Origin of the sequence: Paenibacillus sp. P46E, from assembly GCF_001909095.1 — a bacterium.
In the GTDB taxonomy this organism is placed as follows: Bacteria; Bacillota; Bacilli; order Paenibacillales; family Paenibacillaceae; genus Paenibacillus_AQ; species Paenibacillus_AQ helianthi.
In genome coordinates this window covers 115343-173013 of the sequence record NZ_LVYZ01000003.1, presented here as the reverse complement: position 1 = coordinate 173013, position 57671 = coordinate 115343, and the positions used below count along the sequence as shown (strand labels likewise).

Annotated in this window: 50 protein-coding genes and 1 other annotated feature (2 of these 51 running past the window's edge); of the genes, 28 read left to right on the top strand and 22 right to left on the bottom strand. The window is 52.4% G+C overall.

All coding sequences use genetic code 11. The annotated features are described in order from the left end of the window. The 4 genes from A3849_RS03420 to A3849_RS03405 all read left to right on the top strand — a co-directional run. Positions 1-311, top strand: the end of a protein-coding gene (locus tag A3849_RS03420) for an extracellular solute-binding protein (protein ID WP_074110186.1). The gene continues 1243 nt to the left of window position 1, outside the view; the window shows 311 of its 1554 coding nt (coding positions 1244-1554); the start codon falls outside the window, past its left edge; the stop codon is at positions 309-311. 133 nt (positions 312-444) lie between these two features. Then, positions 445-1413 (top strand): ABC transporter permease, encoded by a 969-nt coding sequence (locus A3849_RS03415; protein WP_074083867.1) that lies wholly within the window; start codon positions 445-447, stop codon positions 1411-1413. A 21-nt stretch (positions 1414-1434) separates the two neighbouring features. Beyond that, a complete protein-coding gene (locus A3849_RS03410; protein WP_074108664.1) occupies positions 1435-2310 on the top strand; it encodes a carbohydrate ABC transporter permease in 876 nt (291 codons plus the stop codon). 63 nt (positions 2311-2373) lie between these two features. Next, entirely contained in the window at positions 2374-3486 is a 1113-nt protein-coding gene (locus tag A3849_RS03405) for a glycoside hydrolase family 88/105 protein (RefSeq protein WP_083613349.1), read from the top strand. 112 nt (positions 3487-3598) lie between these two features. Here the strand turns inward: A3849_RS03405 and A3849_RS03400 are convergent, their stop codons facing one another. After that, positions 3599-4042 (bottom strand): hypothetical protein, encoded by a 444-nt coding sequence (locus A3849_RS03400; RefSeq protein WP_074110184.1) that lies wholly within the window; start codon positions 4040-4042, stop codon positions 3599-3601. A gap of 74 nt (positions 4043-4116) precedes the next feature. Between A3849_RS03400 and A3849_RS03395 the strand changes: the two genes are divergently transcribed. Together A3849_RS03395 and A3849_RS03390 are read left to right on the top strand one after the other, a co-directional pair. Beyond that, on the top strand, positions 4117-5460 hold the full coding sequence (locus A3849_RS03395) for a glycoside hydrolase family 28 protein (RefSeq protein WP_074110183.1): 1344 nt from the start codon (positions 4117-4119) through the stop codon (positions 5458-5460). A 203-nt stretch (positions 5461-5663) separates the two neighbouring features. Next, a complete protein-coding gene (locus tag A3849_RS03390) occupies positions 5664-6674 on the top strand; it encodes a ketoacyl-ACP synthase III (RefSeq protein WP_083613348.1) in 1011 nt (336 codons plus the stop codon). A gap of 343 nt (positions 6675-7017) precedes the next feature. Here A3849_RS03390 and A3849_RS03385 read toward each other — a convergent pair whose 3' ends face one another. Then, complete coding sequence (locus A3849_RS03385) at positions 7018-8034, bottom strand: LacI family DNA-binding transcriptional regulator (protein ID WP_074110193.1); 1017 nt, start codon at positions 8032-8034, stop codon at positions 7018-7020. 239 nt (positions 8035-8273) lie between these two features. Here A3849_RS03385 and A3849_RS03380 point away from each other — a divergent pair, with 239 nt between their 5' ends. Beyond that, on the top strand, positions 8274-13316 hold the full coding sequence (locus A3849_RS03380; protein ID WP_074110182.1) for a carbohydrate binding domain-containing protein: 5043 nt from the start codon (positions 8274-8276) through the stop codon (positions 13314-13316). A 101-nt stretch (positions 13317-13417) separates the two neighbouring features. On the opposite strand, the gene A3849_RS03375 is transcribed toward A3849_RS03380, so the two are convergent. Then, the gene (locus tag A3849_RS03375; RefSeq protein ID WP_074110181.1) at positions 13418-13975 is read right to left on the bottom strand and encodes a GbsR/MarR family transcriptional regulator; all 558 of its coding nucleotides are present in this window, start codon (positions 13973-13975) and stop codon (positions 13418-13420) included. A 258-nt stretch (positions 13976-14233) separates the two neighbouring features. On the opposite strand from A3849_RS03375, the gene A3849_RS03370 reads away from it, so the two are divergent. The 8 genes from A3849_RS03370 to A3849_RS03335 all read left to right on the top strand — a co-directional run bounded on the left by A3849_RS03370 (position 14234) and on the right by A3849_RS03335 (position 22952). Next, a complete protein-coding gene (locus A3849_RS03370) occupies positions 14234-15433 on the top strand; it encodes a quaternary amine ABC transporter ATP-binding protein (protein ID WP_074110180.1) in 1200 nt (399 codons plus the stop codon). After that, a complete protein-coding gene (locus tag A3849_RS03365) occupies positions 15430-16263 on the top strand; it encodes an ABC transporter permease (RefSeq protein ID WP_074110179.1) in 834 nt (277 codons plus the stop codon). Before A3849_RS03370 ends, A3849_RS03365 begins: the two co-directional genes overlap by 4 nt. Before the next feature lie 14 nt (positions 16264-16277). Then, positions 16278-17150, top strand: a complete 873-nt coding sequence (locus A3849_RS03360) for a glycine betaine ABC transporter substrate-binding protein (RefSeq protein WP_074110178.1) — start codon at positions 16278-16280, stop codon at positions 17148-17150. Positions 17151-17383: 233 nt separating this feature from the next. Beyond that, positions 17384-17995, top strand: a complete 612-nt coding sequence (locus A3849_RS03355; RefSeq protein WP_074110177.1) for a TVP38/TMEM64 family protein — start codon at positions 17384-17386, stop codon at positions 17993-17995. Between the two features lie 137 nt (positions 17996-18132). After that, entirely contained in the window at positions 18133-19287 is a 1155-nt protein-coding gene (gene yunB / locus A3849_RS03350; protein ID WP_083613347.1) for a sporulation protein YunB, read from the top strand. A 116-nt stretch (positions 19288-19403) separates the two neighbouring features. Beyond that, complete coding sequence (locus tag A3849_RS03345) at positions 19404-20885, top strand: glycosyltransferase family protein (RefSeq protein ID WP_074110176.1); 1482 nt, start codon at positions 19404-19406, stop codon at positions 20883-20885. Continuing rightward, complete coding sequence (locus A3849_RS03340) at positions 20882-22213, top strand: hypothetical protein (protein WP_074110175.1); 1332 nt, start codon at positions 20882-20884, stop codon at positions 22211-22213. Before A3849_RS03345 ends, A3849_RS03340 begins: the two co-directional genes overlap by 4 nt. Then, positions 22200-22952 (top strand): glycosyltransferase, encoded by a 753-nt coding sequence (locus A3849_RS03335; RefSeq protein ID WP_074110174.1) that lies wholly within the window; start codon positions 22200-22202, stop codon positions 22950-22952. Before A3849_RS03340 ends, A3849_RS03335 begins: the two co-directional genes overlap by 14 nt. Before the next feature lie 80 nt (positions 22953-23032). Here the strand turns inward: A3849_RS03335 and A3849_RS03330 are convergent, their stop codons facing one another. The 4 genes from A3849_RS03330 to A3849_RS03315 form a co-directional block, all read right to left on the bottom strand. Beyond that, positions 23033-25093: a tetratricopeptide repeat-containing glycosyltransferase family 2 protein gene (locus A3849_RS03330; RefSeq protein ID WP_074110173.1), complete on the bottom strand. Its 2061-nt coding sequence runs from the start codon at positions 25091-25093 to the stop codon at positions 23033-23035. Between the two features lie 17 nt (positions 25094-25110). Continuing rightward, positions 25111-26658, bottom strand: coding sequence for a glycosyltransferase (locus A3849_RS03325; RefSeq protein ID WP_074110172.1), 1548 nt, complete (start codon positions 26656-26658; stop codon positions 25111-25113). Then, the gene (locus tag A3849_RS03320) at positions 26655-28730 is read right to left on the bottom strand and encodes a glycosyltransferase (RefSeq protein ID WP_074110171.1); all 2076 of its coding nucleotides are present in this window, start codon (positions 28728-28730) and stop codon (positions 26655-26657) included. Before A3849_RS03320 ends, A3849_RS03325 begins: the two co-directional genes overlap by 4 nt. Positions 28731-28872: 142 nt before the next feature. Then, on the bottom strand, positions 28873-29970 hold the full coding sequence (locus A3849_RS03315; protein WP_256700634.1) for a DUF6385 domain-containing protein: 1098 nt from the start codon (positions 29968-29970) through the stop codon (positions 28873-28875). A gap of 334 nt (positions 29971-30304) precedes the next feature. Between A3849_RS03315 and A3849_RS03310 the strand changes: the two genes are divergently transcribed. After that, complete coding sequence (locus A3849_RS03310; protein ID WP_074110170.1) at positions 30305-31006, top strand: alpha/beta hydrolase; 702 nt, start codon at positions 30305-30307, stop codon at positions 31004-31006. Between the two features lie 196 nt (positions 31007-31202). Here the strand turns inward: A3849_RS03310 and A3849_RS03305 are convergent, their stop codons facing one another. After that, positions 31203-32237 (bottom strand): LacI family DNA-binding transcriptional regulator, encoded by a 1035-nt coding sequence (locus A3849_RS03305; RefSeq protein WP_074110169.1) that lies wholly within the window; start codon positions 32235-32237, stop codon positions 31203-31205. Between the two features lie 125 nt (positions 32238-32362). On the opposite strand from A3849_RS03305, the gene A3849_RS03300 reads away from it, so the two are divergent. Further along, positions 32363-34060, top strand: coding sequence for an alpha amylase N-terminal ig-like domain-containing protein (locus A3849_RS03300; RefSeq protein WP_074110168.1), 1698 nt, complete (start codon positions 32363-32365; stop codon positions 34058-34060). 68 nt (positions 34061-34128) lie between these two features. Here A3849_RS03300 and A3849_RS03295 read toward each other — a convergent pair whose 3' ends face one another. After that, the gene (locus A3849_RS03295; RefSeq protein ID WP_074110167.1) at positions 34129-35196 is read right to left on the bottom strand and encodes a M23 family metallopeptidase; all 1068 of its coding nucleotides are present in this window, start codon (positions 35194-35196) and stop codon (positions 34129-34131) included. Positions 35197-35539: 343 nt separating this feature from the next. Between A3849_RS03295 and lipA the strand changes: the two genes are divergently transcribed. Both lipA and A3849_RS03285 read left to right on the top strand, forming a co-directional pair. Then, positions 35540-36442: a lipoyl synthase gene (gene lipA / locus A3849_RS03290; RefSeq protein WP_256700633.1), complete on the top strand. Its 903-nt coding sequence runs from the start codon at positions 35540-35542 to the stop codon at positions 36440-36442. 486 nt (positions 36443-36928) lie between these two features. Next, positions 36929-37525 (top strand): YutD family protein, encoded by a 597-nt coding sequence (locus tag A3849_RS03285; protein ID WP_074110165.1) that lies wholly within the window; start codon positions 36929-36931, stop codon positions 37523-37525. Positions 37526-38101: 576 nt separating this feature from the next. On the opposite strand, the gene A3849_RS03280 is transcribed toward A3849_RS03285, so the two are convergent. From A3849_RS03280 to ylbJ, 4 genes are all read right to left on the bottom strand, one after another. Beyond that, positions 38102-39565, bottom strand: a complete 1464-nt coding sequence (locus A3849_RS03280) for a S41 family peptidase (RefSeq protein ID WP_074110164.1) — start codon at positions 39563-39565, stop codon at positions 38102-38104. A 26-nt stretch (positions 39566-39591) separates the two neighbouring features. Next, on the bottom strand, positions 39592-40767 hold the full coding sequence (locus A3849_RS03275) for a stalk domain-containing protein (protein WP_074110163.1): 1176 nt from the start codon (positions 40765-40767) through the stop codon (positions 39592-39594). Between the two features lie 200 nt (positions 40768-40967). Then, positions 40968-41771, bottom strand: a complete 804-nt coding sequence (locus tag A3849_RS03270) for an NAD kinase (protein WP_074083805.1) — start codon at positions 41769-41771, stop codon at positions 40968-40970. A gap of 84 nt (positions 41772-41855) precedes the next feature. Continuing rightward, entirely contained in the window at positions 41856-43112 is a 1257-nt protein-coding gene (ylbJ, locus tag A3849_RS03265; RefSeq protein ID WP_074110162.1) for a sporulation integral membrane protein YlbJ, read from the bottom strand. Between the two features lie 404 nt (positions 43113-43516). On the opposite strand from ylbJ, the gene A3849_RS03260 reads away from it, so the two are divergent. Together A3849_RS03260 and A3849_RS03255 are read left to right on the top strand one after the other, a co-directional pair. After that, positions 43517-43900: a globin domain-containing protein gene (locus A3849_RS03260; protein WP_074110161.1), complete on the top strand. Its 384-nt coding sequence runs from the start codon at positions 43517-43519 to the stop codon at positions 43898-43900. 21 nt (positions 43901-43921) lie between these two features. Further along, the gene (locus tag A3849_RS03255; protein WP_074110160.1) at positions 43922-44635 is read left to right on the top strand and encodes a DUF2225 domain-containing protein; all 714 of its coding nucleotides are present in this window, start codon (positions 43922-43924) and stop codon (positions 44633-44635) included. A gap of 101 nt (positions 44636-44736) precedes the next feature. Here the strand turns inward: A3849_RS03255 and A3849_RS03250 are convergent, their stop codons facing one another. Then, on the bottom strand, positions 44737-44967 hold the full coding sequence (locus A3849_RS03250) for a hypothetical protein (RefSeq protein WP_074110159.1): 231 nt from the start codon (positions 44965-44967) through the stop codon (positions 44737-44739). Continuing rightward, the gene (locus tag A3849_RS03245; RefSeq protein WP_074103055.1) at positions 44964-45155 is read right to left on the bottom strand and encodes a YycC family protein; all 192 of its coding nucleotides are present in this window, start codon (positions 45153-45155) and stop codon (positions 44964-44966) included. Before A3849_RS03245 ends, A3849_RS03250 begins: the two co-directional genes overlap by 4 nt. A 130-nt stretch (positions 45156-45285) precedes the next feature. On the opposite strand from A3849_RS03245, the gene A3849_RS03240 reads away from it, so the two are divergent. Both A3849_RS03240 and A3849_RS03235 read left to right on the top strand, forming a co-directional pair. Next, complete coding sequence (locus tag A3849_RS03240; protein WP_074110158.1) at positions 45286-47085, top strand: M3 family oligoendopeptidase; 1800 nt, start codon at positions 45286-45288, stop codon at positions 47083-47085. A 310-nt stretch (positions 47086-47395) separates the two neighbouring features. After that, positions 47396-47806 (top strand): O-methyltransferase, encoded by a 411-nt coding sequence (locus A3849_RS03235; RefSeq protein WP_074110157.1) that lies wholly within the window; start codon positions 47396-47398, stop codon positions 47804-47806. A 119-nt stretch (positions 47807-47925) separates the two neighbouring features. Here A3849_RS03235 and A3849_RS03230 read toward each other — a convergent pair whose 3' ends face one another. Then, on the bottom strand, positions 47926-48159 hold the full coding sequence (locus tag A3849_RS03230) for an alpha/beta-type small acid-soluble spore protein (RefSeq protein ID WP_074110156.1): 234 nt from the start codon (positions 48157-48159) through the stop codon (positions 47926-47928). A 101-nt stretch (positions 48160-48260) separates the two neighbouring features. Beyond that, entirely contained in the window at positions 48261-49235 is a 975-nt protein-coding gene (locus A3849_RS03225; protein ID WP_074110155.1) for an aldose 1-epimerase, read from the bottom strand. A gap of 132 nt (positions 49236-49367) precedes the next feature. Then, positions 49368-49610: a binding site (T-box leader), on the top strand. A 57-nt stretch (positions 49611-49667) separates the two neighbouring features. Here A3849_RS03225 and trpS point away from each other — a divergent pair. Continuing rightward, positions 49668-50657, top strand: coding sequence for a tryptophan--tRNA ligase (gene trpS, locus A3849_RS03220; RefSeq protein ID WP_074110154.1), 990 nt, complete (start codon positions 49668-49670; stop codon positions 50655-50657). On the opposite strand, the gene A3849_RS03215 is transcribed toward trpS, so the two are convergent. Together A3849_RS03215 and A3849_RS03210 are read right to left on the bottom strand one after the other, a co-directional pair. Beyond that, positions 50654-50848, bottom strand: coding sequence for a hypothetical protein (locus A3849_RS03215; RefSeq protein WP_074110153.1), 195 nt, complete (start codon positions 50846-50848; stop codon positions 50654-50656). The genes trpS and A3849_RS03215 overlap by 4 nt on opposite strands. 146 nt (positions 50849-50994) lie before the next feature. Beyond that, positions 50995-51999, bottom strand: a complete 1005-nt coding sequence (locus A3849_RS03210) for a metal-dependent hydrolase (RefSeq protein ID WP_074110152.1) — start codon at positions 51997-51999, stop codon at positions 50995-50997. 258 nt (positions 52000-52257) lie between these two features. On the opposite strand from A3849_RS03210, the gene cyoE reads away from it, so the two are divergent. Both cyoE and A3849_RS03200 read left to right on the top strand, forming a co-directional pair. Further along, complete coding sequence (gene cyoE / locus A3849_RS03205) at positions 52258-53190, top strand: heme o synthase (RefSeq protein WP_074110151.1); 933 nt, start codon at positions 52258-52260, stop codon at positions 53188-53190. 15 nt (positions 53191-53205) lie between these two features. Further along, complete coding sequence (locus A3849_RS03200; protein ID WP_143191719.1) at positions 53206-53826, top strand: SCO family protein; 621 nt, start codon at positions 53206-53208, stop codon at positions 53824-53826. A gap of 139 nt (positions 53827-53965) precedes the next feature. Here A3849_RS03200 and A3849_RS03195 read toward each other — a convergent pair whose 3' ends face one another. The 3 genes from A3849_RS03195 to A3849_RS03190 form a co-directional block, all read right to left on the bottom strand. Next, positions 53966-54322 carry a DNA primase gene (locus A3849_RS03195; RefSeq protein ID WP_074110150.1) on the bottom strand — a complete coding sequence of 119 codons (357 nt, stop codon included), beginning with the start codon at positions 54320-54322 and terminating at the stop codon, positions 53966-53968. Between the two features lie 207 nt (positions 54323-54529). Next, entirely contained in the window at positions 54530-54655 is a 126-nt protein-coding gene (locus A3849_RS33460; protein WP_256700632.1) for a hypothetical protein, read from the bottom strand. A 124-nt stretch (positions 54656-54779) separates the two neighbouring features. Next, complete coding sequence (locus tag A3849_RS03190) at positions 54780-55949, bottom strand: MFS transporter (protein WP_074110149.1); 1170 nt, start codon at positions 55947-55949, stop codon at positions 54780-54782. A gap of 296 nt (positions 55950-56245) precedes the next feature. On the opposite strand from A3849_RS03190, the gene A3849_RS03185 reads away from it, so the two are divergent. Then, complete coding sequence (locus tag A3849_RS03185; protein WP_074110148.1) at positions 56246-56683, top strand: hypothetical protein; 438 nt, start codon at positions 56246-56248, stop codon at positions 56681-56683. Positions 56684-56745: 62 nt separating this feature from the next. Next, positions 56746-57671, top strand: partial view of a transglutaminase-like domain-containing protein gene (locus A3849_RS03180; protein ID WP_074110147.1) — the 5' portion only. 220 nt of this gene lie beyond the right edge of the window; 926 of the gene's 1146 nt are visible here — the first part of the coding sequence; its start codon is at positions 56746-56748; its stop codon lies off the right edge, out of view.

Here is a 57671-nt window from a genome sequence, read left to right as displayed (position 1 = left end):
AGGACAGTGTAATCGGTGAAGCGGAGACGAATGGCATGTACCAGAGCTTGAACGTCCTGCCAGGCAGAATTCACGCTGAAGAATTGCTGCTGGAGAATGTGAAGGTAGGTGTGGCTGATCCTACGGCTGCGCTGGATTCCCCTACCTATACTTCCAAGGGCGTAGAGCTTCAACAGATCATTACAGATGCCACATACAAATATATGTACGGACAAATCGACAAGGCCGGATTCGAAAAAGAAGTGCAGGCCTGGAAAGACCGCGGCGGCCAGAAGATTATTGAAGAATACAATGCCGTGTATAAAAAATAGGCAGCAGTTTTGTAGTAACTGAATACAAATGAAGCTGAAAAGGCTGCTAACAACGGTAGTTCAGCAGTCTTTTCGGATTCTCTTGGCGAGCCGGCAGTCAGGCACCAATTATGAAGCAGAAAGGAAGAGTATTATGCAGGAAGTCTCCGCTCAGCCTGGTGTGGTTCCCGAGCTGAAGCCCAAGAGCTACAAGAGCAGCAGTGAGCTCAAAAAACGTCTGTGGAGAAACAAATTGCTCTACGTCATGCTGATTCCGGGTGTGCTGTATTTTGTGGTTTTTAAATATTTGCCGATGTACGGTCTGATCATCTCGTTTCAGGATTACAAGCCTTACCAGGGGATAACAGGAAGTGACTGGGTGGGGCTGAAGCATTTCCACCGTTTATTTGCGGAGCCGGATTTCCTTAATATTCTGGGGAACACCTTGATTTTGTTCGGAATGAACATTTTATTTTATTTTCCGGTTCCGATTATTCTGGCGTTAATGTTGAATGAGCTGAGAGGCAGTTTTTTCAAAAGAACCTTTCAGACGCTCATCTATTTGCCCCATTTCATGTCCTGGGTTATCGTTGTTTCGATTTCATTTGTCATGGTTACGATGGACGGCGGGATTATCAACGAGCTGCTGGCCTATTTCGGTTTTGAAAAGATTAATTTCCTGCTGAGTCCCGGCTGGTTCAGGCCGATGTATATCCTTCAAGTCATTTGGCGGGAAGCGGGCTGGGGGACGATTATTTATCTGGCTTCGATTGCGGCTATTGACCCCGGACTCTATGAAGCTGCACGCATGGACGGAGCCGGACGGCTCAGACAAATCTGGCATATTACCCTCCCGGCGATCCGCGGCGTCATCATTACATTGCTTATTCTGAAAATTGGTTCCGTGCTCGATCTTGGATTTGAACATGTATATCTGCTGCTGAACTCCATGAATCGAGAGGTTGCGGAAATTATTGATACGTATGTGTACACGGCCGGACTCCGGCAAGGGCAATTCAGCTACAGTACGGCTATCGGATTCTTCAAATCCGTGATCGGACTGATTATGGTTATGTCGGTCAACAAATTGTCCAAGAAAATGGGCGAAGAAGGCGTTTATTGAGAACCTGCGGGAGGAATTGAAATGGTAGAAGATCGCACGATCAGCGGCAGAATCTTTTCTGCTGTGAACTTTACACTGCTTGCCCTCATTACCTTGATTACCGTGCTGCCGTTTGTGCATGTGGTTGCCGGCTCCTTCACCACAAGTGCTGAGATTGCGGCCAATAAGTTTGTGCTGATTCCCAAGGTGTGGAGTCTTGAAGCGTACAAGTTTATTTTCTCGACGGACACGATTTTTAGAGCGATGGGTGTCTCCATAGGGGTTACACTCGTTGGCACGCTGTTCAGTATGTTCATCACTGCCCTTATGGCCTATGGCCTCTCCAGAAGGGATCTGGACGGGCGAAATGTCTTCAACTTTCTCGTAGTGTTCACTATGCTGTTCCACGGCGGGATGATTCCCACCTTCCTGGTGGTGAAGGAGCTAGGTCTGATCGACTCGTATGCGGCCCTGATTCTGCCTTCGGCGATTAGTGCATTCAATATGATTATCCTGAAAAACTTCTTTCAGAATATCCCTGAAGGCCTTGAAGAATCGGCTAAAATCGACGGCTGCAACGACTTCGGCATCCTGTTCCGGATTGTGCTGCCCCTGTCCTTGCCGGCGATTGCAACGATTTCCCTGTTCTATGCTGTTACTTACTGGAACACCTATATGACTGCGATCCTATATCTGGATAATAGTGCGAAATGGCCTATTCAGGTGCTGCTCCGGCAAATCGTGGTGCTCGCGAGCGGAATGGACTACAGTTCCTCCCTGGATGCGACCAATCCGCCGCCGGACCAGACGATTAAGATGGCGGTTATCGTGGTAGCCACGCTGCCGATTCTGATGGTCTATCCGTTCCTGCAGAAGCATTTTGCCAAGGGAGCTATGCTGGGATCGATGAAGGGTTAAGGGAAGCGACGGACCGAATATGAACATCTAAAGTTCAACTTATATAGTGGAAGGGGAATGGAGATGATAGGCAGTCTGCCGGCAACACCTATGGAATGGGCACAACAGGCCTGTGATTCTTTAATGGATACTTATAAAGCAGGAGAGCTGCCTCCAGCCCACCGCTGGCATTACCATCAGGGTGTGTTCCTGTGCGGTATGGAACTATTGTGGGAAGCTGTCCAGGAGGACCGCTATATTGAATATATTCAGCAATATGTGGATGATCTGGTGGATGAGAACGGCAATTTGTATTTTGCCCGGGACGAGCTGGATGCGGTTCAGGCAGGATTGCTGCTGTTCACGCTGCATGAGCGGACCGGCCAGCCGAAGTACCGGATTGCTGCCGATAAGCTGCGCAACCTGCTGCTGACGCTGAACCAGACCTCGGAAGGCGGATACTGGCACAAGGATAAATATCCGAACCAAATGTGGCTGGATGGGCTGTATATGGCCGGAGTATTCTCCCTTAAATATGCCAATGCGTATGGCGAAACCGGCTTGCGAGAAACCGTATTGCATCAGGAGCGGCTGATGCGGAGGCATATGAAGGATGAGGCCACGGGACTCCTGTACCATGCCTGGGATGAGAGCAAACGCATGCCCTGGGCGAACCCGCAAACCGGCTGCTCCCCGGAGTTCTGGAGCCGGTCGCTGGGCTGGTACGGACTCGCCGTCTCGCAGTTCCTGGATCTGCTACCTGCCGGCGATCCGGGTAGAGCGGAGCTCGCTACCGAACTGGGCAGCTTCGTCGAAGCTCTCATCCGGTATCAGGATGGGGGGAGCGGACTGTGGTATCAGGTAGCCGACAAAGGCAACCAGCCGGATAACTGGCTGGAGACCTCGGGCTCCTGCTTGTTCGTCTATACCATTGCCAAGGCTGTGAAGCACGGCATCGCTCCACCCGGGGCATTGGCCGCTGCCCGCAAGGGGTATGAGGGCTTGATCCGGGTGCTGAAGCAGGACGAAGAGGGCAGGCTGATTCTGCCTGACATCTGCATCGGCACATCGGCGGGTGATTATGAGAACTACGTCACCCGGCCGAAGGTAAGCAATGATCTGCACGGCGTCGGCGCACTGGTCATGGCTTGTGTGGAGATGCAGTCTTTGTATGACGGAGCAGCGTCTGCGGGTTGAGATTAGCGCGGAGGGGGTGGCCGTAGGGGCGCTGCGGCGCGCTTTCACGGCAGAAGTAGCTGGGCTGCTCCGGTGTGATGGCCAGGAGCGACGTGAACTGGCGCGGAACGGACTAATCAGAGGTAGAAATACCTCTGATTCCGTCCACTTGGCCCGGAAAGGCCCCATCAGAGGTAGAAATACCTCTGGTTCCGTCAATCTGGCCAGAACCGGCCCCATCAGAGGTAGAAATACCTCTGATTCCGTCCACCTGGCCCGGAAAGGCCCCATCAGAGGTAGAAATACCTCTGGTCCCGTCCACTTGGCCCGGAACGGCCCCATCAGAGGTAGAAATACCTCTGGTTCCGCTCATCTGGCCCGGAAAGGCCCCATCAGAGGTAGAAATACCTCTGATTCCGCCTAACTGGCCCGGAACGGCCCAATTAGAGGTAGAAATACCTCTGGTTCCATCCACCTGGCCCGGAACGGCCCCATCAGAGGTAGAAATACCTCTGGTTCCGCCTAACTGGCCCGGAACGGACCAATCAGAGGTAAAAATACCTCTAGTCCCGTCCACCTGGCCCGGAACGGGCCCATCAGAGGTGAACCCAGGGAGGAAATTCCGTTGATTGCATGGAAGGAGTGTAGCTGGTGTTTAATATAGTCGATTATGGAGCCCTGCGGGACAGTGGAGAACCCGCCACAAGCGCGATTGCGGCTGCGATTGCAGCGGCGGGTGAGGCGGGTGGAGGGACGGTGTATGTCCCGGCGGGCACTTTTTTGACGGGGGCAATCCAGCTCCAGAGTAATATTGAATTGCACTTAAGTCCAGGGGCCGTAATGTCATTCAGTACCCTTCCACAGGACTTTCCGGCAGTGGAGTCCAGATGGGAGGGTGTGAAGCGGGAGGTGCACTCCCCCTGCATCTTCGGTAAGGATTTGGTCAACATCTCCATTACCGGTAGCGGTACCATTAACGGCAACGGTAATCCGTGGTGGGAGAAGCACAGGAATCATCCGGAGCAGCTTGAGCATCCGCGTCCGACGTTGATCGGTCTCAGCGGTTGCCGGAGGGTTACCATCAAGGATGTGTTGCTGATGAATTCACCGAGCTGGACAGTGAATCCTATCGGCTGTAGCAATGTAACGATTGACAATGTATCCATCCTGAACCCGGCAGACTCGCCGAATACGGATGGAATCAACCCCGAATCCTGCTCAGGTGTTCATATCAGCAACTGTCACATTGATGTGGGCGATGACTGCATCGCGATCAAAGCAGGGACCGAAGACACAATGGAGCGTATTCCCTGCGAGAACATCACCATTACCAACTGCACGATGGTCCATGGACATGGAGCGGTTGTGCTCGGCAGTGAGATGAGCGGCGACATCCGCAATGTGACAATCAGTAACTGTGTGTTCAAGCAGACCGACCGTGGAATCCGCATGAAATCCAGACGCGGGAGGGGTGGGATCATCGAAGATATCCGAATCAGCAATATTGTGATGGAGGACGTCATTTGCCCATTTACGCTCAATCTGTATTATTTCTGCGGACCGCGCGGCAAGGAGAAATACGTCTGGGACAAAAATCCCTATCCCGTTACCGCTGAAACGCCTTGTTTTCGCCGGATTCATTATGCCAATATTACAGCCCGGAATGTCCATGCTGCTGCAGGATTCCTGTATGGACTTGCGGAGCAGCATGTCTCGGAGATTACATTCACGAACGTGGATATCTCAATGGCGAAGAATGCGGTACCCGGAGCTCCGGATATGATGACAGGGCTTGAGCCGATGAAGGGACGGGGCTTTTATCTGGGATATGTACGGGATGTGCAATTCCGCCAGGTGACGGTTGAGAATCACGAAGGCCCCGCTTTCTACATTGAGAACGGGGAAGAGGTCGAGCTTATGAACTGCCGGTCCAAAAACACCGTCAAACCGGAAAAGCTGATCGAACGGGTTACCGTTGAGCCGGTCAGCAGTTAAGTGAAAAGTATTGATATGGAACCGTGGCCCGTTTGGGGGCTGCGGTTTTTTTGGCTGCTTAAGTTCGAAGGGGAAAGGTAATAGATAATAGAAGGTTTGCTTTTGCCGGGTTTGTTCGGGAAAACGTTTTGCAATCTAGAACGCTTGAAGCTATAATTAGTACCAAGTACTAATATCAGATACTAATTTATGGGGTGATACTTTTGAAGGGTGCCAAAATTACTGCAATCGGAGCTTATGTTCCGGCCCGGAGACTTACGAATAGCGATCTGGAGCAGATCGTGGATACCGATAATGAGTGGATTATCCAGCGGACCGGAATCCGTGAACGCCGAATTAGCCGTGAGGATGAATATACCAGTGATTTATGTGCAGCCGCTGTGCTGGATCTGATGAATCGTTACGGAAAAAGTGTGCAGGATGTCGATATGATCCTCGTAGCCACAAGTACGCCCGATTTTCCTTTTCCTTCGGTTGCATCCATTCTGCAGAACCGTCTGGGGATTCAGCCTACAGCCGGAGCAATGGACATGAGTGCTGCCTGCGCCGGATTTGTCTATGCGCTGCATACGGCACATGCCTACGTGGCTTCCGGTCTGCACCGTAAGGTGCTGGTTCTTGGGGCGGATGCGTTATCTAAAATTACAGACTATACCGACCGGAGCACCTGTATCCTTTTTGGTGACGGGGCTGGGGCTGTGCTGGTGGAGAGCGATGAACAAATGGATGGCTTCGCCGGGTTCCATCTGGGCAGTGACGGCAGCGGGGCGCATCATGTATACCGCACAGGCCTGTCGCACAGGGTGAATGAGATAGATCTTATAGACACTGGCAAGCTGGTGCAAAATGGCCGTGAAGTGTTCCGCTGGGCGGTACGTACCGTGCCTCAGGGTGTGCAGCAGGTGCTGGACCATGCCGGAATCAGCCTGGACCAGGTGGACTGGTTCATTCCGCACAGCGCCAATTTGCGGATGATTGAACCGATCTGTGAGCGGTTGAATTATCCTTTTGAGCAGGCATTATATAGTCTTGAATATTTCGGGAATACTTCAGCCGCCAGCATTCCGCTTGCCCTGGATCTTGGTATCCGCGAGGGTAAGGTCGTGAACGGCCAGCAGATTCTGCTGTATGGCTTTGGTGCGGGGCTAACGCATGCTGGTCAATTGGTGAAGCTGGCACTGGCCCCCGAGGTCTCGCCTCCCACCCCTCTCTAACCGAAAAATGACGCCCAAAACCAGAAAAACAGTGCCTTGAACCCTTACATCAAATAAGGGATTATATTATCGAAAGTGTTTTCGAATAGTGTTGTCTGCTTAAGAAAGTAAAAGTTGCGCCGGAGGGAGGACTGCTGAGAGCACTGTGGGGTTGTTACAGATTGCTAAGATCACCATGGGTAGCTGACGTTGCTGATGATACAGTGTGAGGCTGCTGCATAAGTACTTTAGCTGCTTGGATACTTAAGGGCCTTCAAAGGAAAGCGAGCATGCTGGTGAGGCTCACCGTTAATAGAAAGCTGACGTCAAGGGTTCACCAGCTCGCGGCAGGCCTGCTTTCGGGTTAGCGCGTCACACGGCTGCCGCAGGATTCGCGGACGATCAGCGCCGGTTCGACGACAAAGGAACCGCCGTCCGACTGATTGTTGATGAGATCGAAGAGCATATGTGCCGCGAGCACGCCGAGACGTTCTTTATTCTGGCGGATGGTAGTCAGTGTGGGGCTGGTGTATTTGCAGGCTTCGATGTCATCGCAGCCGATGACGGCAACATCCTCGGGGATCCGCAGCCCCTGTTCCTTCAAGGCCCGGATCGCACCCAGGGCGAGCAGATCGGAGGCGGCGAAGACCGCTTTTGGCAAACTTCCGGTCTTCAGCAGCTGCTGCATCGCCGCATAGCCGCTGGATTCGAAGAAGTCGTCCCCATGCACGAACCACTTCCGGTTCAGGGTCAGGCCGAAGCTTTCAATCGCTTTTACGTATCCGGCTTCCCGCTGGTTGGAGATCTCCGAGTCCGCCGTACTTCCGATGAACCCAAGCTCTCTGTGGCCGAGCAGATAGAAGTGCTCCACCACCTTGGAGGCGATCTGGAAATTGTCAGACATCACAAATCCGGACTTTGTGCCGGTCAGTTCCAGGTCTACGCCGATGCAGGGGATGCTGCTCTTATCGAGATCGCGGATCGCCGGCTCCATCTTTTGCCCGGAGATAATGACGCAGCCGTCGACATTAAAATGCAGACAACGGGAGTAATAATCTCCGCTGCTAATGAACTTCTCGTTGGAGAAGAAGATCAGATCGTAGCCCAGCACACCCATCTGTTTCTTGAAGGAATTCAGCACCTCCACAAAAAATGGATGCGTGAATTCAACATTAAGCTCACCGGCAAAAATAACCCCGATCAGGTTGGACTTTTTGGTGGCAAGTGTCTTGGCGGAGTTGGAGGGGGAGTACCCGGTCTGCTCGATGATTTCCATGACCCTTTTTTTTGTTTTTTCGGAAACATCGCTGTAATTATTCATGATTTTCGAAACGGTAGAGACGGAGACACCCGCCATTTCAGCGATTTTTTTAATATTCATTTGCATGGAAATCCAACCTCCGCTTATCCGTGCATTCAGTCCAAAAGACTGCTACGCCGCGCTTATTCATGAATTTAAGTCTATTCAACTTGCTGTAGCAAGTCAAACGGTTATTGTATGAGAAGTACGCGGGCTGGCATGGATTGCACGGATTAGAGTGTATTGATGCGGGTATTTTCGAAACCGATTTCGATTTTACACGGGAATGAACAATAGGACTTCGGGGAGGAATAAAAAGGATGAAGAAAAAGGTATCCGGTCTGCTTGCTGCCATGGTTCTGGCCTCAGGGCTTTTGTCACCGCTGGGCAGCGGCGGGGGCCGCGCAGAAGCTGCCTCCGGTCAGACGGCAGAGAATGATTCAGCTTTGCAGACAAACCGCGTAACGGCAGCGGAAGGAAATCCATCCGGCTACGATATATTGAAAGCGTTTACTGATGTGCCGGCGGATAGCTGGGCAGCCCGTGGGGTTCAGCGCTGGAGCGGGATTGGAGTTGTCAGCGGCTATGGGGACGGCACGTTCCGGCCCAATGCTCCGGTGACGAAAGCGGAATTTGCCGTAGTGATCAACCGCATCTTTAACTACACCGTAGAAGCTGCCACCCTCCCTGCTGATGTACCTGCATCTGCATGGTACAGGAGCGATATTGCCAAAGGCATCGCGGCAGGCTATTTAAGCACGGGCAAGGACAATCATCTGGCACCCGCAGCTCCGTTAACGCGTGCCGAGGCGGCCGTGGCTTTGCAGAAGATTTTCAAGCTGGAAGCGGGAGGGCAAACGGCTTACAGCGATTTGACCGGGGGGGACAGCGAGGTTAGGGAAGCAGCGGCGGCACTTGCGGCCGCGGGATATATTAAGGGCTATCCGGGCAGCTTGTTCAAGCCGGAGGGGAGAATATCCCGTGCGGAGCTCGCTGTCCTTGCAGATCGGATGGTGCCGGGGCTGCTGCGCTCGAAAGGGGAAGCCACACTTGGAAAGGTGCAAGGAAATGTGGTGCTGAACCAAGCCGGGATCACACTGAAAGACACTGTGATTGAGGGGAATCTCTACCTCACGGAGGGAATTGGTGAAGGTAATGCCCTGCTTGAAAGGGTGAAAGTGACGGGCACAACCTTTATCCGCGGCGGCGGCGAGCATAGCGTGGGTCTTCAGAACAGTGAAATAGGCAGAGTGCAGGCAGCCAAGTCTGATGGGAAAATCCGCATTTATGCCAGCGGCACCACCTCAGTTGGAACCGTGCAGCTGAATTCGGGAGCTACGCTAGAGGAGAATGGACTGACAGGAACGGGATTTACGGATGTAGAAATCTTAAACGGTGTAAAGGCAGCAGCGTTAAAAGGCAGCTTCTCTGCTGTCTCCACAGCTGGATCAGTTAATGGCGGCCTTAGTCTGATGCTCTCCGGCAAGGTCAGCAAGCTAACCCTGGGCAGTCCGAGCCAGGTTATGCTGGCAGATGATGCCCGGGTCGCAGAGCTGCTGCTTACCGCGACTGCCAAGGGCACTTCCCTTCAGGGCAGCGGCATCTTCGGCGCTGTCCTGAACAATGCTGAAGGCGTCACCGCCGGCGGCGTTCCGCTGAAGCAGGGCAGCAGCGGTGCAGTCACCGTAACGCCAGCCGTGACCCAGGGACCAGCAGGCTCATCCGGCACGAACCCGCCGGCCACAGTCACGCCAACCGCAACAGCTACACCGGCCGCAACAGCTACACCGGCCGCAACGGCTACGCCGACCGCGACAGCCACACCAACGGCTAAGCCAACTTCAACTCCTGCGGCCGATCCTTGGACGCTGGTGTGGAATGATGAGTTCAACGACAATACCATAGACCCGGCGAAGTGGACCTATGACCTGGGGGACGGCACGGCAGTCGGCAATCCGGGCTGGGGCAACAATGAGCTGGAATGGTACACCAATGAAGCGAAAAATGTGAAAGAAGCGGACGGTAAGCTGATCATTACGGCCCGTAAAGAAGCACAGGGAGGCAAGGAATACACCTCCTCCCGGATCAAAACGAAGAATTTGTTCAGCAAGAAATACGGTAAATTCGAAATCCGTGCTAAAGCGCCTGTAGGCAAAGGCTACTGGCCGGCGATCTGGATGCTGCCGGAGAACTATGTCTACGGTTCATGGGCGGCCTCCGGGGAAATCGATATTATGGAAAGCTGGGGCAGCCGGCCAGGCACGGTCGCGGGTACGATCCATTACGGCGCCCAGTGGCCTGACAATGTATATTCAGGCAAGGAATATGTATTGCCGGGCAACTCAACAATTGAGCAGTTCCACACCTATTCTATGGAATGGGAGCCGGGGGAAATCCGCTGGTATGTGGATGGTGTACTGTATTCCACCAAAAATGACTGGTATAGCTTAAGTAACGGCCAGCCGGCGAACAACGCTTATCCGGCACCGTTCAACCAGGAGTTTCATCTGCTGATGAACCTGGCGGTGGGCGGTAATTTTGACGGCAACCCTACAGCGGAGACGGTATTTCCGCAGACCATGGAAATCGATTATGTCAGAGTCTACGAGTTGACAGGCCGCCCTTACCGCGAGCCGGTACCCGTCACAATTGCGAAGGAGCCGTATCTTGAAGGTTCACTGCCGCCGCTTGCAGATGGCAACCTGATTCATAACAACGGATTCACCGAGCAGACGGGGGGCGATGCCGGAATGGGCATCCCGAATACCGCCCATTGGGTGCTGTATAAGGAAGCCGGAGCGGAAGCGGCGGTATCGCTTGATCCGATTGGCGGGCAGAATTACCTTAAGGTGAATATAACCAGCCCTGGGGGCAATTCATATTCCATTCAGCCACAGGCCATAGTGTCGCTGGCCAAGGGAAGAACCTACAAGCTCAGCTTCGACGCGAAGACGGATACTTCGCGGAATATCAGCGTCCGGCTGACGGGCGGGCAGTCCCGTGGTTATCAGGCCTATTCACCGTCACTTAAGGCCGAGCTGACTTCATCGCTGAAGCATTTCGAAACCATGTTCCAGATGAAGGAGAACTCCGACATTGCCGCCCGGGTAGAATTCAACTTGGGTACAAATGCTTCTCCGGTATGGTTCGGCAACGCGCGGCTCGAAGAGATCGACAGTATTCCATTCGATCATGACCGGGCGAAAACGCCGCTGGGCAGCGGCAACCATCTGTACAACGGCACCTTTGATCTGGGCGAGCCGAACCGGCTCAGCTACTGGCATGCCGAAGCCTCCGGAGGAGCAGCGGTCAGTCCTAAGGTGGACGATGCAGGCCGATTAAATCTGCAGATCAGCGGTTCTGGCAGTGGGGACTCCGATGTCCGTCTGTTGCAGAAAGGGATATTCCTGGTGCAGGATCAGGATTATAAGCTTACCTTTGACGCGGATGTGCCTTCCCCGCGCACTGCAGTAATTGAGCTGCAGGGCAGAGATGGCACGGTCTACGCTTCTAAGACAATCTCTCTGAAGAAGGGAGCCCAGCAGGTGGAGGCTGTATTCCCTGATCTCGCCGGAGCAACCGATACGCTGGGACAATTTGTACTCCATCTTGGCGGAGCCGTGGGCACCATCCAGCTGGATAACTTCCTGCTGGTGCGGACCAGCTTCTACTATGATCCTTCGCTGGTTTATTACCCGCTGGTGAACGGGGATTTCAGCTTTGGCTTTAACAGCTGGGAGCGGCTGCTGACGGAGCAGGGTGGAGCAAGCACCGCTGCGGTTACGAAAGGGGCAGCCACATTTCAGATTACCAATACCGGAAGCCAGCCCCATTCGGTAATGCTGTTCCAGAATGGGCTGAAGGTTGCCAGCGGTCAGGATTACGTCCTTGAATTCGATGTAAGTTCAAGTGTTGCCCGGAAAATTAGTATCACTGCGGAGAATGCTTCGTATCAGCCCTCTTTTGCGCAGATCGTGAAGATTACACCGGATACCGCTCACTACAGATTCGAATTCCGCCAAGGGATCAACGACACCCTGTCGCTGAAATTCCTGCTGGGCAAGGTGGATGGGGCGAGTGTTACCCAGGCGCATGAGGTGGTGATCGACAATGTGAAATTGGAGATCAAGAATGCGCCGGCCAAGCCGCAGGAGCTGCTCGGAGACAGCACGAACAATCGGGTATCCCAGCCGGTAGAACTGACTTTCACTGAGAATGCAGCCTGGCGCAGCAGTATCAAGACGGTGAAGGTGAACGGCACTGCGCTTGCGGTGGGGCAGTATACCGTAGAAGCAGGCAAAATTACGATAGCCGCAGCTGCTTTCCCGGCTGAAGGCAGCTATATCATTTCGGTGGAAGCGGATGGCTATGTCAGTGCTACCGTATCCCAGACTATTCTGGCGAATGATAACAATCTGGTCGTGAACGGTTCATTTGCCAGCGGTAAAAGCGGATGGTCTACCTGGTCCGGGGAAGGCGGGGTATCTTCGTTTAACGTCAATGAGGGTGTTGCGGAGATAGGGATTTCTGTTGCCGGAACGGCCGCCTGGCATACGCAGTTTTTCCAGGAGGGCATTCCGCTCCAGGCCGGTAAGACCTATGAGCTCAGCTTCAAAGCCAAGTCGACCGTTCCAAGACAGATTATCGTGGAGTACAGCGGCACCTCTGCCGCAGCGTCGCAGGCGAAGTTCGAGGTTTCCGCGACCTGGGCGACCTACAGCGCACAATTTACCGTGGATAACAATAGTCCGCTGAAGCTGAATTACCTGGTCGGTGCGGCCATGGGAGACGACAAGACGGCGAATAGCACGCCGCATACGCTCTCCTTTGACGATATCAGGGTTACAGAAGTGGAAGGCGGGGGTGGTGCACCTGTGCAACCCGCCAGCGGTACGCTGGATAATGGAGTCTTTGATGCGGCAAAAGGCCTCTCTGGATGGACGCAATACTTCGATGGCACCGGTTCTGCTGCTGCGGTGAACGGAGAACTGTCTGTCGCGCTGACGGGTACGGGAACAGCCAATTACAGTGCACAGGTGGATTATGCCAATTTGAAGCTGGTGCAGGGCAAGACGTATACGCTGAGTTTTGAAGCCCGCTCCGATGTGGACCGTTTGATTGAAGTTGCTGTGGAGCATAAGGGCGGGGATTTCACGAAATATTTACCGGCAAAAGCTGTCGCATTGACGGGCAGCATGAGCACTTACAGCTACACTTTCACCATGGCGGGCGGCACGGATGCCGGAGCGCATCTGGTCTTCCTCATGGGTCTGATTGCAGGCAACAGTGACAGTACCAACAGTGCGATACAAGCAGGCCATCATATTTTCATTGATAATGTAAGCTTGGCAGAGGTTCTGTAAGGGGCATAATTATTCCATAAACGTCAAACAGCCGAAGTCCTGTGATTCAGGATCTCGGCTGTTTATTTTGCGTGAATATGAGGGATATGATGCAGAATGCCCTAAGATTCTTTAGGAATCAGTTCGAAAATTTTGCCGGTTTCCAGTGCTTCAATCAGCTTCAGCAGCCAGCGGTAGTATTTAATCGCTTCTTCAATCTTGACTTCATCGGTACGTAGCAGCTGCTCCATAGCCGGTTCATCTGCATACTCACTCTTCATAAGCTGGATTTCGTGAAGCGATTTGCCGAGTGCGGTCATATTTCCTTCGACGGCTTTTCTCCATTTAATAGAGAAGTAGTCACTGAAGTTCTGATGCCAGTCAGGCACAACCTCGAATAGATCCTTGCGGGTCCCTTTTCCCCATACCTTGTCGATCATCTTCAGATCCAGCAGGGTGCGCACCCCTGTACTCATGGATGTCTTGCTCATTCCCATCGTCCGGCTCAGTTCATCCAGTGTTACAGGACCCTGATTGAAGTACATATAACCGTATAAATGCCCAATGGACAGTGTAATACCGTACAAATCCATATTTTTGCCGATGGAATCAATAACGCGTTCCCGGGCTTTGCTGATTCGCTCTGCTTGTTCGGGCGCAAGCCCTTCTAAATCATTCATAAGGTCCCTCCTGAGGTGTAGGCTAATGACTGCAAACCTCTATTGTGTATTGTAATCAAATCCCTGTCCATAAGTAAAGAATTCGTCAGGAACGGGATTTGCCGTTAAACAGAGTATTCTATACATAAAGTATGTAAAGTTAAAACTGTACACTAAATTTTAAGTGTATATGAACTTTGCGTCGCTTTTCACATGTCAGGTACACTAGTTCGAGTGAAGTAAGCCAGAAAATTTGCTAGCCGGAAGAAGGAGGTCACCATGGCAATTATTGAGGTGAAGCAGTTAACCAAGGTATTTGGTCATGATGCGGGACGGGCTCTTCCATTATTAGAACAAGGATGGTCCAAAGAGAAAATCGCCCAGGAAGCCAAGCTGACGGTTGGTGTCAACAAGGCGGATTTCCGCATCGAAGAAGGAGAAATATTCGTCATTATGGGATTGTCCGGCAGTGGCAAGTCCACACTGGTCCGGTTATTGAACCGTTTGATAGAGCCTACAGGGGGACAGGTGCTTTTTAAAGGCAAGGATGTTGTCCAAATGAATCCTGAGCAGCTGCGCCAGTTCCGCCGTAAGAATATCGGCATGGTGTTCCAGAAGTTCGCATTGTTCCCGCACCGCAGCGTGCTGGCGAATGCTGAATACGGTCTTGAAGTGCAAGGGGTAGAGAAAAAAGAAAGAACACGGCTTGCGATGGAAGCTCTGCAGCTCGTAGGCCTTAAAGGCTGGGAGCATCACCGCCCTGATCAGCTAAGCGGAGGCATGCAGCAGCGGGTAGGCCTTGCACGCGGACTTGCGAATGATCCGGATATCCTGCTGATGGATGAGGCCTTCAGTGCGCTGGACCCGCTGATCCGCAAGGATATGCAGCAGGAGCTCCTGGAGCTGCAGTCCAAGATGAAGAAGACGATAGTATTCATTACGCATGATCTGGATGAGGCCCTGCGCATCGGTGACCGCATCGCCCTGATGAAGGATGGCGTGATTGTGCAGATCGGTACGCCGGAAGAGATTCTGATCCAGCCTGCCAATAAATATGTAGAGCGATTTGTCGAGGATGTCGATCTGTCCAAGGTGCTGACCGCAGCCCATGTGATGCGTCAGCCGGAAATGATCCGGCCGGAGCGCGGTCCGCGCGTTGCGCTGCAATTGATGCGGGACAGCGGCGTGTCCAGCCTGTATGTAGCTGACAAAGAAATGAAGCTGCAGGGTGTGGTCACGGCGGAGGATGCAGCGCAGGCGCTCAAGGAGAACAAGTCCATCCTTGAGGTGATGCGCCGGGAGATTCCGCGTGTATCTCCGGATACACTGCTGAATGATCTGTTTGAACTTATGTCTGAGACGCATCTGCCTGTTGCAGTAGTGGACGAGGGCAGCAAGCTCAAGGGCATTGTCATCAAAGGGGCTGTTTTGTCCGCCCTGGCGGGCAATGCGGTTCCGGAAGGAGATGGAATTCGGTGAATATTCCTAAGTTGCCTCTGGGCAAAGCGATCGAATGGCTGGAGAACTGGCTGACCACTTATCTGGGTCCCTTGTTCGACTTCATTCATATGATTATCGGCGGAATGGTGGGCGGCATCGAGACGGCGCTCACTATTCTTCCAGCCCTGGTTCTAATTGTGATTATTACGGCTCTGGCCTATTGGATCGGCAAATGGCGTATGGCGCTCTTTGCCCTTGCCGGACTGCTCCTGATCGACAATCTCGGTCTTTGGGGACCGTCAATGCAGTCCCTTGCACTTGTGCTGACAGCCTCGGTGCTGGCGGTGCTGATCGGCGTACCGCTTGGCGTGCTTTGCGCGCAGAGTAACGGAGTGCAGAATACAGTGACTCCAGTACTGGACTTCATGCAGACCATGCCGGCGTTTGTCTATCTGCTGCCTGCGGTATCTTTCTTTTCACTCGGGGTGGTTCCCGGTGTGATTGCTTCCATTATTTTTGCCATACCGCCTACCATCCGCCTGACCAATCTGGGCATCCGCCAGGTTTCCCCGGAACTGGTGGAAGCCGCAGATGCGTTCGGCTCCACAGCGGGCCAGAAGCTGTATAAGCTGCAGCTGCCGATTGCGCTGCCGACTATTATGGCCGGTGTTAACCAGACCATCATGCTCTCGTTGTCGATGGTCGTGATCTCGTCAATGATCGGAGCGCAGGGCGTAGGCGCCTACGTATACCGGGCTGTGTCACAAGCCAAGACGGGTGCGGGTTTTGAAGCAGGGATTGCCATCGTGATTATCGCGATTCTGCTTGACCGCATGACACAGAAACTGGTTAAACCCAAAAACGGATAGGAGTTGTTATTCATATGAAGAAAAAAACATGGGGTATACTAATGCTGATCTTGCTGGTGGCGGTCGCCGCCGGTTGTTCGTCCAATTCGTCCAAGGGGAATCCAAAGGTAAAACTGGCCTATGTGGCCTGGGATTCAGAAATCGCCAGCACGAATGTAGTCAAAGAAGTGCTGGAGTCCAAACTGGGAGCTACAGTGGAAATGCTACAGGTCGATGCCGGACCGATGTGGGCGGGAATTGCAGACGGCAGTGCCGATGGTATGGTAGCCGCCTGGCTGCCGGGTACGCACGCCTCTTATCTGGAAAAATACGGGAAGGATATCGAGGATTTGGGCCCGAATCTTGAGGGTACCAAAACCGGGCTTGCCATTCCAGCCTATATGGATATACAGTCTATCGAGGATCTGAAGAATGCTGATGTGGCGAAGTCGCTGAATCACCAAATCATTGGAATTGAACCCGGTGCCGGTATCATGACTACGAGTCAAAAAGCAGTGGATGCCTATGGACTAAGCGAATATACCCTGCTGGAGAGTTCTTCGGCGGCGATGGCACAGGAGCTGCAAAAGGCTTATGCGGACAATCAGCCGATTGTCGTTACCGCATGGACGCCCCACTGGATGTTCGCCAATATGGACCTGAAGTACCTGGAAGATCCGAAGGGCATCTATGGCGGAGCTGAGCAGATCCATACGATGGTCCGCAAAGGTCTGAAGGATGATATGCCGGGTGTCTACCAATTCCTGGACCAGTTCCAGTGGACAGCGGAGGATATGGCACAGGTAATGGTGGATATCCAGGGAGGTATGTCACCAGAGGATGCTGCAAAAGTCTGGGTTTCGGAACATGAGGAGCAAGTAAACGGCTGGATTACCGGAATTGAATAACTGATCTTTTAAATTTGCGGTATTTTGCAGCGGCTAAAAATGTATGCTATGATGTATGGAACATACGGCTACAATTTTGTAACTTGTACGCTAAGCTTCTGTTCCTACATATCATATATGCACTAAGCAGATTCATTTATTAGACACCCCGTAAGGGGTGTTTTTCTTGAAATATAAGAATTTATGTGATTCACGCCGCGCCGGTCCAAGGATGCAAGAAAGGAGGCTGCTCCATGACAGAGACCATTAATGCCTGGATCGATTGGCTGCTGCAAACACTCGGACTCAGCGGACCGTATATCCTGTTCGTCACCATTCCGCTAGCGGTACTACAGAGTCTGTTCGGATTTTTCCCCCTGGCGATCCTTATTGTCCTTCATGTGTCTGTATTTAATGTAATCGGAGGAATGGTCATCAGTTGGCTGGCCTGCAATTTGGGGGCAATCCTCACCTACTTCCTCTTTCGGCGGTTTCTCTACGACTGGTTCGACCGGAAATGGCGCTCCAAGCTGAAGCGGTATGACAAGTGGCAGCGCTACCTGGACCGCTATGGTATCTGGACACTGGTGCTGCTGCGGACGGTCCCGGTCGTACCCAGCAATATTATTAACTTCATGTCAGCGGTGTCGCCGATTAAGGTACCGGCTTTTATCTGGGGGACGGTTCTTGGCAATCTTTCTTATATCTGGCTGTTCGGAACGATCAGTTCAACACTTGTTGTCCCAAGAGAGGAATGGAACGGATTCCTGACCTGGTATGGAGTATTTGTCCTTGTTCTTCTTGCTATCTTTATCCGCCGCCACTGGGGACATCTGCAGGAGGATAAGCGGAGCCGGATGGAATAGCGATTGTGGTAAACAATGAGGAGTGTTTCTTCCGGGAATGTACCCGGGGAACATTCTTCTTTTTTTTGCCGTTCCCGAATAGCCTATAGTAACCGGAGGCGGCTTGACCTCCGGGAAGGCGGGGAGGGACAGAGGGTATGGGCAGAATTAAAAAATGGGGGAGCCGAAGCGCAAGAGTCCCGGGTTTGCGGCGGCTGAGGCTACCCAAGCTCAGCTGGGACGGCATTCCGAGAGCCGCGGGACGGAGCCCGGCGTTCAAGGCCAGGCCAGCAAAGGGGGGAATCCCAAGACTTGCAGGCGCAAGTCCGGCATTCCGGGCCAAGCCCTCCAAGGCGGGGGGACGGCTGTCTGTTCTAAGGATAGGGTATGGAGAGCCCAAGCGAAGCAATCTTCTCCGTCTGCCGGGCCGGATGAAGAGAAAGAATACGGCCTCTGTTTCAAAGGGACCGAGTCAGAGACCGCATAATCGGGGCAGATTCTGGATTATTTTCAGTCTGGTGCTTATTCTGTCGGTCATGCAGAGTTTCCGTTATGTGGAAAAGCATTTGCAGCCGCCTATTCTTCATTTGGCGCAAATCCGCGTGAAGCAGATTGCCACGGAATCGATTAATAAGGCGATCACCTCCCAAGTGGCCGACAAGGGAAACGCCGAAGCACTGATTGACTGGAAAACGGACAAGAACGGTAAAATATCAGGCTTTATGCTTAATTATAAGGAGCATATGCGTATTACCTCACAGGCGGCAGAGGTGATACAATCCACGTTGAAGGAACTGCACAATCAGACGGAGCATATTCCGCTCGGCCAGGCATTGGGAAGCTCGCTGATTGCTTCCTACGGTCCGAATATACCGGTCAAGATTGAACCGCAGGGTGCGGTGAAGGTGGAGCTTAATACACGCCAGCAGGATGCCGGAATTAATATGATTCTGGTCGAGGTCTATATTCATATCGTTACAGAGGTGGCAGTCATTATCCCATTCGATGTAGAGCCGCAGGTTGTGGATACGGAAATTCCCGTTTCTTATCTGATGGTGGTGGGCGATGTCCCGATGTACTACTACGATAACCAGGGTCAGCCTGTCGGAGTGAACGGCAGCAACGCGCCTGGAATTGCCATCCCCGCTCCTCCCACAGGCGGGAGCCAGACAGGACCATCGGTGCCAAGCGGAGGCAATGCGGGAAATAATAGTTCCACAGGCGGTATGGACGATTCTAAGAATTCCGGTACACCGAATACCAGTCCTGCAGGAGATGAGACAGGCAGCAGCTCCGGTATGGACAGTCTGTGAAGTCACTCCGGATTCGTTCCGCCTGAAAGTTTATCTTAAATGTGAGGGATATACTAGATATTTGGCTCATACACTTTAGGCAGCATCATTTTTACCTAAATGGAGAGTGAGCCCTGATGTCATATGAATCTGATTATTCTGCCAGCATAGAACGTCTGGCGGGCAGATATAGGTACTTGGAGCAGGAAGGACTGCTTCCCCTACCGGTGAAAGACGGTATAACTCTAGTGGTCCAGCTGCGTCATGCCGGGTGGGCTGTGGAATGCCTGAATCTTCTTCAGCAGCACTCCGGTGCTTCTGTCATGTTGATTGGCGTCGCCATGGATCGGGATTTCCCGCTGCCACCCTTGGTGGAGGCTTTTCCGGGGGCAACCTTCATTCCCTATGAATCGGGAAATGATGGGGTGAACGAAGCCCTGGCTTATGCCGGGACCCCTTATGTCGCGCTAATTGAAGATACGGTGATGGTATCTCCGGGCTGGATTGGCCATCTGCTGTGGCCTTCAATCGATGATCCGGCTGTCCAGGTCATTGCGCCCCGCTCCTCTACAGAACTTGGGGAGGGGAGGGAGCAGCTGCATTTTGGCACCGATCTGGAATTGTCCGCTTATGTCTGCCATACCCTGGAACGGCAGCAGGGCGGCTGGCATGAGGTGGAGGTACTGGGCGGCTCCTGCCTGATCTTCACCAGGGAACTGCTGCTGCGGATCGGCGGGTTCGATCCGGGGCTTGTCCGGCGGCAGCTGATGGTGGCCGACTGGTGCCTCCGGGCCCGGCAGCTGGGGGTTCGTCTTGCGCTGAGTGATGCCGTGTACGTTCATTCGCTTCATTCGCTAGAGGCGGATCAAGGAGGCAAGCAGGAAGGAGAGCAGGCGTACCTCGCCAAATGGGGACTGGATGCCAGTACAGTGAAGATGGATACAGATGCGGGTATTCTTCCGGTACCTGCGGATGTATCCATTTTGCTGCCAAGGCCCGGGATACCGCTGGGAAGATCGGCGGTTGCCCCGGTTCCGCTCGTCACAGCAGTCGTCTTTTCTGAAGGAATACTAACCTCCGGGCAGTCTCTTCGATCCCTGCAGCGGCTGCAGGAGCAGCAAAGCTATGGCAACATCCGCTGGGTTTGGGTCAGGGATATCCGCAGTGAAGCTCACCCGGAAATTGCTGTGCGGGAGCAGGATGCCGTCATAGCCGTTCAAGGTGAGAAATCCTGGCTTCATGCGCTGGAGAACGTCTCCGCCTTATACGGTAGCGAGATTGTAGTCTATCTCTCTGCTTCCGCTGATTATGACACTCACTATGTGGAGCGGATTGCCGGGGCTGTCCGGCATGGTTCAGCCGACCTCGTAGTCAGCCGGACGGGTTCGGCAATGGAGGAGGCTGCGTCTGATCATGGATGGCCTGGTCCGACCGCGAAGAAGCTTCCACTGGAACGGATTGCGCACAGGAGTGGAATAGTCCCAGGCCGCATCACCAGGGGGGAGCCCCCTTACAGTCTTCTGCTTGCACCCGGGCCTTCCCTGGCTATAGGGTATATAGGCGGTCCGCCTGAGCTCAATGCCAGCAACATGCAGGCAGGCGGGGAGGTATGCTTATGAACTATTTGATTCTCAGCCGCGTCTCCTGGGAAGAGTATCCATATAAAAGACTGCTGGATCTTTTGCCGGAGCGGGCAGACATCTGCTTTGCCGGAGGGATGACGCCTGAGCAGCAGGCCTATAGCGGAATTCGGTCGGTGGCCCTGACGGAGTTGAATACTTGGGATGGCGGGAGTTTCACTCTGCTTGTCTCTTCCCCCTACTGGCTACCTGATGTGCTGGCCCTCCAGCCGGCCTACACAGTGGCTCTGCTGGAGCCGTGTCCCGAAGGCGAGAATGAGATCATGTGGGAAAAATACAGCGCATTGCTTGCCGCCCGAGCAGACCTGGTAGGCACTGTTTCGGAACGGTTATACCTGGAGCAGAATCTGTGCAGACCGAGGGTGGTCTATCTCAGCGGAGATTATCCGTTGTCCTGCGGGCTGCTCCGGCGGGGAGAACGGCTGTTTTTTCTGTCTGACTATGAGGAGGTTTGGATACGTGCACTTACCGGATTGTGGCAGCCGGCCTGCTCCGGGGCAGGGGACTGGCTTGTCATTCAGCGCCGCCTAAGAGCCGACTTCTACGTGTCCATGTGCGGGAAGATGCCTCATCAGCCTACGGTGCATTATTTGGCCGCCACCTATTTATATTTGTTGGGGGATGAAGCCGCCGAGCGGTATTTGGCGAAATCTTTTGAACTCATGCTGCTGCATGATTATACCGATTGCCTTCACTCACACTACCGTTTCTTCTCGGCCATGGAAGCCAAGAAGGGCAATCTGGCGCTGGCGGTTGCCCAGTACGAAATCACGGCGTTTACCGAGGAAGAAAGAAATACAGCCGTGCAGATGAGAAGGTGGCTGGACAGTGGAGACTCCGGACTGCTCCAGGCGGAACTTTACCGCGTGAATGAGGACGTCGCGGAGGCGATCCGTGTTCTGGAGAACTTGTCCTGCCCTGAAGCACAGCCGCTGCTGCTCCAGAATTATATCGCCTCCTTCCAGTGGGAAAAGGCGCTGCAGCTCCAGCATCTAACGGCGCTTAGCAGCAGTGAGGCCGGAGTCATTCCGCTGCCTGGCGGTGCAGTGCTGCAGCAGGGTGGCGGGATGCCGCCCGCAAGTACGGCCCTGATGGCAGGGACCGGAATTTCGGCCTACGGCGGCGTTCAACTGCCTGTCATTGAAGGTACGATGCATCTGCTGCATGGCAGAAGACATGCGGCGATCCGCAGCTTTCTGCGGGTGGCAGGCGCGGGCGGCGAGGCGAGGACATTATTCGCCGAGATGGCCGACCTGGAGGAAGCAGTAGGACGATTGAAGGGGGGAGCCGATGATGAGCAAGCATAGGCCGCTGCGAAAAACCTCCGGGAATCGTCTTACCGCCATGCTGCAGGTAAGGAATGAGAGCGGACGTTATTTGGAACAAGTGCTTGAGGAACTGAGCGGTTTTGTGGACGATATTGTCATTGTTGATGATGCCAGCACGGATGACACGGCAATGCTGTGCCATTCTTTTGCCAAGGTGACAAAGCTGGTGACACTGGAACGACCGCTGTTCCACCGGGAATGGGAGCTGCGGCGGACACTCTGGGAGCTGGCGGTGTCGACGGACCCCGACTGGCTGCTGTCCGTGGATGCCGATGAATTCTATGAAGAAGAGGCCAAACGGGAAATGCGCCGCCTGATTGATCAGGATGCTTACGACTCTGTGGCGTTCCGGCTGCATGACTTTTGGGGCGGTACGACGCATTACCGTGAAGATGAGCACTGGAACATTCATATGAAGCATACCCGGACGCTGGTCCGGTATCTGCCGCAGTTTTATTATTTTACGCCGCAAATGAATCATCATGTCCCGCGCCTGCCGCTGTCTTACGCCGTTCTGCCCTCTTTCTTCGCAGAGCTGCGTGTGAAGCACTATGGCTGGGCGCTACCGCCTGAAGCCCTCCGGCAAAAATATGAGCGCTACATGGCGCTGGACCCCGAGGGGAAATGGGGCAGCCTGGAGCAGTACCGCTCCATTTTGGACGACAACCCCAATCTGGTGGAGTGGCAGGAGAGGCGGGAGCATGAAAGACCGGAATAGGTGCAGCAGCGAATAAGTTGCAGGAAGCAGCGGATGGGCGATTGCTATTGCAGACAATGCCGTGGAATCCGTTCACCTCTTCAACAGCCGTCGCGCAGAGCCGATCTGACGAGCAGCAGCCAGGGAATGCTTCCCCGGGGATTCTTCCCGGGATAAGCTTCTGCCGCCAGCAGCAGCTTATGATAGCTGAGGCCCAAGGCTGCTGCAGCGCTTCCCGATTGCTGCAGCGCCTTCCCTGCCGCCGGAACAAGCTGCGGCACTCTCCCGCAGGAATCGGATACAGCTGCATAGAGCAGCCATTCCGCTGCACAGAGTATGCTGCCGTATTGCTGCGCATGATTGCTGTATATAGAGCACCACTGCTCCCTGAAGGGAGCAGGTGCTTGCAGCAGTCCGCGCAGCAGCGGCTGAGGCAGGCGGCACCACTGGAACTGAGAGGGAGGCGTGTTCCTGTATAGCGTCAGCAGGCTGCTCCAGGCCCCGGCCTGAAGCAGCAGCTGCACAGCGTAGGACAGGCCGGGAAAAGATAATGGCTGGACCGCCGCCGGACCGGCCGGATGATCCGCATGGCCTGCCAGTTTCGCTGCCGGATCACCAGAGTGATCCGTATGGCTCTGCTGCGGCCATGCCGGATCGCCGCCACCGGATTCCAGCCCTATCCGGTGGTGTACCGCCGCGAGGCCTGGCCTGAGAGGGGCCAGGCGCGCGAGCCACTTCCCTGCAGCGGCGGCGTCGCCGGTGCGGCAGGCCCAGGCCCACAGATAGCCGTGTACCCACGGCTGCTCCGGGCCTTCATGCAGCAGCTGCTCCAGCGGAGCCGCAGCAGCTGCATCCAGCATCTGCGTGTGCCGGAACAGTTCCGGCAGCACACGCAGGATGGCTTGCACCGGAGCTGGCAGCTGAGGTGCAGCGGCCAATACCTGCAGCCATTCCCAGGCATGGGCATTCAGTGCTGCAGGGATACATCTGCCCAGCAGCTCTGAAGGCATGGCCTGAAGGGTCTGCCGGGTCAAGGCAGCCAGGCGCTGTTCCTCTCCTGCCAGCAGGCAGAGGGGAACAAGCTCTGCCCAAGCAGCAGCGCAGCAGGCATCATAGCCTATCGCCTGCTCCCAGCAATCTGCCGCTTCCTCATAGCGGAGCAGCCGCTCACAGACCTGGCCCATCACCAGGCAGGTCCGGATGGTCCCGCTGCCGGAGGAGGAGGGATATTTCTGCGCGGTGTCTCCGCTCTGCAGCGCTATTTTCAGCAGGTGGTAAGGCTGCTGCAATTCTCCTTCTTCCAGGAGCAGAACGGCATAGCTCTCCAGCAGATCCGTGAAATCGGGAAATAGGCGAAGACCGGCTTCATAGGCGGCTTTGGCCTCTTTAGTGCGTCCGCAGGCCTGCAGGGCGTAAGCCGTTTTCATATAAATATCGGCAAGATAGCCGGAGCCCGCAGGGGCTGTCTTCAGCAAAGGAAGCAGAAGTTCAGCGGCAGTCCCATACGCTCCTTGCTGGTAATGTTCAGTCCCCAGGGCGTACTGAAGGGGGATACTCGCCGGATCAAGCTGCAGAGCGGTTTGGATCAATTCCAGATTGCGGGCAGTTTTGTTCTTGCGGCGCAGCTCCTCATCCAGATAGCCATAATGCCGGACAGGAAGCGCTGCTGCGTAGGCGATGTTTCCGTCCGGCAGCGCCCAGATGCTGCTTGCAGCTTCTTCATGGATACTCCCCTGGAAAACAATGCGTTCATCATTACGGAACAGCCGGCAGACATTGTCCGTGACATAGTCCCCGCTATCCGCTGCTCCTACATAATGGATAAAAGGCAGAAAATAACCGTCCTCCTGCTCTGCGCCGAGCAATTCGTTCAGAACATCGGCCCGCCAGCCGCCAGCCGCCTCGTCGGCGTCAAGCACTAGAACCCAGGAACAGGAGGACTGCCGCAGTGTCCGGTTCCGGGCTTTGGCGAAATCCCCCTCCCAGGGAATTTCAATCACCTGTGCCCCGAAGCTCAGGGCCACCTCCATGCTGTTGTCGGTAGACCCCGTGTCGGCAATGATGATCTCCGACACCAATCCTGCAACCGAAGCCAGGCAGCGTTCCAGATGCTGAGCTTCATTCTTGATGATCATACACAGGGATACATCCGGGATAGACATCTTCACACCTGCCCTCTCTAGTCTGTTACCCGTGGAAGCGGGAGCAATAGACGCGCTCTGCCAGCCGCGGGATGCATGGGTGCCGAAGGGGCGACCGAGGCCAGCGCGACGTCAGCCAGCAGAATCCAGGTCCGGCTGCGCTGATATGCCGGGTGTGCGGTCATGCCGGCGCTGCCCGTGGCCATGTCCGAAGCCAGACCCAGCAGGCCGGCCAGATCCTCACCGTTTAAGCTTCCGGCAGAAGCGGCAACGGTTTCTTGCAGCGGCTTGACGCAGGAGCTGCTGTCATTCGCGGCCCCCGGGTCCATTTGCCCAAGTGCACTCCTTTCCAGCTGCGCCGCGGCCGCTTCGAAGCAGCCTTCATTCAGCAGCAGAACGGCCAGCTTCCGGTGCTCCGCTGCAACTCCGGGAACATGCAGATCCAGCCAACCGTTCAGCTCGTTCTCCCGGCCCGCGCATTTCAGCGTGCGCACCAGCCGTGCAATCAGCGGCCAAGGTGCTGGATGAAGCTGGGCGGCTCGGGTATAGCAGGCAGCCGCTTCGCAGTCTCTGCCAATCTCCTGGCAGAGCTGCCCGAGCACAGTCAGCGTAACATACGTCCCGCAGCCGGATTCCGTGTGATAGCCCGGAGGCGAAACGCCGATATCCAGCGCCCGCCGCAGCGCGGCTCTGGCTTCCACGTAAGCTGCCGACTGCAGCAGCAGTATGCCTTTTAGGTGATGAAGGTCCGGATAGTCGGGAAATAACAGAATCCCCTGCTCACAGGCTGCAAGCGCCTCCTGCATATGGCCTTTGGCCGCCAGGCAGCGGATTTCGTACTTATACAGGAGATGGACATAGCTAGTATCCGGCTCCACCTGTTCAAGCGAAGTACGGATATGCTCCAGCGCAGGGTCATACTCCCCGAGCCGCATATATTCGACAGCCATATTAAAATGATGAAAAGCGTCTCCCGGATTCAGCTTCAGCTGCTCCTTCAGCAGCCCCACATTGCGGCGGATCTTATCCTTTTTGGTCACTACGCCATTGGCATAGCCGTAATGATGAATCACTACAGTGCTCAAATGCATGGGGGCGGCAGGGGTTTCCTTTACGATAACCGAGGCGATTTGTTCATGAATGATCCCGCTGAAGCGGTAACCCGGGCGGTTGCGGAACATCCGCAATATCGGATTCACGGTAATCGTCTGTGAGGAGCGGGCCGTTCCTGAGTGATTATGAATCCGCAGAAAAAACGCTTCATACTCCATATGCTCCGCGCATAGCAACAGCTCGCCCCTGCTGTCTTGATCCAGTTCCTCGTCCGCATCCAGCACAAGAATCCACTGTCCCTGAGCCTGCTTCAAGCCGGCGTTGCGGGCAGCAGCAAAATCACCGCTCCAGGGAAAGGCCACAACCTTCGCCCCGAAGCTTCGGGCAATTTGAACGGTGGAGTCCGTTGATCCGGTGTCAACCACTACGATTTCGTCAGCCACACCACGAACGCTTGCCAGGCACTGTGCCAGATTATCTGCCTCATTCTTAACGATCATGCAGAGGGAAATGCGGTGTTTGGGTGTGCTCATCTTGCTGCTCCCCCCTGGATGTTCTGATTAGCAGTCCACTGTGTATGCCAGGCAGTACGGTTCAGCACGGCGATGGCCTGATGGACCGCAGCGATGTCCTCTTGCAAAGGTCCCTGGGTATATAACTCCGGGAAGCTGGCTTCAGCTCCTTCGAGCTCCTGCTTGGCCAGATGAAGGTAGCTCAGCGACAGCCCGATGCGGGAAGGGTTATCCGCTGGTGCTGTGTCAAGCATGTGCCGGAACCACTCGGCAGCCTCCCCATAATGGCCTTGGTCAAAGAGCATCTCCGCGAGATAAAAAGAACCCTTCCCCCCCGTTTGACCGCCTGCCGCCAGGGTAATCAAAAGCTCCCCTGCGGCCTCCAACTGGCCCGCCTCATACAGAGCCTCGGCAAGTTCGGCCCGGTGTTCTGGAAACAGCCCGGCCAGTTCGGCAGCCAGCCCGAAGCAGCGCAGTTTAACCGCCTGCCGGATCAGCTCCGTGACCACCAGGGAATGTTCACCGGCATCGCCTGGCGCAGCCGGAGCCGGAGCTGAAGCTTGGCGCGCCAAACTTTCGCCGATAAGCAATAGCCCAGACCGCAAGGGCTCCGGTGCATCCAGAAATCCGTATGATTCTGTCTGTTGTCTGTCTTCCTGCCACCGGCAGATGGCATGAATTATCCATAACTGTCTCGTGATATCTCTGTCTCTGTCGGTTTCCTGCTTCAACAGAGGAAGAGCCTCCCGCAGAGCAGCCCCTGCTTCCTGCAGCTGTCCGGTAATCATCCATGCGGAGATTATAGCAGGCAGTGTCTCCCATTCCAGCGGAAAACCCGCCCGCGGCAATCCGGCAATAGTCTCATAAGCATGGACAGATTCCAGGGCACGGATTACCGCGCTTCTCCCGGCAGGCTGCTCTGTACCCGCAAGCTGGATCAACAGCGTGGAAATCTCCGGATCCGGCACATTCAGGCGCTGGAAGGCTGAGGCTATTCCCTGAAGTGCTGGACCATACGTTGAATGATGCTGAAGGGCACGGTGAAACCAACGGGCCGCTTCCTCCGTGTGTCCAAGCTGAAGAGAGTTCTCTCCCAGACGGGTCAGCGGGCGGAAGCTGTTCATGCCTTTCTCAGAAACATATTTCCCGCTGAGGGCAGTTTCCTGACTTAGTGCAGCTTCCGAACCCGCCGCTGCGCGCTCATAGGACTGGCAAGCACGTTCGATCAGCCCCTGGCTCTCCCAGGATTGCCCCTGGATGAAATGCAAATCCGGGTAATCACTGTAGCGCTGCAGTTCCCGTGCCAGAAGGGCATCAATCCTCTTCATGTTATTCAAGGCCAGATAGATTTTACCTAAATCGCGGATCATCGCAGGGCGATAGGAGACCTGAAGTGGAGCTTGCTGGATGGTACGGCTGAGCAGCTCAGCCGCTTCCTCCAGCTGTCCGTTCTGACAGCAGGTAACCGCCAGATTATAGCTGTAAAAAGGATTGTCCGGCTCTTTCCCCAGCGCAAGGCGCAGCAATTGCTCGTTGCGGCTGACTTTATTCTTTTGGGCCATGAGGCCCGGTAAATATCCCAGGTGGGTGATTTCAATATTGCTGCTGTGAATGACGGAAGCGCCGTGCTTGCCGATAATGGAGGCGTCCAGCCCTTCATGGATAATTCCGTCGAAGCTGAACCCTTTTCCATTGCGGAACAGACGGATTACGCTGTGCGTCAGCCGCTCCTCAGGAGAGCTTCCCAGCCAATTTTCTATGTTAACCGTATAAGCCATGGCTGAAGTGTTCTGGAGCATATCGGTAATTTCCCTGAGCGGTGTCTTCAATATTTCATCGGCATCCAGGACGAGGCTCCATTCCGTTTGCGCATGGGACAGCCCGGTGTTGCGTGCTTCCGAGAAATTATGGTTCCAATTCATTCGGCATACCTTGGCTCCGTATCTTTCAGCGACGCTTATGGAATCATCGGTTGAACCCGTATCTACAATTACAATTTCATCTGCAGCGCCGGACAGGCTGTCCAGGCATTGGGGGAGAAGAGCTGCTTCATTGCGAATGATGAGATGTACACCGAGGGTGGGCTTTTTCACGGGTGTTCCTCCTTGGAGAGTCAGTTTCCCCACAGTTCTGTGATGCACGATGGGAGTGTTGTCCGGTAAAGGCAGACAGAACAAAGAGTACATGGGCTACCCATGCACTCTTTGTCATTACATACTATGACCAATAGATAACTTACGTTCCCTGAGCATCGAAGATGACATTGAGCGTAGATGCTGAACCCGGAGTTGACGATTGATAAGACAGCCGGGTGTACTTGAGGAACCGGGATGGAACAAGGACATCCACAGATCCGGCAGGAAGCGGATTATTACCGGTTGTGTCGACAAAATAATTGGTTCCGTCCGCACTTACCTCCACCTGCGTATTTACAGGATTAGCGCCGGTATTCACGATGAAATAAGAATATGTGCCCAGTACGCTTGTCGTGTTCGCAGGAAGAGGTGTAAGCGCATCGGCAGTTGTGATGCCGGTAGTAGCCTGTTCAATGAAGCTGCGCTGTGAAATCGAGGTTACGCTGCTGAGTGTACCGGCAGTAATGGTAGCCCCGAGCACGCTGGTAATCGTACCATCCAGCAGGTTGGTGACCGTACCCGCAGACGACAACGTACCGGCAGTAATCGTAGCCCCGAGCACGCTGGTAATTGTACCATCCAGCAGGTTGGTGACTGTACCTGCCGACGACAACGTACCGGCAGTAATGGTAGCTCCGAGGACGCTGGTAATCGTACCGTTTAAGAGGTTGGTGACCGTACCCGCCGACGACAACGTACCGGCAGTAATGGTAGCCCCGAGCACGCTGGTAATTGTACCATCCAGCAGGTTGGTGACCGTACCCGCAGACGATAACGTACCGGCAGTAATGGTAGCGCCGAGCACGCTAGTAATCGTACCGTTTAAGAGGTTGGTGACTGTACCTGCCGACGACAACGTACCGGCAGTAATGGTAGCGCCGAGCACGCTAGTAATCGTACCGTTTAAGAGGTTGGTGACTGTACCTGCCGACGACAATGTACCGGCAGTAATGGTTGCGCCGAGCACGCTAGTAATCGTACCGTTTAAGAGGTTGGTGACTGTACCTGCCGACGACAACGTACCGGCAGTAATGGTTGCGCCGAGCACGCTGGAGATCGTACCGTTAAGGATGACTGTAGTCAGGTTTCCGCTGGCATCGGTGGTGAGAGGGCGGTCAATTAGTGTGGAAGGGTCCCGCCCGAAGATCAATGTTCGCAGATTATCGGGGTTTGCTTGAAACGAACTGAAATTTGGCAAAAGAGTTCATCCTCTCTTAATAGAATAGGCCGAGCAACCCGCTCACAGTAAAAATCCCAAACCGTCGTCTGGGTTTTCAAATGAATAGGTAATGATTCAAGTAGAGCAATAGCCTGTACAGCTGAACAAAAACCATTCGAATGGTGTGATATTACTATATGGAAGAACTCCGGTAATGCTTGGGCAGTAAAATAAAAAAATGCAGTTCTATCCTTGTCCAGAGTCAAAACTTGACGATTGGAGCATTTAGGGTTATTTTTCTTAAAATGGTTTTAATATGGGAATCCTGATTAATAGGCCACTAATAATGAATTCCGACGAAAAGAGGGCGACTATGGAACGCTGCTTATTCATACATGGCTTCACAGGAGGAGAATATGAAATCTCTCCGCTTGCGCAATTTCTGGAACAGCATCAGTATCAAGCGCGAACCTTTACGCTAAAAGGACATGGGGGGAGCCGGCATGACCTGCTTCAGTCTGATAGGCAGGGTTGGCGGCAGAGCGCCGAAGACCAGCTGCAAGAGATGTTGAATGATGGCGACAAGGTGCACCTGATCGGTTTTTCCACCGGAGCGCTTATTGCTTCCCACCTGTCTGTACAGTACCGGGGACAGATCAAGTCGCTTACGCTGCTGTCTACGCCTGTTTTTCCGCTTAACCTGCTGGAGATTCTGCGGACACTGGGCAGCCCGGTCATGATTCGGAACTATCTGAGCAAGTTCGGCTCTACTCCGGCGAAGGCCACAAGAGAATTTCAACGTCTGGTGCGTGAGAGCTTTGAGATCTATCCGCAGATTGAGACCCCAACCTTAATCGTTCAGGGCGGCAGGGATCATCTGGTGAGAGCAAAAAGCGCGGCCTATCTGCACCGCATCATCCCCTCGGCAAGTAAACGTGTATTAATGGTGGAGCGAAGCGGTCACATGTTGTGCCACTGCGATGACAGCGGCTACATGATGAATGAGGTGCTGCAGTTTATTCAAAGCTCCGGCAGAGATTCAATAAATAAGCTGCAGGAATACTCAGCGAAATAACAAAACCTCCTTCACGGGCAAACGTGGAGGAGGTTTTTTAAAAATATAAGGATTTATATGTTTCACGCTAAAAATCATCCTTCTATTTCTCGCTGAAACGGATTCCGTCCCTTAAAAGGACGGCGAAGCCGTTTCCACTTGTCCCTAAAGAGACATGCCTTATTCCGTTGACATCTCTAGACGGGTATGATAGTTTCTATTTAGGGAAACCGGTTTCCCTTGCTTTTCTAAATGTTGACTCCCGGGGAAGTAACTCCGGCTTCAGTAACAATCCGCGGCCAGCTTCATTTTTGCCGTCGATCCTTTCCATTAACAACTCACCAGCCGATACCCCCAGATGAAAAGTGTCCAGATTAAGCGAGGTTAACGGCGGTGTGGTGTAGCGGGACAACGGATATTCATCAAAGGTTGCAATTCCAAGCTCAGCGGGAATTTGTACCCCCAGCTCTCTTGCAGCCTGCAGTGCCCCAAATGCGGCAAAATTACTCATACAGATCAGGGAATCCGGCGGCATTTCGCTAAGCAGCAGCTGTTTGGCCGCTTGATAGCCTACCGCCTCTTCTGCCGCGCCGTTCATAATCCATTGCTCGGGGAGGGATAGTCCGGCTTTCAAAAGTTCCTCCCTGCAGCCTTCCAACCGGCGTGTGAAGAGAGGATCTCCCTCCTGTCCGCCAACAAAAGCAACCGCAGAATAGCCTTCCTCCAGCAGGTGCCGGGTGAGCATTTTTCCGCCAGCTTCGTTATCGAAATCGGCCCAGCATTCGGAGCCGGCAACTTCCCCCAGTGAAATATATGGGAACTGGAGCCGGTTGAGCTCCATACATAGTTCCTCTGTAAGCACCGAGGTGTTGGCGATAAGCCCATCGACCCTTTTGCTTCTTACGAGCCTGTGCAGAAAATGGCCCTCCGGGTGGTTATGCTCCACATTGGCAATGGTCAGTTCATATTTCATGGATCCGATTACACTTTCAATGCCGCCGATGATGCTGTAGAAGAACTGGTTCAGGAATTCACTGGATTTGGACATGTCAATCAATAACCCGATATTACTGCTGCTCTGACGGGCTAAACCTGTGGCGATGCTGCTGGGTGTGTAATTCATTTGTTTCATAATTTCTCTGACCTTGTGTTTGGTTTCCTGCGAAATTTTCGGTGAATCATTCAGCACCTTAGAAACTGTGGATTTGGCTACACCCGCCGCTGAGGCGATATCCATAATCGTTACCTTCATAGTTTTCCCTCACGATCCAGCCGGATTTTTTGAAAATATAAGGATTATAGGTTTCAAACGGCATAGCCGTTTCTGCTAATGATCAAGACATAAACCCATCATACAATAAAAGGAGCTCGTATCATATGACCCGCTGGTTTCTATACCATACTGCTGAAGATCCCTTTGCTTTTCCGGTTGGCCCCGGCAGCCTGAAGCTGCGACTTTTCGTGCAGAATGGGCAGCACTTGACCTGTACCGTGATTCATTCTGACCGCTATGACTCGCCAGGGAGCGAGATTCCGCTTCCAATGGAGCGAATCGGCTCTGCCGGAGCTTACGAGATTCATGAAGCCATCCTTCCATCCGTAACCGGCAAATGCAGATACTTATTCCATGTCATGAACCCGGCCGGGGAATATTTGTGGTATGGAGAAAGAGGGATAGCAGATAACAGAGAGCATGCCGGATCTTTTCAATATGCTTACATGCATCAGCCGGAAGCAGTCAAGATTCCCTCCTGGAGCCAGGATGCGGTAGTCTATCAGATTTATCCCAGCAGCTATAACGGGGGAACCCTGAAAGGGATATTGGACAAAATCCCCTATCTGCAGCAGCTGGGCATCACAGCTATGTACATGACGCCTATATTTGAGTCTCCTTCCGAGCACAAATACAATACCTCAGACTACTATAAGATCGACCCAACATTTGGCACTACAGCGGATTTGAGGGCACTGGTGGATCAGGCTCACCGCCATGGAATCAAGGTACTGCTGGATGCCGTGTTCAACCATGCCGGTGATACGTTTTTTGCCTTCAGGGATGTGCTTGAGCATGGGGAGAATTCACGGTACAAGGATTGGTTTGTGATCCATTCCTTCCCGGTGATGCAAGCCCCTTCACCGAACTATGAGACCTTCGCCAAAGCAGAGGCGCATATGCCCAAGCTGAATATGGAGAATCCGGAAGTAGCGGATTATATGATGGAGGTAGCCAAGCATTGGGTACGAGAGGCGGGCATTGACGGCTGGCGTCTGGATGTGGCCAATGAGGTGTCTCCAAAGTTCTGGACGCGGTTTCGCCGGGAACTCAAAGCAGAATTTCCTGAGCTGCTGTTAATTGGTGAGATTATGCATAGTTCCGGGCCCTGGCTTAGAGGCGACCAGTTCGATGGCGGCATGAATTATGTCCTGCGCGACGCGGTGCTGGAGTTCTTTGCAGAGCAGACTGCCGGGCCGGTGCGCTTTATGGAGCAAGTACTCCATCAGGAAGCCTTCTGCAACGATCAGGCGAATGCGGCCATGTTCCAGCTGCTTGGCAGCCATGACACGTTGCGTTTTTTGACGGCCTGCAAGCAGGCGGGACGGGGCTGGAATCACGAGGAAACAGCGATGTACCGGATGAGACTTGCAGTGTTTTTTCAGATGACGTATATCGGTATGCCTATGATTTATTATGGTGATGAGGTTGGCATGGAGGGTGCGACAGATCCGCACTGCAGACGGCCGATGGTGTGGCACGAGCAAGAGCAGAATAGCGAACTCCATGCCTGGTATACGCGGCTGATCGGTCTAAGGAAGAACTATGAGGTGCTGCGAAAAGGTTCTTTCCGTCCCTGGTTCACGGATGAGACGCGCAATGTTCTAGGTTACGTCCGGTCCAGCGGGCAGGAGAAGATAGGGCTGGTCATTAATAATTCCCCTAACCGCTATCACATGGAGGTGGACAGTTTCCGCTCCGGCACCCCGGAGTTAACCGACCTGCTGACAGGAACAACAATCTGTAATAGTGACCGTCTGGTTGTGGAGCTCGAACCCTTCGGCTGTCTAATGCTCCACTAGAGTATGCTCCACCTGTTCCATGCTGATAAGACAAGGCGTCGTCTGATGATCGGGTGGAATGGCTGCAATTATTTCCGTTTTTTCAAAGCCTTGTATTCGGCATTCTCCCACTGCTTCAATAATGGATAAGGATCGAAGGCCCACTCCGTTATCCCCCGGTCGCGGTAGATTCCATAATGCAGGTGAGGCGGGAACTTGCCCTGAGTGCCCGGATTGCCGTAGCCGGAGCTGCCAACCCAGCCGATGGTTTGGCCGGGAGTCACAATATCTCCACGGGAGATTGATTTTTCGTACCCTGCGAGATGGGCATAGTAATGATAGCGGTTTTCGATATCGCGGATACCGATCCGCCAGCCGCCGTAGCGGTTCCAGCCCTTGGTTTCCACGATTCCAAAACAGGTGCTGCGCACAGTCATGCCGTGGGGTGTGAACAGGTCCGTCCCTTCGTGGATACGTGCTCCGCCCCAGCTTCTGCCGGTGCCCCATGTGCTGCGGTAGGAATAGAGGGAGCCCACCGGCAGAGGGAAAGTACTGCCCGACAAATCAAGCCGTCCGAAATGCTCGTATAGCTTGGCAAACTGTGCTACCCGCTGCGCAGCCCTTCCGTTATGGTAATATTCCCACACACCGATATTGAAGTCGCTGGCAGAATCCCCGTATTTCATCAGGTGTTTTGCCATACTGTAGAGCACATCAGCATCATTCCCGGGATCAGCCACACCGTCGCCGGACCCGTCCTTTCCGAATCCTCCAAAAAAACCAATGGACCGCGGGGCCTGGTCCGCTTGATCCGGGTTCAGCGGTCCGCACCATACCGGCGCGGGGATGCTGATTCCGGTAAGGCGGGGCTTGGCCGGCTCTGCGGTTCCGCTTTTCTTTTTGGCAATCGTACGTTCATATTGGTCAATAGCAGCAAAACGGAACCAGGCAACTCCTGTAGCAGCGCTCATTTGATCATACAGCTCCCTGCGGCGGGCAGAGAGAGTGTCTTTGTCTGACGCAGTTCCAGTACGGACTGAGGGAAGGCGTAATTCTGCAGCCGCTGCCTCTGGATAGCTTATACCCCATAGCATGGCGGCGGCTGACAGGCAAAGCACTGTTTTCCGTATTGCAGCGATTCTGTATAAAGCCGGCATGTTTACAACCTCCTAGGTCCGGGTGCTGATGTATCAACATGTTCTTATCAAGAGCACCCTTTGGGGTGCTTTTGTTCATGTTCCTTATCTTTCCTGTCTCTGACCTTACCGCTGAAACGGATCCCTGAAAGCGTTATGGAGTATCTCTGCTTCAGAATCATCAGCTTGGATAAGGACGGCGTAGCCTTTTCTACTTGTAGAGTGAAGCAAATGGGCTTATTTTATCCATCCTTGCCCAAAGGTTCACAAAAACAGGCAAATGGCCCTTGCACATGCTATAATATGAGGCAGCAAACTTTAATGGATGCAACTAAATATTCAGGCGAAAGCGGGGTTCTTCACTTTGACTAATCGGACAGCCAAACAACCCAAGCCAGACTGGATCAAAATCAAGTTAACGACGGGTGAACATTATCAGGAAATTAAAGGCATGATGCGTTCCAAAACTCTACATACCGTATGTGAGGAAGCGCGCTGCCCGAATATCTATGAATGCTGGGCTAACCGCACGGCTACTTTTATGATACTGGGTGACATTTGTACCCGGGCCTGCCGGTTTTGTGCCGTAAATACAGGTCTGCCTACGGAGCTCGATCTTTTGGAGCCGGAGCGTGTGGCTGAGGCTGCCGAGAGCATGCAACTGAAACATTGTGTGGTCACGAGCGTGGCCCGTGATGATCTGAAGGATGGCGGTGCACAGATTTTTGCCGAGACCGTAGCCGCAATCCGTAAGCGCCTTCCGCTGTGCAGTGTAGAGGTGCTGATACCGGATTTTCTGGGCGACCGGGACAGTCTTGAAATTGTAATGAACAGCCGGCCGGATATACTGAACCACAATATTGAGACCGTAGAGCGGATGTCTGACCGTGTGCGGGCGCGGGCCAAATACCGCCGTTCCCTGGAACTGCTGGGCAGAGCCAAGGCGATGAAGCCGGACATCCCAACCAAATCCAGCATAATGCTAGGCGTTGGCGAGGAATGGGATGAGATTTTGCAGGCGATGGATGACCTGCGGGCAGTGGATTGTGATATATTGACATTGGGCCAATACCTGCAGCCTTCACCAAAGCATCTAAACGTAGAGAAATATTATACGCCTGAGGAATTCGCCCTGCTCAAGGAAGAGGGGCTGAAGCGCGGCTTCAGCCATGTGGAGTCCGGCCCGCTGGTGCGCAGCTCCTATCATGCGCATGAGCAGGTGAAGTCTGCTACCGCTGCCCGTGAAGAGCGTTCCGTTTCTTTATAACCTCGTACAAATTTGATAGCAAATTTGTCTCGTGACGGAGTCACAGTTAATCTTTAATCTTTAATCTTTAATCTTTTAGTTTTTTGTCTTTTAGTCTTTTAGTCTTTTAGTCTTTTAGTCTTTTAGTCTTTTAGTCTTTTAGTCTTTAGTCTTTAGTCTTTAGTCTTTAGTCTTTAGTCTTTAGTCTTTAGTCTTTAGTCTTTAGTCTTTAGTCTTTAATGAAGTGGGTCGTTGTGGAGAGTTGGAGCGCAGCAATCAACTTGCTTTTGATTTTTGCTGCCACCTCCCGCGTTGAGGGAGTCATGGAGAGGGATTTTGGAATTGGAGGAGCGCCAGCGTCCGCCTTTGTCTGCAGATTTCAACCGCATACTGCGGTTTAATCAGAGAAATCTGCAGACAACAGCGGCCGGAAATCCAAAAACCCGCGGAATGACGGCCATCAACGCCCCCCTTCTAAGTTTAATTTGAAAGGCAGGCGACAAACGCTTGATCGTTATAGGTGGAAAGGGCTACGAGCTCGTATTGGATCATAAGGACGGCTGGAACCCGGAGGCATTTCGCGGAAGATACAGTGAAGTGCTGGACCGGTACGATTACATTATCGGGGATTGGGGCTATAGCCAATTACGCCTGAAAGGCTTTTACCGGGATAACCACCCTAAGGTGAACAGGGATACCGCCATTTCAGGTATGGTAGATTACATTAATGAATACTGTAACTTTGGCTGTGCCTATTTTGTGCTCCACAAGCTGAAGGAAATGCCAAAAGAAGGCACCTTCAAGGATATTCTGATCAAAGAAATTCCTGAGCCTGGAATGGAGGATGAACTTGAGCAGGCTGCGGCAGAAACAGCTGTAACTGCAAAGGTGCTCCGGGAGCATGTCTCCAAGCCATCCTCCAATTCAAATCCGGCTGCCCGTGACAAGAACATGGGCGGGGCATCCAAAGAGAGCGGAGCGAAAGACAGACCCGTTCGGGAGCATCAAAGCCGGAATCACCGCAATAAAGAAAATCAGGGCAGAAGAAACAACAAGGATTCCCAGGGCAGACCACCGCAAAACCAGCCCCAGAATCCTTCCTAAGATCATTAAAACACACAAAGGTGTCGCAGCAGCCAGCTCTGAACTGGCTTCCGCGACACCTTTTTAAATGAAAAAGTATGGGTCTGTATATTTATAGATGATGTTACTTTTCTATGCATCAGAGCGAGCAAATTGGAATTAGTGGACTCAAATTTACTCATGAGCGGTCCGTAAGCGGTCCGAGTTGGAATAAGTATACTTATTCCAGACGAATTCACCAGTAATGGTACGAATCGGCCCAATTAGAGGTGCTTTTTCCCACTATTGCTTTTTTTGGAGCGGGATAGGGCGGATTAAGTTCACTTTTTCCACTTGAGCTTGCCCCCAAAGACGAAGACGGCCAAGCCAACTACTGGCGATGCGCAGGTTCACTAAGCTAGCGGGAATTTCCCGTCGCTGGCTCTAACTACTCCCAGCCGCAGCTCCCAGCCTTCAACCTCATCCCAGCACCGGCCTCTGCTACAGCTCCCAGCTTTCAACCTCATCCCATCACCCGGCCCTGCTACAGCTCCCCGAGACCAGAACGGCTGCGCTATCCAGTTAAGGATGGCACAGCCGTTCTGGTCTTGATCCGGTTTACTTTACGGTTAACTTCAATTGTTTCTGCGCTGCATTGTAGCTCCATACCAGGGACGGGAACTTTTTCTGAAAGTCTTTTACATCAATAAAGGTTTCGTTGTCCTGCGATAGCGCCTCTTTGGAGGTCACGGAGAACCCGGATACTTTACCAGCGCCGTTTGTAACCAGAACTTTCTTGTTCTTGGCATCCCAGGATACTTCGCTCTCCACCAGTGCAGCCAGAACGCGTGAAGAAGCGAAGATCGTATTTCCTTGCTTGATCAATCCGACATTTCCGGCAAAAGGAATGCCGTTCACATCGAGAATGTGATTGTCTCCTACAGCGCTGATACTGGTCATTCCGGCGATTTGCAGGGCGGTGATCAGCTGTGCCGTTTTGCCTTGGACCTCAATATCAGGGGACAACCCGATATGGTTGAAATCCTCTTTACTTGGTGTCAAATATTTCTGGGTGGTCAGTTTCAGTTCGGCCCCATTGGATACGGGAAGGAGACTCTGAATCCGCGCTTTGCCGTAAGAGCGTGTACCTACGACTGTAGCCAGTTTGTTATCCCTCAAAGCACCTGTCAGCGCTTCAGAAGCACTGGCGCTGTTTTCGTTCGTCAGCACTACAACCGGCACCCCGATTTTACTGCCATCGGTAATGGTTACTGGTGTCAAAACACCGCTTTGGTCCGAGGTGTACATCATAATGCCCTTGGCCATGAATTTGGAGGCAATATTATATGCTGAATCCATGTAGCCGCCTGGATTGTCCCGCAGATCGAGCACCATGGATTTCATGCCTGCGGCACGCATTTTGCCAAGAACGGCGGTGAACTCTTCATCGGCGGTTTGCGTGAAACCGTCGATAGAGATGTAGGCTACCTTATCTCCGAGCATTTTACCTTTGACCGAGGTTGAAGCGATATCGTTGCGGACAACGATGTAAGATTTGACCATTCCGTTTCTGCTCACGAGCAGAGTTACTTTAGAGCCTGCTTCACCGCTCAGCTCGTCACCTTCGGTATCTTCGATTTTGACACCGTCAATTTTGAGGATTGAATCTCCGCGTTTAAGCCCGGCTTTCTCTGCTGGTGAACCGGCCATAACTTCTTCAATATACAATTCTTTGGCGGTGTACATCATTCTGACGCCGATACCGACATATTCGAGATCGACCTGTTGGCTGAACTTTGCAGCCTCGTCCTTGTCGAAGTACTGGCTGTAGGGATCATCCAGTGTATTTACCATGCCGTCAATAGCTCCGCGGATCAGTGTATCCTGGTCCACTCCCTCAATATTGTATTTCTCCAGATTCTGCATAATTTCATTAATAAGGTCCGTACCAGTTGCCGCTTGCGTATTGTCTGTGCCCGTGGCAGCCTGAGAACTGTCCGCCGCCAGAGCAGCGGGAGCAAGAATAAGAGATACTGCCAGACAGCCACTAAGGACTGAGGTCATTAACTTGCCTGATTTCATGATTGCATACACCCTTTTTTATATGATTAGTTTGAAGTATTACTGTCCATTAGATAAGAGTCATCAACAGTCCATAGACCGCCGCTGGATTTGGAGAAAACATAAACAGAAGATTGGGTATGGTCTTCAGCTGAACCGGCTTCTTTAATAGTGTACTCCACATATACGGCAGCCTCATCCGCAGAGTAATAGAAGACATTTGAGCTATTCAGCGTGTAGACCAGGTTGTAGCCTTTAAAATATTCAGTCAGATTCTCCTTCAGGGCAGCTTCATGATCTTTCCCGTAAGTGGTCTGTGCAATTAAGCCATCGATATCCTTGGCGTTTCTTGCCGCATAATATTTGCTTAGGCTGTCCTTGATGGCGGCAGCATCTTGATCGGGAAGGACCGCAGCTGTTTTCCCTTGTTCAGGAGTAAGCAGAACGGTGCTGTCTTGGGACTCGGAGCTTTCAATCTTCCATACACCATTCTTGCGGACAAGCGTGTTCAGGTATTCTACCTGCGCATCCGGCAGATAGCGGCCGCCCTTGCGCACAGATTTTTCTACAGTATGCACGATGGCTTCATTGCCCTGAATGCTTAAGATATCCACACTTTCGATGGTGTTGACCATATCATAGTATTTGAAGTATTCCTTCATATTGTCGATCGACTCGGTCTGGTCCGAATGGTGAACTACGAGGGAATAGTATCCTGCAGCATTTTCAGAATTAAGATAATCATTGGACAAATGAATAAGGTCAGTTATGTCCTTCTCATCGTTCGTAGTGTCCGCAGGGGTGAGGATCATTACACTTTTGCTGGTTTTATCCCAGATCGCTGAACCGCCGGTAGCTTCAGCCACGAACCGTAAGGGTATGTATGTAGTGCCTTGGCTGGAGACCGGAGCGGTGGCTAGTTTCTTGACTAGACCATTTACTGTTGCCCGGTTGCTGCCAATTTTGAGGGTGATTTCCAGACTGCTGCTTGTCCCGGTGACCGTTCCGGTTTTCGCATCCCAGAGCACCTTCAGCCCCAGTTTTTCAAAAACAACCCGAAAAGGGACAAGCACAGAATTGTTCTTCAGATAAGGAGAACCGGCGGTGAAAGCGACGTTGCTTCCATTAATGTTGACTGTAATCGGTTTGTCTGCGGCAAAAGCAGGTACCGCCAGCATCAAGGCCAGCAGGCTTATGCCCATGAGGGATAAAAGTTTCTTCAATCTTGGTTCTCTCCTTTAAATAACAACTCTTTGTAAAATAGGTTCATTATACCATCGGAAAATTCTTGCTGTCTATCCAATCATGTAAGCTTAGTTGAAGCATGACAAAGCCGGAGATGCAGCGTCGTCTCCGGCTTTGTCTTTACGGGAAGGCTGCTCTATCCGAACAGACGGAATCCCTGTATTTTGATTGAAATATGCTAGATCAGGAAAGCTTCACGGACCCGGTTCCAAAATGGAAAAGGGCGGTACCTGGCAAAGCTGATTTTTTTGTCCGATACCTGACAGCGCACGGAGATCAGGTCATCGACAGGAATGTTGTTGTGGTCAATGGTTAGCAGCAGCCGCTGGTCCTTACGCGAGAAAATATCGCAGTGATGGTGCTTCGGCAGCAGCAAAGGAGATCCCATTGTGCGGAAGACGCGGTTGTTGATGGAGGCAATTTCCGCAATCTGCAGGGCTTCTATGGAAGGATGCACCATCGCACCGCCGAGGCTTTTGTTGTAGGCAGTGCTGCCTGACGGTGTGGACACACACAGACCATCCCCGCGGAACATTTCGAATGTCACATCATTGATGTCAATCTGAATGACTACCGTTCCGTCTACACCCTTCAGGGTGAACTCATTCAAGGCAATGTGAGAGGTGGAGCCGGATTTCTTGTGAATCTCTAGCTCAAGCAGCGGATATTTGACCATGCGTGGCTTCTGGGGCTCAGAGGTGCCTATCCCACACATGTAATCAATCAGGGTAGGCAGTTCGTCTGCCTTCCAGTCCGCATAGAATCCTAAATGTCCAGTATGGACGCCCACAAAAGACAGATTGGGGATCTGATCGATAAAAGTGTGAAAGGCGTGCAGCATCGTGCCGTCCCCGCCAATCGAGATCACGATTTCCGGAGACTTCGCATCCAGCTCCAGATTCCGTTCCGCTGCCAGCTTGTGAAATTGCTCCGCAAGTTTGATGGACAGTTCGTCCCCGCGGTCCAGAACATAATATCTCAAGATGTATAGGCTCCTTTGTATGTTTCAGTCATACACCGATCATAATCAATCTGGACCCGGAACACAATATTGAAGTGGTAAAAGTCACTGCCGGCGTCCAAATCGTGGAATGCTGCGCAGAAGGAGAACCAGGAGAGAGAGCAGCAGGGCTGTGCCCAGAAGTACCCCAAGCCAGCTCATACTGCTGGCCAAGCCGGACAGCGGGGAGGTAAAGCCGGCAGCAGCAGGTGTTGCGCTATAGTCAGCCGAGAGGCCCGAGCGAACCACGGGGTTCCAGAGCAGGAGTACTAGCCCGGCAGACAAGAACGCATGCACCAGCCTGGCAGCCATAAAGGGCAGATAGCGAAGACCTGTTCCATTCAGGATGCTGGCTACCTGAGCATGGACGGATAAGCCGCCCCAGGAGAGTACACATGCTGCGGCGGCGACCTTGTATTGTAGCGGGACCGAATCGGCCGCTGAGCCGGCAGAGCGGGCACCCAGCGTCACTTCAAAGAGGCCGCTGACGAGAGCCCGGGACAGGTCAGCCGGGAATCCCGCCTGGGTCAAAAGTCCCTCCGTAACGCTGATGAGTGCAGACATGATTCCTGCACGGGACATCAGCTCCATCAGCACATTGAAGAATACCACCAGACCGCCTACCACAATAATGAGCTGCAGCGAAGCTTGAACGGCCCCCCTCAGCAGCTCGCCGAGGCTTCGTCCATCCTTACGTCTTGCTTCTGCCATAGAATGCAGAGCCAGGCGGATTCTCCCGGTAGCTCTGCCGTCAGAAGCCCCTGGAAGGGAGGGGGCAGGAGAAATTACGGGAACGGTGGCATTCTCGCGCCGGCCGTGAAAAGACATCAGAAGTCCTACTATGAAGCCGCCTCCGTAATGAGCCAGCGCAAGGATAAGTCCCAGAGAAGCATCATGGAAGAACCCTACGGAGACCGCGCCCAGCAGGAAAATAGGGTCGGAGGAAGTGGTAAAAGCCACGAGCCGTTCGCCTTCTACACGGTTCAGCAGTTCCTGTTCACGCAGCTTTGCGGTTAATCTGGCACCTACAGGGTATCCTGATACATAACCCATAGCCGCCACAAAGCCCCCGCTGCCAGGAATATTGAAGAGTGGACGCATGAGCGGGTCGAGCAGAGCGCCGAACAGATGAACTACACCGAAGCCCAGCATCATTTCGGATATCACGAAGAAGGGGAAAAGCGAGGGGAACAGCACGTCCCACCAGACAGTAAGCCCGCGTAGCGCTGCATCCAGAGAGCTTGCCGGATTCAGCAGCAGAAGCATCATACATCCGGCAAGGAGGACACCCAACAGCAGGCCGTAGTTTTTTTTCAGAATCATCGGCAACGCCTCCCGGTATATGGATAAATGTATGCAAAAATAGGGACAAACAGCACAAAAAAATTCAGAAAGCGGTTACACTTGGCTGTGCTTTTTGACTGAAATTATGGTAATATAAAATTAATTAATGCACACCTTATTAGGGATGGAGTGATGGTGATGAGTGTAGTTGCCGGAGTTCTGGTTTGTGCTTTTGTATATGTTATCCGGGTCTCTCTTGTCCCACCTGGCGATGAGGAATTTCGGACCTATTAAATACTCTAGGCGCTAAACCATGGTTTAGCGCCTTTTTTCTGTGGGCAAGCTTCACAATATGTTACTTACGGCAGGATAACCGGGCAGCGCAAATTTTGGTATAATAAAAAAGCCGTTACATGAATACGGAAGAAAGCTGGTAACCGCCGATGAATCCAAACGACAGCATATATGACAACCTGGGAGGCGCGGAGGGTTTGCATCGTCTGGTAGAGGTTTTTTATGCCAAGGTGCAGCTTCATCCGCAGCTCGGCCCTTTGTTCCCGGCAGATATTACTCCTGTCCTGGAGAAGCAGTATCAATTCCTGAGTCAATTTTTTGGTGGACCCACACTCTATTCTGAACTGCATGGACATCCGATGATGAGGGCAAGGCATATGCATGTCCCGATTACTCCGGAGCGTGCGGAAGAGTGGTTGGCTTGTATGAAAGAGGCGCTGGAGGAAACGGGTGTGGAGGAGCCGCTGCGTTCATTTGTGTTAAGCCGGCTTGCGGGTCCTGCACATCATTTTGTCAACATGCCCCGGGAGTAACGCGTAGTTGATCGTGAAAGGATGAGGGCATTGCCGGATTTGATACCTCTTTACACTATTAAAGTAAACTGTTGCAACTGTGAGAAAGAATTTATGACCTCAAGAGTTCGTCCCAGCCTCAAAAAAGCGATTCGCCGTGATGCGGATTTCTGCTCTTACTACAAGGATGAGAACCCGGATTATTACGTCGTTCGCGTCTGCCCGGCCTGCGGTTTTGCCTCCACAGAGAATTCTGCGGACAAGCTCGCTGACTGGCAGCGCAAGTCTTTCCGCGATCAGGTGGCCAGCCGCTGGATTGCCAGGGACTTTGGTGATAAACGCAGCTGGGAGATTGCACTTGAGACCTACAAGCTTGCATTGATCTGTGCCCAGAGCATCAAGGATAAGGACCGGATTATTGCCAGTCTTTTGCATCATATTGCCTGGATGTACCGGTATCAAGGGGATACTGCGCAGGAGCAGCGCTTCTTGCGTTATTCGCTAGACATGTATATTAAGGTCTATGAAAATGATGGCATTGGCGGTAACGATGCCCGTCTGATGTACCTGATTGGTGAGCTGAACCGTCGTATCGGCGAATTTTCAAACGCAGTGAAATGGTTTTCGCGTCTGATCAATGACCAGAAGATTATGGATGCCGCGATGATCCGGGCAGCCCGGGAGCAGTGGGCTCTTTTGCGTGAACAGATGAATGGGGGAGAAATAAGTCCAGACGGATTGCCGTCGGGTACATAAGGAGTTCCTGCTGGACATCGCAAAAAAAGCACAGGAAGCTTCTCCTGTGCGCCTGCTAAGCTATAGTCAACGGAATAAGTGTGTCGGCCTGTGCTGAACGATCAGCGTACAGACCGGTCAAAGAGCAGGTAATCGGCATCAGTGTCGATTACGGTCAGGCTGGTCTTGCAGCAAGGGAAGACCAGCAGTTTTTTTTTGCCGTCCCGGACGAGCTGCAACTCGTCCGGTTTCATGGGCAGAAGCACGTTCTCCTTGTCGCAGAACGGACAGTACTGCACATACATGTCTCCTAAAGTGATGTCATAAGGCCAGGTATGGCTGAATGGTATCATTGTTCGTCCTTCTCGGACGGCTGGGACCCGGCATCGCTGCCGGCGGTGTCTTCACTCTGCTTCTTGGATAGCTCCGCGATCTTTTGCAGCAAGATATGTTGAGGCATATGCATCAAGTGTTCCAGTGGAACACCGAGTTGTTTAGATAATGTAATCGCCGTTTCCGGTGAAATCTGCAATGGCTTCATGGGGATGTCCTCCTTAATAAATAGGGTTGGCGGTACTTCAGGGCATCTTGCCCGTATCTGAATTCACTTTACCATGGCTGTAGGCCAAATACAAAGAAAACCAAATGTTAGTAAAGGAAGGGGAACCCAAATGAAACAACCTTTATCATTGACCTGGGAATTGGATTCTATATTTCCGGGAGGATCTGCTTCACCGCAGTTTGAGAGCTTTTTGAAAAAGCTGGAGTCAGACATTCAGGTTCTAGAACAGAAGGTTGCAGAGTCAGCTTCACCTGCAAATGTCGAATCGACCCGTGCGCTGGATGAAGTTATAGCATTGCTGCAGAGCTGTTCCGGCCGTCTGGTTCAGGCTTCGGAATTTGCCGGATGTCTGGGTGCGCAGAATCAGCAGGACAAGGGTGCTGTACGGCTGTCCTCCAAGGTTACGGGCCTTCGCGCAGGCTTCGAGGGCGTCAGCTCCAAGTTCGACAATGTGTTGCGGCAAACTCCCGATGATGTATGGAGTGAGTGGATGGCCCGCCCGGAAATTGCGCCACTGGAGTTTGTTCTCAGTGAGAGCCGCGACTTAGCCCGTGAGAAAATGAGTCCGGAACTGGAAGGACTCGCGCTTAAGTTGGCTGTTGACGGTTATCATGGCTGGAGCGAGCATTACGAAACGATTGTAAGCTCCATACAGATCCCTTATGAGGATAAAGAGGGGGCCAAGCTGCTGTCCGCCGGACAGGCCTTCAACAAGCTGGATGATCCCGATCCTAAGGTACGGGAGATCATGTTCCGCAAATGGGAAGAGGCCTGGGCCGGTGCTGCCGACTATTGTGCAGACACCCTCAATCACCTTGCAGGCTTTCGTCTGAATCTGTATGAGGGCCGTGGCTGGGAGAGTGTGCTTAAGGAGCCACTGGGCATTAACCGCATGTCAGGAGCATCACTGGATATGATGTGGGACGTGATTACCAAAGCCAAACCGGCACTGGTCTCTTACTTAAACCGTAAAGCCAAGCTGCTCGGGCTTGAATCTCTGGCCTGGGTAGATGTAGATGCACCGGTAGGCAAGTCCTCCGGCAAAATCCCCTACGATCAGGCAGCAAAAGACATTGTAACGCAGTTCCGCAAATTCAGTCCGAAGCTGGCTGATTTTGCCGAACGCGCCTTCGACAGCAATTGGATTGAGGTGGAAGACCGTCCCGGTAAACGTCCAGGAGGATTCTGTGTATCCTTTCCGGAAAGTAAGGAATCCCGCATTTTTATGACCTACAGCGGCACCCCATCCAATGTGTCGACCCTGGCTCATGAACTTGGACATGCTTATCATTCCTATCTGCTGGAAGATCTTCCTCTGTTCAATCAGAACTATGCCATGAATGTGGCAGAGACCGCTTCGACCTTCGCAGAGGTCATTGTAGCTGATGCCCAAGTTAAGGCTGCAGCAAACAGCGAGGAGAAAATCGCCCTGCTTGAAGCAAAAATCCAGAATAGTGTAGCCTTCTTCATGAATATCCACGCCCGCTTTTTGTTTGAAACCCGTTTTTATGAGAAGCGTAAGCAGGGGCTGGTGAATGCCGAAGAATTGTCGGAGATGATGGTTGAGGCCCAGAAGGAAGCCTACTGTGGAATTCTATCTGAATATCATCCGCATTTCTGGGCAGCCAAGCTGCATTTCTATATTACAGATGTGCCGTTCTACAATTTTCCATACACCGTTGGCTACATGTTCAGTACAGGATTGTACCGGCTTGCACTTCAGGAAGGTGCATCTTTCGCTGATAAATACGACAGCCTGTTGCATGATACAGGTATCATGACCCTGGAGGATTTGGTATCGAAGCATCTGGGTGTGGATTTGACTAAGCCGGATTTCTGGCAAGGTGCAACTGATTTGATTACTGCAGATATTAACGAATTCTTGAGAATGACAGAACATTCTGCCTAAAAGTTTGTCAGAACCAAGGCGTTTCATCTTTTTGCAGGCAAAAAACGAGGTTTGAACACCTTGTATTAATACGCAAAAGCCCCTTTTTAGGGGTTTTTTTGTGTTGGAATGCTGTCGAAATAAGACGATTGATAGAAGGAAATATACAATAAAACAATGAAATTTACGCATATATAGGGATAAACACCCAATTATGTTGAATAATGTTGAACGCTTGTACTAGGTGGCCTATAATGAGCCTAAAGCCTTATATAAGGGCTGCTAGAAAGTGAAATTAACATGAGCTTACAAAACTTTTAGGAGGAGACACATGCTGAGAACGGAACAACTATCACTGGCAAGACAGATTGATTTGGTGTTTAAGGAACTGCAGGAGGAATTGTCAGGACTGTCTTCCGGCACGGTTTTTGTGCAAATCAGAAATAACGTCATTGGGAAGTTTGGGATCCGCCATAATCCGCTGGCAGGTCGCAGCGGGGCTTTTGAGGAAGAGCAAGAGGGGTTGACCGTAGGACAACAATCTGCGTTCCGGCTAATGGCTCTGGAGAGCCTGAAATACAAACGGCGCTGGACGCATGGTGAGATTGGCTATGAATTTGCCGTCCGTCAGGGAATGGTGGTTGTTGATGCCACACTCGAATCCAATTACAATATGGCCAACCTGATGATCCGCTATCCACGCAATGTCCATGCCGACAAGTCCGATCAATTCTACGGCTAAGATATACATAGATATGCACAAGCAAAAGCCCCCTGCGTCTCGGCGAGAGGCGCAAGGGGGCTATAAAGCGGGTCCGCTTAGGCATTCAGCCTGGCGGGATACTTATGATAAGGCTGTTACTACGAACGACCGGACAATTGTTGCTCTGCCAGCTGCACCAGACGTTTGGTGATATATCCTCCCAAAGAACCGGTTTCGCGGGAAGTGTAGTTCCCATAATAACCGTCAGCTGGGATAGTTACTCCAAGCTCCTGTGCTGCTTCATATTTCAACTGCTGCAGCGCTGCAGTCGCTTGAGGAACGACCAGGTTATTGGAACGGCTACCACGACCTTGTTGACCTGCTTGACCCATGTTTGTTCACCTCCTTCGCCCGTTGTGAAGATAGTATGAGCGCTAGGAGAGGAATTCATGCACGGTTCAGGAAGGTTTCGAGGATGGTAATTATATGAAAATCAGAGTTCGGGATAGATGACTTCAAGATGGCTTGAAACCGCAAGGATTTGACCTGGTTTTAAGGTAATTATGCCTGTAAAGGAAGCCTCTTTGTCCAGGTTGGGTGCATCCGGAAGCCAGGTATAGGGCTCAATACAGAGAAATTGGTCTGCCGTTCCTTTGGTGTATATCACCCAGTGGCGGAAGAATTCCTTGTCTGCAGTATAGCGAAGCCCATAGCCGTCATTCCGCATCAACACAGCTTCCGCAGACTGCTCATCTCCAATGCGCAGTACGGTGTCCAGATTTGTACCCGACAGTTCCATTCCTTGATTCAGAGCTTCAAGCTCGCCTAAAGGCAGCAGATTGCCGCTGGTCAGCAGTTCATTGTTCAATTCATAGACACTTTCGACGGGCAGCTCAAGCTTCCAGCGATCCGGCTCGCCATCTATCATAAACCAGGTGTGGTACCCCATTCCAAAAGGGATATTCTTGTCTCCCAGATGTGAGACCTTGAGCGTTTGCTTGAAACGGGCATCCTGCAAACGGAATGTCATCTCAAACTTTAAAGGGACGGGAAATTGCTCCATCCAGCGGGGGTCATCCGCAGTATTGAATTCGGTAGTTACTGCGCAGCCTTCCTCGTCTTCTTCAATATCGCTTACACACCAGGATTGCGCACGGTGCAGGCCATGAATATGGTGTCCTCCTGCTGAATTCGGCTCGAACTGATAGCTTGTGCCTTCGAATTGGAATTGTCCCTCCCGGATACGTCCGGGAGGAATCAGTAGGGGCATGCCAAAATGATAAGGCTTCTGTAGGTAATAGGATAGATCGTTCTCCTCGGGCCTGCGCAGAATTTCACGATTTTCCTTACGGTCCCACAACGAAATGACGTTGTTGCCCAGTCGCGGCAAAAGCGTGACTTCCAGCTCACGGCTATGCAAAATATAGGTATCATAACCGCCCCACTGCCCTTTGGTCACCTGTTTCATGAAATGTATGCTCCTTTAATGTAACTGTAATCGAAAGACACGAATACCCTTATCATACCAGATTTATATACAGCGGTTAAGTCATTTGACAACTTCCCCAGTTCGCTCTATGATGAATGCATTCATGAACATGACAATGCGATGACAGGGACAAGTAGGCGGAAGAAGCACCTTCAGAAAGCCGGTGGTTGATGCGAACCGGTGGGGCACTTCAGGCTGAATGGACCCTGGAGCGCCGCGTTCGAACAGGTATGTGACCTAAGTAGACCGGCCGGCTCTTCCCCGTTAACGGAAGTCAAGGCTGCTTGTTATATCTCGTTTGGAAGAGACTGCAGGCGGCGAATAAGGGTGGTACCACGGTCTCACGTCCCTTGCGGATGTGGGGCCTTTTTGTGTGCTGCCGGAAGTGAAAACATAATCGGAGGGAATAAAATGGCTAAAAAAGTATTGTCCGGCATTCAGCCGAGCGGTTCTCTGACTCTGGGGAACTACATCGGTGCGATCAAAAATTTCGTTAAGCTGCAAGAAGAGCATGAGTGCTACTTTATGGTTGTGGATCTTCATGCCATTACGGTCTCCCAGGACCCTGCTGCCCTGCGGGAGAATTCAGAATCAGTAGCGGCTCTGTACCTGGCGGCAGGGATTGATCCTGCAATTTCCAACGTCTATATGCAATCCCACGTACAACAGCACGCAGAGCTGGGCTGGATTATGACTACCTTAACCGCGATGGGCGAGCTGGAGCGGATGACACAGTTCAAGGACAAGTCTTCCGGCAAGGATTCTGTAGGCGCGGGTCTGTTCGTGTACCCGTCTCTGATGGCAGCTGATATTCTGATTTACAATGCGGACCTGGTGCCGGTCGGGGAAGACCAGAAGCAGCATCTGGAGCTGACACGCGATTTGGCCGGACGCTTCAACCACCGTTTTGGTGAATTCTTCACGGTTCCAGAGCCTTACATTCCTGAAGTTGGCGCACGTATTATGTCACTGGATGACGGTACCAAAAAGATGAGCAAAAGCAATCCGAATCCTGGAAGCTATATCGCTCTGCTGGATCCGCCCGATGTTATACGCAAAAAAATAAGCCGTGCCACAACGGACTCCGGCCGGGAGGTTATCTTTGATCCGGCGACCAAGCCTGAGATCAGTAACCTGATGAGCATCTACGCTGAGTGCTCCGGAATGACGCTGCAGCAGATTGCTGACCGCTACGAGGGCCAAATGTATGGAGGCTTCAAAAAAGATCTGGGTGAGGTTTTGGTAGCTACGCTTGAGCCTCTGCAGCAGAAATACCAGGAGATACGCAGCTCGGGCGCGCTGACTGACATTCTTGCTGAAGGCGCGGAACGGGCACGTAATGTGGCCGCTCAGACGCTTGCTGGTGTTAAAGAGCGAATGGGCTTTCTGCCGCTGCGCTAGGAAGGCTGCTGTGCTTTGGTCTCTGCCTTGCGTCTCAGTCGGGCTTTGAGGATAAAGCCCCACCCGATATTCGCAATGCATAACACACCCAGCAGCAGAGCCAGCCAGATATTAGTGCTGATGGAGATGGATGCTGCGGTAAGAAGAAGAATGGAAGAGCATGCGAACCAGAGGGATAAGCCTTTGCCCATATAACGTCAGCCTTCTTTCTGTTGAAGTGAGTAGTTAGATTTGAATCATAACAGACTCTTGAAAATTTACCCGCTGCGAAAGTACTGCGCAGCGGGATTTTTAATTGCCAAAACTAATGAAAACGCTTTATGGTGATTGTGATAGTCTAAAGCTTCATCGAACCGGGGTCAATAGCAAAACGTTCATCGAGCTTTTCACTGCTCAGCCAGCCAACATAGGTGTTAAGGGGTTGGTAGTTATTGTCCATGACCAGCACAGCAACGAACGGGAATTGCTTACGGTGTAAATAACGTACATCTCCCCAGCGTACAATATATCCGGAGGCCACTTGCTCGACCTCGGCTACGGCATAGGAGGTAAAGTACAGAAAAGCCTGAATATCGGGATGGTTTTTGGAATGCTCAACGGCGGGGTGAGTGGAGCACACCGCATGCTTGAACCATTCGAGCCGTCGGTTGTTCAGAAGTCCGATATTATAGCTGCCGTCCAGCTTGGCTTTGACAACATTCCAGCGCGTCGGTGAGATGGTTGGAATTACGAAATACCGCTCACCTGGGCTATGATGGATATCCTTGTTCTTCAGATTTCTTGTCAACCGGGCATGCACCACTGTCCGCCAAATATAATAAAGCGCGATGCAGGCATACAGGGTAACAAATAAAGGGGCCGGTGGAACCAGCCCGCTGATCCAGAGGATAATGGCCGCCGCATGGCTGCCGAATATAAACGGATCAAAGATGTGGATAATGTTCCAGGCGATCCATTTCTCTGTGAAAGGACGTGCGGCCTGAGTGCCATAGGTGTTGAACAGGTCTGTAAATACATGAACAGCTACGCCGATGAAGCTCCACATGGCAATATGGCTCAGGTGATGAAGATCTGCGAACCCGAAGACGGGTCCAATAACCAGTGTAATCAAGGCAGGCCACAGGAGTAAAAACGGCAGGGAGTGAGTGATCCCACGGTGGTTACGGATATACAGCGCATTGTTTTTGAGGCGCAGCGCAGTATCGGCATCCGGGGCCTGAGAGGCCAATACGGTAGCGATCATGACCGCACCGGCTAATGTCGGCTGGGAAGCAACGACGGGATCAACAAAGGACAGTCCGGCAAGTCCCAGGCCCATAACGAAATGTGTAGCGGTATCCATTGGTCAGATCTCCTTTGTACGGAAGTTCTCTATTAATAACTACCCAATTTGCCGTCTAGTTATTTAGGGGGTGTAAAATAAATTTCGTCACGCAATTGTCAAATTGATGAACATCTTGGTCAATGATTGTCAAACTCTTTCTCTGTTTGTTATGATAAAGTTAACAGCAGAGTGAATAATGTTCTCAACTAAGAACGTTAAAAATCGGTTTTATGCTTCATTGGAACGTAGAAGTCCCTAGAAGGAGGAACACCAAACGTGGACAATCAATTGAGATATCAAGCTTCTTCGGATTCCGCAGCGCTGTCTGCCAAATCGCCGAAGGAAGGTGCCAGCTGGCGCGACTTCATTACGGTGACGAAACCAGGGATTATCCGCTCGAATCTTATCGCTGCTTTTGCTGGATACTGGGTGGCTTCCGGCTGGGATGTGCAGTATGGACGGCTCATTCTGACTTTACTCGGCACCATGCTGGTCATGGCTTCTGCCTGCGTGTTCAATAACTATTTCGACCGTGATCTGGATATGAAAATGGAAAGAACACGTGAGCGGGGGCTTCCGACAGGAAGATTGAAGCCGGGTGTTGTGCTTGCATATGCCATAGGGCTTGGGATAGCCGGTCTCGCGGTGTTGTTTGCCTTTTGTGGCGTGCTGGCCGGATTATTCGGCATCGTCGGCATGTTTGTCTATGTAGTAGTTTACACCCTTTGGCTCAAAAGAACATCTACATGGAGCACTTCTGTAGGTGCAATTTCAGGCGCAATGCCTCCAGTTATCGGATATGTTGCTGTAACCGGAACGGTGGATCTCGGGGCCTGGCTGCTGTTCGCCATGCTGTTTCTCTGGCAGCCGCCGCATTTCTGGGCGCTTGGCATCCGACGCAAGGAAGAGTACAGAGCAGCTGGATTTCCGCTGCTGCCTGTAGTTAAAGGTACGCGGAGGACCAAATTCCAAATGATTCCTTATGTGGCGCTGCTTCTGCCAATCCCGGTATTGATGTATGCTTACGACTATGCGGGAATTTTTTACCTCATTATCTCTGCGGGGTTGTCCCTCGCCTGGCTATACTTGACCCTGAAGGGATTCCGGGCGAAGGATGACGATGCTTGGGCGAAGCAGAACTTCTTTTTCTCCATTAATTACCTGACAGTCAGTCTGATTGTGCTTGTGCTGAATACGATCCACGGCTAAGGGGGAGAATGTCCTGTGCAGACCTTGAAACGCTACAAATGGACCTGGCTGATGCTGCTATTGGCCTTAGGCCTGGCTATTTATCTGGCTGTGATCTCGTTAAGCGGCAGGAATGACAAGCTGCCTGTAATCGGTGAAGTGCAGGACTTCTCGCTTGAAAATGTGGATGGCCGGCAAATTACTCTGGCAGATACGGAGGGGAAGCCGAGACTGGTGTATTTCTTCTTCACGGAATGCCCGGATGTTTGTCCCATCACCACCTTTATGCTGTCACAGACTCAGGATTTGCTGGTTAAGGATGGCAGCTTCGGCAAGGATGTGGAATTCGTCTCTATTTCCTTTGATCCCAAGAATGACACGCGTGAAGCGATCAAGACGTTCGCTGACCGTTTTCATGCGGACTACAGCGGCTGGTATTTCCTACGCGGTGATCAAGAGCAGGTCCGCAATCTGGCGGCCGGCTCCTTCAAGGTGCTGATTTACGGGGACAACAAGGATAATTTTGCCCATGCGAATTTGATTGGTCTGGTAGACCGCCACAACCGGCTCCGGGGACTTTATGATGCAGGAGAAACGGAGAACGTGACACCGGAATTTTTGGCAGGCGAACTGAAGAGGTTGGTTGGGGAAAAATAAAAGCATGGAAAATAACGCCTTGTTCGGCTTCTTGCGTGGGACGCAGGAAACGGATAAGGCGTTTTTTGGGTTGTTGAACGACTAAGGTAAGCGGTTCTTGGTGATGCGGAAGCTACCAATGGCAGCTTGTCCTGTATGCTTACGTTTCCATATAAGGTAAGGGTTCAGGATAAATGATGAACTCCTCAAGTCCGGCCTTTTCCAGTTGAGTGATATTGTATTCATCGGGGGTTCCTTCCACCCCGGCATAGCCTTTTCGGGTATAAATATGAACGGCATCCGGGAATGCATCACGCAGGATACCGCGGATTTTTTTGCCTGAGCTGTCATTGTCCATGTACAGGTACACCTCTCCGTCGCCTATTCTGCGCCGCAGCGTCTCCAGCTTCAGTGTGTTTAGAGTGCCGAATGTACACTGGATATCAATCTCTGGCGTCAGCAGCCTCCGTAATCTGCTGCGGTCATTTTTACCTTCAACGATGATAGTTATGGACATATACGGTCATCCTTCCCCCGTGGTGATGTGTCTATGTCGATATTTTACCTAAAAACCGTCATTATTAAAAATATCAGCGATTTATTTGTTGCACATTCTATAAGATGAATTATCATTCCCCGGGAAATGTCGTAAAAAGAAACAATCACCCGGTTGTAAAAGAGCCGGATGATTGGGGGATTTATTATTCGGCAAATGCGGACAAACTTAGAATATTCCGGCACTGAGGATGATGACCAGCAGAATGTAGAGTACCAGAATGGTTCCTGTAGAAGTCCAGAATACAGGAGTTACGGGAGCGGGATTGGGGCCCGGACCGCAATGTTCGCCCATGGAGGATTCACCACGCTTTCGAATGTGGGTTGATTACACTGTATATTATGTTGAAAGCAACATTGGGTTTGTATGTTTGCCTATCCACATCCTCCATTGTTTCAGGGAGAAGGAGATGTCCTTTTCAAGCGGCCGGACTGTTCCACTCCGGCCGGTAGGCCAGCTTGCCTGAGGTTCTGGGCGGCAACAGCAGCAGAGCGGTCATCAGCAGCACAAAGGCAATGAAATATGGGGAGACGTAGTCCCGGAGCTGTCCTGCTGCAACCGGACCGGCAAACGCGCCAAGCGACATGGCAATGGATTGCAGCGAGAAGGTCCGGCCCATGCGTCCGGCACCTCCGAGACTGATGAAGAGTGAGGCCATCGCCGGGAAAAGCACGCCTTTGGCAGCCCCAAGCAGAAAGAGAACCACACCTGCGGGAATGCCCCGGAACGCAGCCAGCGTGAAGAAGCAGAGTGCCATAGCCAGGAGTGCTGCCGCGATTCTTATTCCTGGTGCAAGCCGGTTGAGAAAGAAGAGACTGAGCGTGACCAGTGCCCCCAAGCTAAGCAAGGACAGCAGGATTCCGGTAGAGATCATTCCATCACTGCCCTGTGACAGGGGCAGTTCAAAGAACAGTACTCCTTGGGAGCAGGAAACAAAGAAGGGGAGCAGATAATAACGCCGGGATACAGGAGGGGGCGCTTGGGCTGGAGCTTGTGAGAGCGAGTGCAAAGGCAGAGCAGTGTTCACGGCGGCCAGGCTCTGAACATGCTTAGGCACGCTGAATAAGGCCATCACACCGGTGAAGATCAGCAGCCAGCCCAAAGTAGTGAAGGTGCCGGAGTAGCCGGCCTTTGCCACAATAAAAGCTCCGGCGGCTGGGGACACAACGGAAGCAAGCGTATGGACGATCCCATGGCCGGACATATATTTCCCTTGGGTCGCGGAATCAGAAGAGAGCGAGGCCAGGAGTGTCATGCAGGCGGGGGAGAGGAAGGCCAGGGCGAAACCGCTCGCTGCCCGGAGCAGCAGCAGATGCCAAGGAAGCTGCGCATGGGCCTGAAGCAGCAGAATGGCCCCGGCTGCCGTGAGCGCGAACACAATGTAACGGCGGCTGCCGTTACGGTCGACCAGCACGCCGGCCAGCAGATTGCCGGGAAGATGCGTCAGCGAATACATGCCCATCATCCAGCCAATGAAGGCTGGTCCCGCGCCCAAAGAGATGGCAAACGGCGTAAGAATAGGGTACTGGGCATGCAAATCGAAGAAGGCCAGAAAGAGAAACAGATACAGCCACAGCGCGGTTTTCAAAGAAAGCACCTCCACAGGGGCCTGACTCTGTACCAAGGCACAGGCAGGCGCTTTTTGACATATAGGGTTAATGACACATCATCATCCAATTGTTACCAATGATTCGGACAATGACCTACTTGTACTTTACGTGTGGTCTGGCAGGCTTATACCATTTTCTTGGGGATGGCCAGCAGGAAGCTGCTCGGCCATGAATTATATAGGTCATTCATGTATAATAATTATTAATATTGAAATGTCCCGGGGACACGCGCCCTGTTGTGACGAAATATGGCGATAGGGGTGTTGTGAAATTGATGGATCCGGCAGTGTGGTCACAATTTATTAGGGAGAATTGGCTGGTTATCGTTGTAGCACTTGTGCTGCTGTTTGCGGTAATTAATCTGATTAAGACAGTTCTGAAGTGGGCGATAGTCATTGCTATTGTAGCTGGCTTGTTCATTTACAGCGGGGTTACGCTTGACCAAATTGGCAACGCTGTGAATAAGGTTACAGATGGAACGGTAAGCACACTCAAGAGTGAAGCACAGGATATGATGCTGAAGGAAGCGAAGGATGCCAAGTACACTTCTGGAGGCGACGGCACTTTTACCATTACAACACCTAACCTTGAAGTCAAGGGTGCTGCCGGAGAGGATAAGGTGGAAGTGATTTTCCGCGGAGTGAGTCTCGGTAAATGGAGTATGACGGAAACCACCCAAACCTTTATTGAAGAAGCCCGCAAAAATCAATAGGTTTGCAGAAATGCTGATCATAGTTGATATGACTCTACAGAGAAATGAAAGGGAGGACAAACATGCTTAAAGGATGGATAGACAGCCTTAGTGAAGCCAACATCATCTCCATCCTGTTGGTTGTGGTTGTCCTTTTTTCACTGCTTCAGGGCTGGGGCAGAGGCTTCGCAAGAGCGGCAGGAGGCTTGTTCGGCCTGCTGGGAAACGGGGTGCTTACCCTTCTGGCGCTGGCTATGGCCATTCCTGCGGCGATGCATCTGTCGCCCATCGCAGGAACCTGGGCGCTAGGAATAGTGGTGCCTGAGACGCAGCTCAGCGGATGGCAGCAGTTGTATTACACTGCTGTATCTGTGCTGGCAGGATCACCTTTTGTGCGTTTTCTGCTGCTTCTACTGATATCTTACAGTATAATCAGACTTCTGCTCGGACTGCTGTTCCTGCTGCTGCCTTTCCGGCTGCCCCGCTTTCGGAGAAGGGAATCGGACCGGAAGATTACACTGGCCAGCCGTCTTAGCGGTGCGATCATCGGCGGTGTTATCGGACTGGTGCGCGGTCTTGTCCTTGTTCTTGCGCTGTACATCGGTGTAGGCCTGAACCCTGACAGCGGCTTCAGTCGTTATGTGGAATCCTCTCCCATCTACAGCGAAAGTGCCGCTGCTGTCTTTGAGCCGATTGCCGGTGAAGATATGCGCAGCAGACTGCCGGTGCTGACCCAAGCAGTGGCTGATGAGATGAATGATATTTTGCGGCGGAAATATGAGGTCATTGATCATGAAATTTCACCAGACATTGTCGGAGCCGCTGCTGATATTGCCGGACAAGCCAAGGGGGCTGAGGACAAGGCCAAACTGCTGTATGACTGGATTGGCTCGCGGATTGCCTATGACTATGGTAAGGCTGAGAATTACGAGCAGAAACGCATCTGGCATGAGCAGACCCCGCAGGATACTTTTGATACCCGGCTTGGGGTATGTATTGATTATGCCCG

What these genes read in the sequence shown, in the direction of transcription:
- A3849_RS03415 (WP_074083867.1), top strand. Translation starts at nt 445, where the DNA reads ATGCAGGAAGTCTCCGCTCAGCCTGGTGTGGTTCCCGAGCTGAAGCCC.
- A3849_RS03410 (WP_074108664.1), top strand. Translation starts at nt 1,435, where the DNA reads ATGGTAGAAGATCGCACGATCAGCGGCAGAATCTTTTCTGCTGTGAAC.
- A3849_RS03405 (WP_083613349.1), top strand. Translation starts at nt 2,374, where the DNA reads ATGATAGGCAGTCTGCCGGCAACACCTATGGAATGGGCACAACAGGCC.
- A3849_RS03385 (WP_074110193.1), bottom strand. Translation starts at nt 8,034, where the DNA reads ATGAATATTAAAAAAATCGCTGAAATGGCGGGTGTCTCCGTCTCTACC.
- A3849_RS03380 (WP_074110182.1), top strand. Translation starts at nt 8,274, where the DNA reads ATGAAGAAAAAGGTATCCGGTCTGCTTGCTGCCATGGTTCTGGCCTCA.
- A3849_RS03375 (WP_074110181.1), bottom strand. Translation starts at nt 13,975, where the DNA reads ATGAATGATTTAGAAGGGCTTGCGCCCGAACAAGCAGAGCGAATCAGC.
- A3849_RS03370 (WP_074110180.1), top strand. Translation starts at nt 14,234, where the DNA reads ATGGCAATTATTGAGGTGAAGCAGTTAACCAAGGTATTTGGTCATGAT.
- A3849_RS03360 (WP_074110178.1), top strand. Translation starts at nt 16,278, where the DNA reads ATGAAGAAAAAAACATGGGGTATACTAATGCTGATCTTGCTGGTGGCG.
- A3849_RS03355 (WP_074110177.1), top strand. Translation starts at nt 17,384, where the DNA reads ATGACAGAGACCATTAATGCCTGGATCGATTGGCTGCTGCAAACACTC.
- yunB (WP_083613347.1), top strand. Translation starts at nt 18,133, where the DNA reads ATGGGCAGAATTAAAAAATGGGGGAGCCGAAGCGCAAGAGTCCCGGGT.
- A3849_RS03345 (WP_074110176.1), top strand. Translation starts at nt 19,404, where the DNA reads ATGTCATATGAATCTGATTATTCTGCCAGCATAGAACGTCTGGCGGGC.
- A3849_RS03340 (WP_074110175.1), top strand. Translation starts at nt 20,882, where the DNA reads ATGAACTATTTGATTCTCAGCCGCGTCTCCTGGGAAGAGTATCCATAT.
- A3849_RS03335 (WP_074110174.1), top strand. Translation starts at nt 22,200, where the DNA reads ATGAGCAAGCATAGGCCGCTGCGAAAAACCTCCGGGAATCGTCTTACC.
- A3849_RS03330 (WP_074110173.1), bottom strand. Translation starts at nt 25,093, where the DNA reads ATGTCTATCCCGGATGTATCCCTGTGTATGATCATCAAGAATGAAGCT.
- A3849_RS03325 (WP_074110172.1), bottom strand. Translation starts at nt 26,658, where the DNA reads ATGAGCACACCCAAACACCGCATTTCCCTCTGCATGATCGTTAAGAAT.
- A3849_RS03310 (WP_074110170.1), top strand. Translation starts at nt 30,305, where the DNA reads ATGGAACGCTGCTTATTCATACATGGCTTCACAGGAGGAGAATATGAA.
- A3849_RS03305 (WP_074110169.1), bottom strand. Translation starts at nt 32,237, where the DNA reads ATGAAGGTAACGATTATGGATATCGCCTCAGCGGCGGGTGTAGCCAAA.
- A3849_RS03300 (WP_074110168.1), top strand. Translation starts at nt 32,363, where the DNA reads ATGACCCGCTGGTTTCTATACCATACTGCTGAAGATCCCTTTGCTTTT.
- A3849_RS03295 (WP_074110167.1), bottom strand. Translation starts at nt 35,196, where the DNA reads ATGCCGGCTTTATACAGAATCGCTGCAATACGGAAAACAGTGCTTTGC.
- A3849_RS03280 (WP_074110164.1), bottom strand. Translation starts at nt 39,565, where the DNA reads ATGAAATCAGGCAAGTTAATGACCTCAGTCCTTAGTGGCTGTCTGGCA.
- ylbJ (WP_074110162.1), bottom strand. Translation starts at nt 43,112, where the DNA reads ATGATTCTGAAAAAAAACTACGGCCTGCTGTTGGGTGTCCTCCTTGCC.
- A3849_RS03260 (WP_074110161.1), top strand. Translation starts at nt 43,517, where the DNA reads ATGAATCCAAACGACAGCATATATGACAACCTGGGAGGCGCGGAGGGT.
- A3849_RS03255 (WP_074110160.1), top strand. Translation starts at nt 43,922, where the DNA reads ATGAGGGCATTGCCGGATTTGATACCTCTTTACACTATTAAAGTAAAC.
- A3849_RS03250 (WP_074110159.1), bottom strand. Translation starts at nt 44,967, where the DNA reads ATGATACCATTCAGCCATACCTGGCCTTATGACATCACTTTAGGAGAC.
- A3849_RS03245 (WP_074103055.1), bottom strand. Translation starts at nt 45,155, where the DNA reads ATGAAGCCATTGCAGATTTCACCGGAAACGGCGATTACATTATCTAAA.
- A3849_RS03240 (WP_074110158.1), top strand. Translation starts at nt 45,286, where the DNA reads ATGAAACAACCTTTATCATTGACCTGGGAATTGGATTCTATATTTCCG.
- A3849_RS03235 (WP_074110157.1), top strand. Translation starts at nt 47,396, where the DNA reads ATGCTGAGAACGGAACAACTATCACTGGCAAGACAGATTGATTTGGTG.
- A3849_RS03230 (WP_074110156.1), bottom strand. Translation starts at nt 48,159, where the DNA reads ATGGGTCAAGCAGGTCAACAAGGTCGTGGTAGCCGTTCCAATAACCTG.
- A3849_RS03225 (WP_074110155.1), bottom strand. Translation starts at nt 49,235, where the DNA reads ATGAAACAGGTGACCAAAGGGCAGTGGGGCGGTTATGATACCTATATT.
- trpS (WP_074110154.1), top strand. Translation starts at nt 49,668, where the DNA reads ATGGCTAAAAAAGTATTGTCCGGCATTCAGCCGAGCGGTTCTCTGACT.
- A3849_RS03215 (WP_074110153.1), bottom strand. Translation starts at nt 50,848, where the DNA reads ATGGGCAAAGGCTTATCCCTCTGGTTCGCATGCTCTTCCATTCTTCTT.
- A3849_RS03210 (WP_074110152.1), bottom strand. Translation starts at nt 51,999, where the DNA reads ATGGATACCGCTACACATTTCGTTATGGGCCTGGGACTTGCCGGACTG.
- A3849_RS03195 (WP_074110150.1), bottom strand. Translation starts at nt 54,322, where the DNA reads ATGTCCATAACTATCATCGTTGAAGGTAAAAATGACCGCAGCAGATTA.
- A3849_RS33460 (WP_256700632.1), bottom strand. Translation starts at nt 54,655, where the DNA reads ATGGGCGAACATTGCGGTCCGGGCCCCAATCCCGCTCCCGTAACTCCT.
- A3849_RS03185 (WP_074110148.1), top strand. Translation starts at nt 56,246, where the DNA reads ATGGATCCGGCAGTGTGGTCACAATTTATTAGGGAGAATTGGCTGGTT.